General features: G+C 70.6%; 40 protein-coding genes. 19 read left to right on the top strand and 21 right to left on the bottom strand.

What is annotated here, in order from left to right:
- The 6 genes from VB059_RS01695 to VB059_RS01670 all read left to right on the top strand — a co-directional run.
- Positions 1-510 (top strand): NAD-binding protein (locus VB059_RS01695; protein WP_323420292.1); only part of this gene is annotated, 510 nt, incomplete at its 5' end.
- 83 nt (positions 511-593) lie between these two features.
- Positions 594-2,150 carry a CoA-acylating methylmalonate-semialdehyde dehydrogenase gene (locus tag VB059_RS01690; protein WP_323420291.1) on the top strand — a complete coding sequence of 519 codons (1,557 nt, stop codon included), beginning with the start codon at positions 594-596 and terminating at the stop codon, positions 2,148-2,150.
- A gap of 416 nt (positions 2,151-2,566) precedes the next feature.
- Positions 2,567-4,483 (top strand): beta-glucoside-specific PTS transporter subunit IIABC, encoded by a 1,917-nt coding sequence (locus tag VB059_RS01685; protein ID WP_323420290.1) that lies wholly within the window; start codon positions 2,567-2,569, stop codon positions 4,481-4,483.
- 44 nt (positions 4,484-4,527) lie between these two features.
- On the top strand, positions 4,528-6,021 hold the full coding sequence (locus VB059_RS01680; protein ID WP_323420289.1) for a glycoside hydrolase family 1 protein: 1,494 nt from the start codon (positions 4,528-4,530) through the stop codon (positions 6,019-6,021).
- Between the two features lie 42 nt (positions 6,022-6,063).
- The gene (locus VB059_RS01675) at positions 6,064-6,951 is read left to right on the top strand and encodes a PRD domain-containing protein (RefSeq protein WP_323420288.1); all 888 of its coding nucleotides are present in this window, start codon (positions 6,064-6,066) and stop codon (positions 6,949-6,951) included.
- A 414-nt stretch (positions 6,952-7,365) separates the two neighbouring features.
- On the top strand, positions 7,366-9,414 hold the full coding sequence (locus VB059_RS01670; RefSeq protein WP_323420287.1) for a hypothetical protein: 2,049 nt from the start codon (positions 7,366-7,368) through the stop codon (positions 9,412-9,414).
- 462 nt (positions 9,415-9,876) lie between these two features.
- Here VB059_RS01670 and VB059_RS01665 read toward each other — a convergent pair whose 3' ends face one another.
- Positions 9,877-10,206 (bottom strand): rhodanese-like domain-containing protein, encoded by a 330-nt coding sequence (locus VB059_RS01665; protein ID WP_323420286.1) that lies wholly within the window; start codon positions 10,204-10,206, stop codon positions 9,877-9,879.
- A 175-nt stretch (positions 10,207-10,381) separates the two neighbouring features.
- Between VB059_RS01665 and VB059_RS01660 the strand changes: the two genes are divergently transcribed.
- The gene (locus tag VB059_RS01660) at positions 10,382-10,957 is read left to right on the top strand and encodes a dihydrofolate reductase family protein (protein WP_323420285.1); all 576 of its coding nucleotides are present in this window, start codon (positions 10,382-10,384) and stop codon (positions 10,955-10,957) included.
- A 175-nt stretch (positions 10,958-11,132) separates the two neighbouring features.
- Here VB059_RS01660 and VB059_RS01655 read toward each other — a convergent pair whose 3' ends face one another.
- Positions 11,133-11,729 carry a class I SAM-dependent methyltransferase gene (locus tag VB059_RS01655; protein ID WP_323420284.1) on the bottom strand — a complete coding sequence of 199 codons (597 nt, stop codon included), beginning with the start codon at positions 11,727-11,729 and terminating at the stop codon, positions 11,133-11,135.
- Between the two features lie 241 nt (positions 11,730-11,970).
- Here VB059_RS01655 and VB059_RS01650 point away from each other — a divergent pair, with 241 nt between their 5' ends.
- Positions 11,971-12,612 carry a dihydrofolate reductase family protein gene (locus VB059_RS01650; protein ID WP_323420283.1) on the top strand — a complete coding sequence of 214 codons (642 nt, stop codon included), beginning with the start codon at positions 11,971-11,973 and terminating at the stop codon, positions 12,610-12,612.
- Positions 12,613-13,122: 510 nt separating this feature from the next.
- Here the strand turns inward: VB059_RS01650 and VB059_RS01645 are convergent.
- The 8 genes from VB059_RS01645 to VB059_RS01610 all read right to left on the bottom strand — a co-directional run bounded on the left by VB059_RS01645 (position 13,123) and on the right by VB059_RS01610 (position 21,584).
- Positions 13,123-14,481: an amidase family protein gene (locus tag VB059_RS01645; protein WP_323420282.1), complete on the bottom strand. Its 1,359-nt coding sequence runs from the start codon at positions 14,479-14,481 to the stop codon at positions 13,123-13,125.
- 46 nt (positions 14,482-14,527) lie between these two features.
- The gene (locus tag VB059_RS01640; protein ID WP_323420281.1) at positions 14,528-14,965 is read right to left on the bottom strand and encodes a lipocalin-like domain-containing protein; all 438 of its coding nucleotides are present in this window, start codon (positions 14,963-14,965) and stop codon (positions 14,528-14,530) included.
- A gap of 39 nt (positions 14,966-15,004) precedes the next feature.
- Entirely contained in the window at positions 15,005-16,066 is a 1,062-nt protein-coding gene (locus VB059_RS01635) for a VOC family protein (protein WP_323420280.1), read from the bottom strand.
- A gap of 128 nt (positions 16,067-16,194) precedes the next feature.
- A complete protein-coding gene (locus VB059_RS01630; protein WP_323420279.1) occupies positions 16,195-16,968 on the bottom strand; it encodes an SDR family NAD(P)-dependent oxidoreductase in 774 nt (257 codons plus the stop codon).
- On the bottom strand, positions 16,968-18,374 hold the full coding sequence (locus VB059_RS01625) for a hypothetical protein (RefSeq protein WP_323420278.1): 1,407 nt from the start codon (positions 18,372-18,374) through the stop codon (positions 16,968-16,970). The genes VB059_RS01630 and VB059_RS01625 overlap by 1 nt, the downstream gene beginning before the upstream one ends.
- A gap of 13 nt (positions 18,375-18,387) precedes the next feature.
- A complete protein-coding gene (locus VB059_RS01620) occupies positions 18,388-19,422 on the bottom strand; it encodes a 2Fe-2S iron-sulfur cluster binding domain-containing protein (RefSeq protein WP_323420277.1) in 1,035 nt (344 codons plus the stop codon).
- A 38-nt stretch (positions 19,423-19,460) separates the two neighbouring features.
- On the bottom strand, positions 19,461-20,663 hold the full coding sequence (locus VB059_RS01615; protein WP_323420276.1) for a Rieske 2Fe-2S domain-containing protein: 1,203 nt from the start codon (positions 20,661-20,663) through the stop codon (positions 19,461-19,463).
- 381 nt (positions 20,664-21,044) lie between these two features.
- Positions 21,045-21,584, bottom strand: a complete 540-nt coding sequence (locus VB059_RS01610) for a winged helix DNA-binding protein (protein WP_323420275.1) — start codon at positions 21,582-21,584, stop codon at positions 21,045-21,047.
- A 492-nt stretch (positions 21,585-22,076) separates the two neighbouring features.
- On the opposite strand from VB059_RS01610, the gene VB059_RS01605 reads away from it, so the two are divergent.
- Together VB059_RS01605 and VB059_RS01600 are read left to right on the top strand one after the other, a co-directional pair.
- Positions 22,077-23,285 (top strand): L,D-transpeptidase, encoded by a 1,209-nt coding sequence (locus VB059_RS01605; protein WP_323420274.1) that lies wholly within the window; start codon positions 22,077-22,079, stop codon positions 23,283-23,285.
- 133 nt (positions 23,286-23,418) lie between these two features.
- Positions 23,419-24,456: a PHP domain-containing protein gene (locus VB059_RS01600; protein ID WP_323420273.1), complete on the top strand. Its 1,038-nt coding sequence runs from the start codon at positions 23,419-23,421 to the stop codon at positions 24,454-24,456.
- Between the two features lie 171 nt (positions 24,457-24,627).
- Here VB059_RS01600 and VB059_RS01595 read toward each other — a convergent pair whose 3' ends face one another.
- The 5 genes from VB059_RS01595 to acsA all read right to left on the bottom strand — a co-directional run bounded on the left by VB059_RS01595 (position 24,628) and on the right by acsA (position 30,157).
- Positions 24,628-24,879: an acyl carrier protein gene (locus VB059_RS01595; RefSeq protein WP_323420272.1), complete on the bottom strand. Its 252-nt coding sequence runs from the start codon at positions 24,877-24,879 to the stop codon at positions 24,628-24,630.
- A gap of 107 nt (positions 24,880-24,986) precedes the next feature.
- Entirely contained in the window at positions 24,987-26,243 is a 1,257-nt protein-coding gene (locus tag VB059_RS01590; protein WP_323420271.1) for a dihydrolipoamide acetyltransferase family protein, read from the bottom strand.
- Positions 26,236-27,210 carry an alpha-ketoacid dehydrogenase subunit beta gene (locus VB059_RS01585; RefSeq protein WP_323420270.1) on the bottom strand — a complete coding sequence of 325 codons (975 nt, stop codon included), beginning with the start codon at positions 27,208-27,210 and terminating at the stop codon, positions 26,236-26,238. Before VB059_RS01585 ends, VB059_RS01590 begins: the two co-directional genes overlap by 8 nt.
- Positions 27,207-28,316, bottom strand: coding sequence for a pyruvate dehydrogenase (acetyl-transferring) E1 component subunit alpha (pdhA, locus tag VB059_RS01580; protein WP_323420269.1), 1,110 nt, complete (start codon positions 28,314-28,316; stop codon positions 27,207-27,209). The genes VB059_RS01585 and pdhA overlap by 4 nt, the downstream gene beginning before the upstream one ends.
- Positions 28,313-30,157, bottom strand: coding sequence for an acetate--CoA ligase (gene acsA, locus VB059_RS01575; protein ID WP_323420268.1), 1,845 nt, complete (start codon positions 30,155-30,157; stop codon positions 28,313-28,315). Before acsA ends, pdhA begins: the two co-directional genes overlap by 4 nt.
- Before the next feature lie 814 nt (positions 30,158-30,971).
- On the opposite strand from acsA, the gene VB059_RS01570 reads away from it, so the two are divergent.
- On the top strand, positions 30,972-31,700 hold the full coding sequence (locus tag VB059_RS01570) for a dienelactone hydrolase family protein (RefSeq protein WP_323420267.1): 729 nt from the start codon (positions 30,972-30,974) through the stop codon (positions 31,698-31,700).
- 158 nt (positions 31,701-31,858) lie between these two features.
- Here the strand turns inward: VB059_RS01570 and VB059_RS01565 are convergent, their stop codons facing one another.
- Positions 31,859-33,829, bottom strand: a complete 1,971-nt coding sequence (locus VB059_RS01565; protein WP_323420266.1) for an acyl-CoA dehydrogenase — start codon at positions 33,827-33,829, stop codon at positions 31,859-31,861.
- Positions 33,830-33,984: 155 nt separating this feature from the next.
- On the opposite strand from VB059_RS01565, the gene VB059_RS01560 reads away from it, so the two are divergent.
- Positions 33,985-35,292, top strand: coding sequence for an acetyl-CoA C-acetyltransferase (locus tag VB059_RS01560; protein ID WP_416339471.1), 1,308 nt, complete (start codon positions 33,985-33,987; stop codon positions 35,290-35,292).
- Positions 35,292-36,824 (top strand): 3-oxoacyl-ACP reductase, encoded by a 1,533-nt coding sequence (locus VB059_RS01555; protein ID WP_323420264.1) that lies wholly within the window; start codon positions 35,292-35,294, stop codon positions 36,822-36,824. The genes VB059_RS01560 and VB059_RS01555 overlap by 1 nt, the downstream gene beginning before the upstream one ends.
- A 107-nt stretch (positions 36,825-36,931) precedes the next feature.
- Here the strand turns inward: VB059_RS01555 and VB059_RS01550 are convergent, their stop codons facing one another.
- The 3 genes from VB059_RS01550 to VB059_RS01540 all read right to left on the bottom strand — a co-directional run bounded on the left by VB059_RS01550 (position 36,932) and on the right by VB059_RS01540 (position 40,532).
- Positions 36,932-38,725, bottom strand: coding sequence for a DUF429 domain-containing protein (locus tag VB059_RS01550; protein ID WP_323420263.1), 1,794 nt, complete (start codon positions 38,723-38,725; stop codon positions 36,932-36,934).
- 110 nt (positions 38,726-38,835) lie between these two features.
- Positions 38,836-39,519, bottom strand: a complete 684-nt coding sequence (locus tag VB059_RS01545; RefSeq protein WP_323420262.1) for a TM2 domain-containing protein — start codon at positions 39,517-39,519, stop codon at positions 38,836-38,838.
- A 323-nt stretch (positions 39,520-39,842) separates the two neighbouring features.
- Complete coding sequence (locus tag VB059_RS01540) at positions 39,843-40,532, bottom strand: class I SAM-dependent methyltransferase (RefSeq protein ID WP_323420261.1); 690 nt, start codon at positions 40,530-40,532, stop codon at positions 39,843-39,845.
- Positions 40,533-40,840: 308 nt separating this feature from the next.
- Between VB059_RS01540 and groES the strand changes: the two genes are divergently transcribed.
- Entirely contained in the window at positions 40,841-41,137 is a 297-nt protein-coding gene (gene groES, locus VB059_RS01535) for a co-chaperone GroES (RefSeq protein WP_323420260.1), read from the top strand.
- A gap of 20 nt (positions 41,138-41,157) precedes the next feature.
- Positions 41,158-42,750 carry a chaperonin GroEL gene (gene groL / locus VB059_RS01530; protein ID WP_323420259.1) on the top strand — a complete coding sequence of 531 codons (1,593 nt, stop codon included), beginning with the start codon at positions 41,158-41,160 and terminating at the stop codon, positions 42,748-42,750.
- Between the two features lie 252 nt (positions 42,751-43,002).
- On the opposite strand, the gene VB059_RS01525 is transcribed toward groL, so the two are convergent.
- Complete coding sequence (locus VB059_RS01525) at positions 43,003-43,242, bottom strand: hypothetical protein (RefSeq protein ID WP_323420258.1); 240 nt, start codon at positions 43,240-43,242, stop codon at positions 43,003-43,005.
- Positions 43,243-43,275: 33 nt separating this feature from the next.
- Here VB059_RS01525 and VB059_RS01520 point away from each other — a divergent pair, with 33 nt between their 5' ends.
- The 4 genes from VB059_RS01520 (at position 43,276) to VB059_RS01505 (ending at position 47,624) form a co-directional block, all read left to right on the top strand.
- Positions 43,276-44,106 carry an alpha/beta hydrolase gene (locus VB059_RS01520; RefSeq protein ID WP_323420257.1) on the top strand — a complete coding sequence of 277 codons (831 nt, stop codon included), beginning with the start codon at positions 43,276-43,278 and terminating at the stop codon, positions 44,104-44,106.
- Between the two features lie 19 nt (positions 44,107-44,125).
- Positions 44,126-44,674, top strand: coding sequence for an NUDIX domain-containing protein (locus tag VB059_RS01515; RefSeq protein WP_323420256.1), 549 nt, complete (start codon positions 44,126-44,128; stop codon positions 44,672-44,674).
- A 224-nt stretch (positions 44,675-44,898) separates the two neighbouring features.
- On the top strand, positions 44,899-46,410 hold the full coding sequence (gene guaB, locus VB059_RS01510) for an IMP dehydrogenase (protein ID WP_416339472.1): 1,512 nt from the start codon (positions 44,899-44,901) through the stop codon (positions 46,408-46,410).
- Positions 46,411-46,514: 104 nt separating this feature from the next.
- Positions 46,515-47,624 (top strand): GuaB3 family IMP dehydrogenase-related protein, encoded by a 1,110-nt coding sequence (locus VB059_RS01505; RefSeq protein ID WP_323420254.1) that lies wholly within the window; start codon positions 46,515-46,517, stop codon positions 47,622-47,624.
- Between the two features lie 800 nt (positions 47,625-48,424).
- On the opposite strand, the gene VB059_RS01500 is transcribed toward VB059_RS01505, so the two are convergent.
- A partial coding sequence (locus VB059_RS01500) for a hypothetical protein (RefSeq protein ID WP_323420253.1) occupies positions 48,425-48,696 on the bottom strand: 272 nt, incomplete at its 5' end.

Genomic DNA, 48,696 nt, shown 5'->3' with positions numbered 1-48,696 from the left:
GGCGGCAGTCCCGAGGACACCGAAGCGGCCCGGGCGGTGATCGAGCCGATGGCCGGCAACATCATCGCCGCCGGCGGCGACGGTGCGGGCCAGGCCGCCAAGATCTGCAACAACATGATGCTCTTCATCGCGCTGGAGGCGGCCGCCGAAGGCTCGGTCCTCGCCGCCCGCCTCGGCCTGGACGCCGAGACCTTCTGGGAGATCGCCCGGGTCTCCTCCGGTGACTCCTGGGCCGTCCGCACCTGGTACCCGGTGCCCGGCGTCGTGCCGACCGCCGCCGCCAACAACGGCTTCGAGTCGACCTTCAAGGCCACGCTGGCCCTGAAGGATGCCGGACTGGCGCTGATGGCCGCCGACGACGCGGGCATCGAGCTGCCCGCCGCCGCCCTCGTCGCCGAGCGCCTGCAGCGCCTGGTCGACGAGGGGCTGGGCGACAAGGACTGCTCGCTGATCACCAAGTACTGCACCCCCGACGGCGTCATCCCCGGCTGGCAGCCGGCCGGCGTCTGACCTGCGATCCGTACCTCTGCACATCCGCATCTTCGCGATCCGCACCCTCCGCGACCCCCATCCCTGCACAGAAGGACACCAAGATGAGCACCATCGAACAGACCCGAGAGATCCCGACGACCCCCCTGGACGCCGACCGTCCGCAGGACGCCGGGACGATCACCACCATCCCGCACTACATCGACGGGGCCCGTACGGGTGGCTCCCAGCGCCGCGGGCCGGTCTTCGACCCGGCGACCGGCCGACAGACCGGGGAGGTCCTGCTGGCCTCGGCCACCGAGGTCGCCGAAGCCGCCCGGGCCGCGGCGAAGGCCCAGCAGGCCTGGCGCCGCGTCGGTCTGGCCAAGCGGCAGGCGGTGATGTTCCGGCTGCAGCACCTGATCAGCGAGCGCGGGGAGGAACTGGCCCGGATCATCTCGGCCGAACACGGCAAGGTGGTCTCCGACGCCCACGGTGAGATCGTCCGCGGCCTGGAGAACGTGGAGTTCTGCGCCGGCCTGATGCACCACATGAAGGGTGAGTACGCCGAGCAGGTGGCCACCGGCATCGACGTCCACCAGCTCCGCCAGCCCCTCGGGGTGGTCGCCTGCATCACGCCGTTCAACTTCCCGGCGATGGTGCCGCTGTGGATGGTGACGACGGCCATCGCCGCCGGCAACGCGGTGATCCTCAAGCCGTCCGAGCGTGACCCCTCCGCCGCGCTGTGGCTGGCGGAGGCCTTCCGGGAGGCCGGACTGCCCGCCGGTGTGCTCAACGTGGTCAACGGCGACAAGGAGGCGGTCGACGCGCTGCTGACCGAGCCGCTGGTCAAGGCGGTGTCGTTCGTGGGCTCGACGCCGATCGCGAAGTACATCTACGAGACCGCCGCCCGCGAGGGCAAGCGCGTGCAGGCCCTGGGCGGGGCGAAGAACCACATGATCGTGATGCCCGACGCCGATCTCGACGCTGCCGCCGACGCGGCCGTGTCCGCCGCGTACGGCTCGGCGGGGGAGCGGTGCATGGCCGTCTCCGTCGTGGTCGCGGTCGGCGCCACGGCCGATCCGCTGGTGGAGCGGATCACCGAGCGGATGGCCGGCCTCAAGGTCGGGCCGGCGAGCGACCCCGCCTCGGAGATGGGCCCGCTGATCACCCGGCAGGCGCTGGACCGGGTCCGCGGCTTCATCGAGGGCGCGGCCGGCCAGGGCGCGGTGGTCCGCGTCGACGGCCGGGAGTGGGAGTTCGACGGGGACGGCTACTTCATCGGCCCGACCCTGATCGACCAGGTGCGCCCCGGCATGGACGTCTACGACGAGGAGATCTTCGGCCCGGTCCTGGCCGTGGTGCGCGTCGACACGTACGACGAGGCGGTCGCCCTGATCAACGCCAATCGGTTCGCCAACGGGACCGCGGTGTTCACCCGTGACGGCAAGACCGCCCGGGAGTTCCAGTTCGACATCGAGGTGGGCATGGTCGGGATCAACGTGCCGATCCCGGTCCCGATCGGCGCCTTCTCGTTCGGCGGCTGGAAGGACTCGCTGTTCGGCGACACCCACATGTACGGGCCCGAGGCGTTCAACTTCTACACCCGCCGCAAGGTCGTGACGTCGCGCTGGCCCGAGCCCAGCGAGTCGCAGATCGACCTGGGCTTCCCGACACACTGAAGTCCTCACCGACTGGACTTCCCGACACACTGAGGTCCTCACCGAGTGGACTCCACGACAGCTGGACTTCACCGACAGCTGGGATGGGGCCGGCCACCTTCGGGTGGTCGGCCCCATCCGGGCGCCGGGCCCGGCGCGGGAGCAGATCCGGCGTCGGCCGGTCACCTCGGGTGCGTGACGTTGCCTCGGCCTCTTTGCATTCGGGAGATCGTCTGTTACCGTGTTTGACGTGGCGTTCATCGCCGCATTGAGCCAGGGGTTGTGACTACCAAGGCAAGATCCGAGCTCAGACATTCACACGCAACGCGTGGTCTGTTTGAGGCTCGGCTTTTTTGTGCCCAAAAACAGGTGCAATCATCGCATTCCATGCCAAAGGAGGCATCGTGGACAAGGTGCGAACAGACAATCGTGAAGCCATGGCCCGGGAAGTCCTGAGCGGTGTCGGCGGGCCCGGAAACGTGGACGCCGTCACCTCGTGCTTCACCCGGCTCCGTTTTGTCCTCAAGGACGATTCGAAGGCAAGTCAGCAGGACCTCGAGAAGATCGACGGAGTGTTGTCCGTGGTCAGGGCGGGAGGCCAGCTCCAGGTCGTCGTGGGCAGCGACGTGCCGGCCGTCCGCGAGGAGGTCGAACGGTTGCTGCCACAGGAGACGAGCGAGGGCACCGCCCCGCAGGAGAGCAAGGGTAACCTGTTCAACCGCTTCGTCGCGCTGGTGTCCGCGCTGTTCCAGCCGTTCCTGTGGGTGCTCGCCGGCACCGGCCTGCTGAAGGCGCTGCTGGTGCTGCTGTCGACCGTCGGCATGCTCGACCAGACCAGCTCGACCGCGGTCATCCTGAATGCCGGCGCCGATTCGCTCTTCCACTTCCTGCCGATGTTCCTGGCATTCACTGCGGCCAAGCGTTTCCATGCGAATCCGTACCTTTCCCTTGCGCTGGCCGGTGGTCTGCTCTATCCCGCGATCACCACATTGGGTCAGGACGGAGCCGCGGTCACGTTCCTGGGGATCCCGGTCGTGATGACGTCGTACGTTTCTTCGGTCATCCCGATCATCATCATCGTCTGGGTCCAGAGCTATCTCGAGAAGTGGCTCAAGAGAGTTCTTCCGGGATCCATCTCGAATTTCCTCACCCCGGCCCTGATCGTGCTGTTCCTGTTCCCGATCAGCTTGATGACGATCGGCCCGGCCACGACCTACCTGAGCCAGGGCGTCGCCGACGGAGTCCAGTGGCTCTACGCCCTGAGCCCGGCTGCCGCCGGCTTCATCATCGGTGGGACCGCGCAGGCGCTGGTCGTCTTCGGGCTCCACTGGGCCGTCATCGCCGTCATCATCAATGAGTACGCCACCCTCGGCCACTCCTTCATGATCCTGCCGTTCTATGCCGCCGTCGCGGCCCAGACCGGCGCCGCGATGGCCGTCTTCCTGCGCACCCGTGACCCCAGGATGAAGCAGGTCGCCGGTCCCGCCTCGCTCAGTGGCCTGCTCGCCGGCATCACCGAGCCGATCCTGTACGGCGTCAACATCCCGCTGCGCCGCCCCTTCGTCATCGGCCTGATCAGCGGTGCCGTCGGCGGCGCGGTGATCGGCATCAGCGGCACGGTCTCCAAGGCCTTCGCCATCCCGTCGCTGATCACCACCCCGGTCGCCCTGGGCACCGGCAACTTCCCGCTCTTCATGGTCGGCGTGGTCGGCGCCCTGGTGCTCGCCTTCGTCCTGACCCTGTTCTTCGGCGTGAAGGGGTCCGCAGCAGACGCCACCGCGGCCGACTCCGGTGCAGCAGACTCTGCGGTCGACACCACCGCAGACACCAGCTCGGCCGATGTCCCGTCGGTCGCCGACGAGTCGTCCCCGGCCCGGGCGGCACGTACGACCGAGGTGCTCGCCCCGATGTCGGGCACGACCCTCCCCCTGGACGCGGTCCCGGACAAGGCGTTCGCGAGCGGCTCCATGGGCGTCGGCCTGGGCCTGGAGCCGACCGAGGGCACCGTGTTCGCGCCCGTCACCGGCAGAGTGCTCGCCGCACTGCCGCATGCGTACGGCATCCGTACCGACGACGGCACCGAGGTCCTGGTCCATGTCGGCCTCGACACCGTGAAGCTCAAGGGGCTCTATTTCGCCCCCGCGGTCGAGACCGGCGACCTGGTCACCGCCGGTGACCCGCTCGTCACCGTCGACCTGGAGGCAGTCCGAGCCGCCGGCTACGACACCACCACCGTCGTCCTGGTGATGAACGCCGCGACTCTGGGGCGCGTCGAGCCCGCGGCGGCCGGCGAGGTAACGGCCGGCGACAGCGTGATCAGCATCGGCGCCGCGACGCCCGCGGACGCCTCGTGACGCCGCCCACCCGATCCACCGACACCACAGTGAAGGAGAGCACCATGACCGACGCCCGCACATTTCCCGAGGATTTCCTCTGGGGAGGCGCCACCGCCGCCAACCAGATCGAGGGAGCGTACGACGAGGGCGGCAAGGGCCTGTCGACCTCCGACTTCGCCCGTTACAAGCCGGAGGTCAGCGACGGCGCCGACAACTTCACCTTCGAGGTCACCGGCGCAGACCTGGACGCGGCCGACGCCGGCCGCCTGGAAGGCGTGTTCCCCAAGCGGTGGGGCATCGACTTCTACCACCGGTACAAGGAGGACATCGCCCTCTTCGCCGAGATGGGGTTCACCACCTTCCGCATGTCGATCTCCTGGCCGCGGATCTACCCGACCGGTCTGGAGACCGAGCCGAACGAGGAGGGCCTCGCCTTCTACGACAAGGTCTTCGACGAGCTCCTCGCCCACGGCATCCAGCCGGTCGTGACACTGTCCCACTACGAGATGCCGATCGAGCTGACCCGCCGCTACAACGGCTGGCTCTCCCGGGAGTGCCTCGAGCCGTACGTGAAGTTCGCCCGGACCGTGTTCGAGCGCTACCGCGACAAGGTGCGCTACTGGATCACCTTCAACGAGATGAACATGAACCTGACCAGCGTCTACACCGGCGCGGGCGTGGTGATGGACCGCACCGACCGCCCCGAGCGTGAGGTCGCCTACCAGGCCACCCACCACCAGTTCCTGGGCAGCGCGCTCGCGGTCAGGGCCGGCAAGGAGATCCTGCCGCCGGATGCCCGGATCGGCACCATGATCAACCGGATCGAGGTCTACCCGGCCACGCCCCGCCCCGAGGACGTCCTGCAGGCCCTGCGGGAGGACCAGGCCAACCTCTTCTACACCGACGTGCAGGTCCGCGGCAGCTACCCCGGCTCCATGCTCCGGTACTTCGCCGACCACGGCCTGAACGTGGAGATGGCCGAGGGGGACGACGAGATCCTGGCCGAGGGCACGGTCGACTACATCGGCATCAGCTACTACATGTCGCACATGACCGCCGACCGCCCGGGCGCCCAGGAGGACGTCGGCCTGCTCGTGGGGGCGATGAAGAACCCGCATCTGGAGCAGACGCCGTGGGGTTGGCCGGTCGACCCGGTCGGCCTGCGCATCTCACTCAACCGACTGTGGGACCGCTACCAGGTGCCGGTCTTCATCGTGGAGAACGGCCTGGGGGCGATCGACACTCTCGAGGATGACGACACGGTGCACGATGACTACCGGATCGCGTACGTCCACGACCACCTGGTCCAGGTCCGCGAGGCCATCGCGGACGGCGTCGCCGTGATGGGCTACGCGTCCTGGGGGCCGATCGACCTGATCTCCTGCGGCACCTCCCAGATGTCCAAGCGCTACGGTTACATCTACGTCGATCAGGACAACTACGGGCGGGGCAGCGGGCGGCGGATCCGCAAGGACTCCTTCTCCTGGTACCGGGACGTGATCGCCTCGCGCGGTGCGGCACTGGACGGTCCCGAGCCGACCCCGCTGGGCCGCTGAGCCAGCGCTCGACAGGCACATGGGTAGACAAGGCAGGCAGCGGTGTTCATCAAGCGGATCCTGAGCAACAACGCGGTCGTCGCCGACAGCGACGGTCACGAGGTCGTCGCGATGGGCGCGGGGATCGGCTACAAGCGGGCCAAGGGATCCGAGCTGGCCCCGGACGTGGTCGAGCGGGTCTTCGTGCCCAGCCGTGCCCAGCCGATCGAACGCCTCAGCGCCTTCCTGGCCGAGATCCCTGCCGAGGATCTGGGCACTGCGGTCGAGGTCTGCGAGCAAGCCGGCGCCCGGCTGGGGATCGCCCCCAGCCAGGCGCTGGTCATCGCGGTCGCCGACCACCTGAGCTTCGCGGTCCGCCGGCAGACCGAGGACATCCGGATCGACTACCCGCTCGGCTGGGAGATCGCCCAGCTCTATCCCGAGCACCTGCAGGCCGGACGCCAGGCCCTCGAGATCACCGAGCGCAGGCTGGGCGTACGCCTGCCGGACGACGAGGCGATCAGCTTCGCCATGCACTTCATCAATGCGCAGGCGGCGGGGGATCCACAGAGCGTGCCGGCGACGCGGCAGCTCACCCTGATCAGCCAGATCTTCGACGTCATCGACTCGTCCCTGGGCGTCAGGGTGGACCGGGAATCGATGAGCGCCTCCCGGTTCGTCACCCACCTGCGCTACGTGTTCGCCCGGATCGACAGGCGGGTGCAGATCGACGACACCCCGCATGCGTTGGTGCACTCGATCTCCGAGACCTACCCCGACGAGATGGCCACGGCCCAGCGCATCGCCTACCTCGTCCAGGTCGGGCTCCGAGCCTCGATCACCGGCGACGAGACGGCCTTCGTTGCGCTCCATGTGGCCCGACTGGTCAAGGACGTACGAGGGCTGGAGCGACAGCCCGGGCATGGTGGAAGAGCCGAGGGCAGGACCTGAAGGAGTTCGCCTGATCACCACCGCCGTGCCCGGAACCCGTGTCATCACCCGAGGCCAGATCGTGGGTGGGTCTGTGGCTGCTCCACTTGTCAGCGGGCCAGGCGCGTGACGGACGGTGCTAGCCGGGTCGGGGCCGGGCCACTTCCCGCGAGCCTTCATGACCGCCCATGGACCTTCCTGGGTTCCCGCGGACCCTCCTGAGATCCCGCGGATTCCCAGGCATTCGCGGGAATGCCGCAAGATCCGCGGGAACACCCGGTATTGGAGCGGCGAGGCTGGTCCTCAACCCACGAAGGTCGGCGGGCAGTGCGTGCCGGTCTCGGCTCCCGCCGCGCGAACGGAGCCGAGCCCCGCTATCTTTCGGGTCAGGGGGCGCGGCCAGGCGCTCCGGCCGTCGTCCTGCGGGAGTGTGTGATGTCAGACAAGCCGATCCTTCTGTTCCTGCACGGCGTGGGGTCCGGCGATCAGGAGGACACCTGGCGGGATGCTCTCACCGGAGCGCTGACCGGGCTCGGGTACCCCGGGCTGGACGGGGTGACGGTGGTCGCCCCGAAGTATCCACATGCGCTGAGGGGTGTGGACGACAACGATCCGCTGCCCGGGCTGACCGTCAAGGCGCCGACCGGCGAGGCGGCCAGGCGGAACCGTCGGGACTTCGAGCACCGCGAAGGGGCGATCGAGGTCTTCCTGGGCCGGCACGATCGCGGCACGGGGTGGGTCGGAGGTGACGCCGTCGTACAGGCGGCCCTGGAAGTGCCCTTCTTCGTGCAGATGAAGAACTACCGCGACAGGCCGAGTGTCCGGGCGTACGTCCTGCGCCGGATCCTCACCCGCCTTCCCAGCGCCGGACGGCTCGTCATTGTCGGCCACAGCCTCGGATCGGTCATTGCCGCCGACCTCGTGCGTCGGCTGCCGCCGGACATCGAGGTGGTGGGGCTGGTGACCATCGGGAGTCCTCTGGCCAACACGAACCTGCACGTCGAGGGGCTCCGGGCGACCCTGAAGGAGCCGCCCGCCAACCTCGGGTGGTGGGTGAACTTCTGGAGCGCTGCCGATCCGGTCACGACCCACCGCGGCGTCTCATCGATCTTCCCGTGGATGATCGACTGCCGGGTCCACACCACCCACGATCCCCAGGTCCATGACGCGGTGAGGTACCTGGCGAACGAGTCGGTCGCGGCGGCGATCGGTCGCGCGCTGCACGGGTCACTCTCCAAGGAGCTCGCGCCGGTGGACACCGGAGTCGACATCCCGTTGGACTATGCGGAGACGCTCGCCCTGATGGCGCTGCGGTTCGCGTACCTCACGCAGACCAAGCTCAAGGATCGTGACGTGCAGGAGCGGTACGCCGACGCTCTGCGCCAGGTGCAGGCGCGTACGGCCGACCTCGTCAGGGAACGGAATGCGCGCGAAGGGCGACCGATGCCGGCCGCGGTGGCGGGGCTCGCGCTCGACCTGTCCGATCCGCGATCCGTCGCCGCCGAGCCGAGCCGGATCCACCACCTCTCGAAGGATGAGGCTGTCGTCCCGCTGACCAGCATCGCGGCGGCGAACGTGATCCGACCCGTCGAGATCACGGTGCCGCCGGAAGCACGGCGAGAGGCCCTTGAGGATCTGACCGTCGAGATGGGTCTGGGCCGGCAGTTCGGGATCGATGTGTTCACGGCCGCCGAGGACGCCCGGAAGGCACTGGCAGGGAGCGACACCCACTGGGTCAGGTGGGTCGCCCTCAGTATCGGCGCCGCGGCACTGGTGGCGGCGACCGGCGGCCTGGCCCTCGCCGCTGCTCCCGGCGTGGCCGGTGCCGCTGCGATCACCAGTGCACTGGCGGCCTTCGGGCCAGGGGGAATGATCGGCGGTCTGCTGACGGCCGGCGCCCTGGCCACGGCGGGTGGCGGGGGCATCGCGGTCGGTCTCGCCAACGCGGCGACCAGCGCCGAAACCGTCGAGGCCATCGTGTCGACCCAGCTGACTGCCGCCATCGTACGGAAGCGTCAGGGCCTCGAGCAGGACCCGACGACGGTGCGCAACCTGCTGGCGACCGGGATCGAGCTCCGCCGGGAGCGCGCACGCCTCGAACCGCTCTCGGATGAGTCGGCGCCGACCCTCAAGGAGCTCAAGCGGAAGCTGGAGACGATCGATCGGGCACTGGCCTGTCTGAGCCAGGAGGGGCTGCAGCCGGCCGATGCCGGTGCCGATGACGGCATCGATGCCGCCAGGGGCCGGGGCGCCGACTTCTTCGACCGGGCCACCGAGGTGTTCCGGCCCGTCGACCTCGACGGCGACGGCATCCCGGACAAGCCCCGCGCCCTCACCGCGGCGGAGGACGCGGGTACGGCGGTCAAGGGCGCCGTGACCGGGGCCGCCGACGCATTCGGCTCCCTCTTCCGGCGCAGGCGGGCCGACGGTGCTTCGACCGATGATGCCGATTCCGGATCCGCGGGCGAGGGCGAACAGGAATGACCTCGCGGGATCGCGGCAAACCACGTCGGGAATGGTGCCCCGCGCCCCTCCTGTCCCCCTGAGGCCTCATGAGAAAATGCTTCCCCGGTGTTCTCGTCAGGGCGGGGAAGGGGGACAGGTGGGGACGGTGAGCAACTGACCGGCGCTGGGCTACGGCGAAGCAGTCTGGGACCGCCTCGATCCGGCCTCGGGTCGACGCCGGCAGCTGGCCGATCGTGGCACCTTCCGCTACGCCGTCGCGCTCTCCATCGCCTCGGTGGTTCCCGACGTCGGTGCCGCTGTCCGTGACGGCGACATCGTCCCCATCATCGAGGGGCGGCCCGTCCTGAGACGTGCTCCCAGGCGTGCTCACCAGAAGACCTGACTGCCGCAGCAGGACAAGGATGACCGCTCGGCCTTGCCACCGACGCGGTGGCAACAACCTCTCGGTCCCATGCAGCCTCTCGGTCTCTGGCGGAGTGCTCAGCCCTGCGGCCGCTGCTCCGGCCCCTGCTCGAGCGGCCGACCCTGGGCGGCCCACTCGACCATGCCGCCGTCGACGTTGACCACGTCGTACCCGGCCGCTTCGAGCACTTCGACCGCGTGCAGCGAGCGCTTGCCCACCTGGCAGATCAGGTACGTGGTGGTGCCCTTGTCCAGCTCGCCGGCCCGGTCGGTGATCTGGCCGAGCGGGATCAGCGTGGCGCCGTGCAGGTGGCCGGCCGCGTACTCGTACGGTTCGCGGACGTCGACCACGGGAGCGCCCGCCTCGTACGCCGCGGCGAAGCTGGCGATATCAGTCGTCTTCGGCATGGTCCGAGGATAGGTGCTGTCGGTCTGCGGACCGGGCGGAACGGTCGAGACACAACCCAGGGGACGGCCCCAGCGCCTTCGGCGACACCCGTGACGATGTGTGATCTGCCTGCTACCGTCCGAAGTATCCAGTGAGACCCAGATCACATGAGGTCTCCGTCTCCGGGAGGTCGCCATGGGCGCCGTGAGCAAGCTGATCTATTCGATGAGCGTCTCGGTGGACGGGTTCATCGCCGACCGCGACGGCGGGTTCGGGTGGGGAGTGCCGAGCGAGGAGCAGTTCCGTTTCCACCTCGAGCAGGTCCGCGAGCTCGGCGTCCAGCTGTTGGGGCGCCGGCTGTACGAGACGATGCTGGTGTGGGAGACGGATCCGTCATTCCCTCAGGGCGAGCTCGAGGTGGCGTTCGCCGATGCCTGGAGCGCCCTGCCGAAGGTCGTCTTCAGCCGTACGCTCCACAGTGTCCGCGGCAACGCCCGGCTGGCCCGAGGGACGGTGGCCGAGGAGGTCGCGGCGGCGCTCGCCGCGACGGACAAGGACGTCGCGATCGGTGGCGCCGGCCTGGCCGCGCAGGCCGTGGAGCTCGGGCTGGTCGACGAACTGCGGATGTTCCGCAATCCGATCGTCGTCGGGGGCGGCACGCCCTTCCTGCCGCCGGTCACCACCGCGATCCCGCTGGAACTGGTCGGGACCAGGACGTTCGGCTCGCGCGTGATCTACGAGCGCTACCGGCGCGCCCGCGCGGAGACGTAGGTCCGCGTGGAGACGTGGGTCCGCGACGCGATGTGGGTCCGCGTGGAGGCGTGGGTCCGCGACGCGATGTGGGTCCGCGACGCGACACATTCGTCGAGGAGGCAACCGCGAGGAGACACGGGTTCCGGAAGAGGCGTGAATCCGCGACCGACAGGGCTCCGGTCGGCGACGACGCTCAGGGTCGCAGCCTCAGCCGGTACCACTGCGGTGACGTGTGGTTCAGCGGCCAGCCCAGCCCCGTCGTCTCCGCGGGCTCCACGGACAGCAACGTCCACGCAGCGAAGGCAGCCTCCACCTCGGCCGGCGAGGCGGAGCCGGCGCGCGCCAGGAGACCGGTGGGCTGGAAGGCGAGGATCAGCAGCGTCGCGTCGGGGTTGGCCAGTGCGGTCATCCCCTCGGCCATCCTCCGGCTCCGGTCCCGATCCAGCGCCTGGAAGCAACCGATGTCCAGGAAGAAATCGAACGTCCCCAGGCCCTGGGAGGCAAGGTCCGTCACGTCGCCCACCACGAAGGTGGTGCCCGGTGTCCGCGTACGACGCGCAGCCGTGATGGCCCGCTCGACCGCGTCGATGCCGGTCGCCCGCCAGCCTCGCCGAGCCAACTCGGCGGTGTAGAGGCCGCGGCCACATCCCAGGTCCAGTGCCCGGCCGGGAGGGTTCGGCCGCTCCGCCTCCTCGGTGTCCAGCCTGGCCATGATCCCGGGGCCGGCCGCCCGGAGATAGCGCTCCCACGGCGCGATCCCGAGCGCGTACGCCACGTCGTACATCCCCATGGGGCCATCCCACCACGTCCGGGGGCAGCCGAGCGGGACGCCGCGGTTGCGGTTGCGGCGGCGGTCTGCGACGGACGCACAACGAGGTACGTACGCTCACCGGGCCTGCCCGGTCGTCGCGTAGTCCGGCGATCGGAGTGGTCCGGCCGCCTGGGGAGTCCGATCACCCGAGCAACCCGACCGTCCGAGCAACCCGACCGTCCGCGTAGAGTGACTTACATCACAACGATGGGGAGACGACATGTCCGTACGGGTCGACCTGAACATCTCGCTTGACGGCTACATGACCACCACCGATCAGACGCCCGACAATCCGATGGGGGATGACTGGTCCCGCCTGGTCGCGGCCTATGTCGCGACGCGGACGTTCCGTAGCCGCGTGCTCCACGACCCCAGCGGTGAGGGGACGACCGGAGTGGACGACGCGTACGCCGAGGAGTACTTCGCCGATGTCGGGGCCGAGATCATGGGCGCCGGGATGTTCGGGCTGCACAGTTTCCCGGACGATCCGGACTGGCGTGGCTGGTGGGGTGACGAGCCGCCGTTCCGGACTCCGGTGTTCGTCCTCACGCACACGCCGCGCCCTTCGCTGGAGATGGCGGGCGGCACCACCTTCCACTTCCTGACGGCGACGCCGGCCGAGGCGCTGGCTCGCGCGGTCGAGGCGGCCGCCGGCAAGGACGTACGGATCGGCGGCGGCGCCTCGGTGGTCCGTGATTTCCTGGCGGCCGGGCTGGTCGATCGCCTCCACGTCGCCATCGCGCCGATCCTGCTCGGCCGGGGCATCCGGCTGTGGGACGGCCTGCGCGGTCTGGAAGCCGGCTACGCCGTCACCGCCGAGACGGCTCCCAGCGGGACGATCCACCTGACCTTCGAGCGGTGACCGGAAGCGCGCCGCTCACGGGCGTACGACGCTCACGACGCGCACGGGCGCACGACGTTCACGGGCGCCGGGAAAGTCGCTCAGCTTCGCGGCGGGTGGACCCGGCGGCGGTTCCCGCGGATGTTGCGGCATTCCCGCGGACGCCAGGGTGTCCGCGGAGACCTGCCAAGGTCCGCGGGAACCCCTGACAGTTCCTGGGAGCGATCAGCCTTGCGGCGGAGTGGGCCGGGCGCCCGACCCACTCGGTTCCCGCGGATGTCGCGGCGTTCCCGCGGACACCGGGGTATCCGCGGGAACCTACGAAGGTCCGCGGGAAGCGGCCCAGGGTCCGCGCGAACGTCCCAGGGTCCGCGCGAAGGTCCCACGGTCCGCGGGAAGGTCTCACGGTCCGCGGGAACGTCCCAGGGTCCGCGGAAACCCCGCCAGGTCCTGGACGAGCCGCACCGCTGTGACGGCTGTCAGTGCCGGTGTTGTCAGCACCGGCACTGACAGCACCGGTCAGAGCAGCGGTCAGAGCAGCGGGTGGAGCGCCTCACCGATGGCGAGCAGCCGGTCATCGGTCCCGATGCCGCCCTCGATGGTGACGGCGATCGGCAGCGTCCCGTCGGGCCGGGACAGTGGGAGGGTGAGCTGCGGGGCCCCGGCCAGACCACCCGGCGCGACGTTGCGGGTGGCGGTCGGGAACATGTCCCGCTCGGTCCCGTTCAGCATGATCCGGTCGTCGCTGCCGAACAGCGGCGGCAGGTTCGGCGTGGTCGGGTAGAGGATGGCGTCCAGGCCGTGGGTGGCGAAGGTGCTCTGGTAGAGCCGGCGCAGCCGGTTGCGGACCGCCGCATCGCCCTCGTACCGGTCGTCGCTGATCGGCTGGGAGGTCATCAGCTCCAGCATCACCCGGACGTCCGGCGACCCGGCGAGTGCGGTGATCTGCTCCAGCGTGAGGTGCTGGTAGCGCTCCTCGGCCTCGTTCAGGTACGCGCGCAGGTTGATCGGCGTCTCGTAGAAGACCATCGAGAACCCGGCTGCCGCCAGGTCCATCGCACCCGGGACCCCGACCTCGACCAGCTCGACACCGGCCGCGCGGAGCGCGTCGAGCGCCCCGTCCACCGCGCGCTCGACCTCCGGGTCGACGTCGGTGAAGAACTCCGTCGGCACACCGACCTTCAGGCCACGCGGCGTCACCGGATCGACCCGCACGGACGAGCGGGTGATCACCCGGTCGATCGTCCGGACGTCCGGCACCGTGTTGGCGTGGACGCCGATCGCGTCGCGGGTCCAGGTCAGGTGGATCACCCCGTCGCCCGCGTACCGGCCGGTGGAGGGCCGGAAGCCGACGACCCCGCAGTAGCCGGCCGGGGTCGTCACCGAGGCGCCGGTGTCGGTGCCCAGGGCGAACGGCACACTCCCGCAGGCCACCGCCGCGGCCGAGCCGCCACTGGAGCCGCCGGACACCCGCTGCGGATCGCGCGGGTTGCGGGCCGGGCCGAACCGGCCGTTGTTCGAGGTGAGCCCGAAGGCCAGCTCATGCAGGTTCGCCTTGCCGATCGCCACCGCGCCGGCATCGCGCAGCGCGCGGACCAGCGAGGCGTCGATCTTCGGCTGGTGCCCGATCAGCGACGGCGTCCCACCGGTGGTCGGCAGCCCCCGGACATCGATGTTGTCCTTGACGGCGTACGGCACCGAGGCCAGCTCGCCGTCGTCGGCCAGCTCCAACTCGTCCACCCCGAGTACGGAGATGTACGTGTGGAGCTGGTCCTTGGCACGCTCGGCGGCGGCCACGGACTCGGCGGCAAGCTCCTTGCGCTCACCGATGGGCAGGGCGAGCCAGTCCTGGAGGGTCCGGTTCGCCTGGACGGTACGGGTGGTCGTCATCTCGTTCTCCGTGGGTCTCAGAGGATGGGGGGAGTGGTTCCGGGGCTCACCAGGGACGCCAGTCGAGGATCACGGTGCGCGCCTCGGACGTGCCCTCCTCCATGCGCCCGGAGAGGGTCATCGTCTGCCCGTCCCAGCCGACGGTGCGGCGCAGCGACTTGCCGACGAAGTTGGGGAACACGCTCAGGTCGACGTGGTGGGTGACCTGGTCCCCCTCCAGCGTGTAGGTGCCCGCATAGCACATGGACGTGGAGTAGGCCATCGCCCGCTCCGCCTCGTCGGCGTCCCACTGACCACCGGTGACGAAGTTCGCCCGGCCGGCGCTGGTCGCGATCTCGTACATCCGTCCGTCCCGGTAGGCGATCAGGCCGATCGGGCCCTCGCCCATCGGATGCTTGACCCGGCCGTCGTCGTACTCCTGACGCCAGTCGACGAGCCGCCAGGTGCGCTCGAACTCCTCCGGGGTGATCGTGGTTGCGGCCATGAGAGTTCCTCCTGCTGAGTGGTTTGGGTGATGCCGGGGTCAGTGGACGAGACCGCGGAGCGTGCTCGGGGTCCAGGTGCCCTCGGGAATGACGTCGTACGCGCCGTCCCGGACGTGGACCGGGTAGCTGCGGCCTTCGGCGGAGGCCCGGATCCGCATCCGGCGCGCCGTCTCGCGCACCTCCGGAGTGAGCCAGGACCGCTCGTGGCCCCACAGGCTCGGGCCCTCGGTGAGCTCGTACGGCTGCCACCGGTCGACGTCGATCCACCGGCCGCCCCAGCCGAGCTCGAGCATGAACGGTGACGGTGTGTGCGCGTAGAACGACGTCATGTGGTCGTTCGAGTGCCGCCCCAGGGACACTGCGATGCCCTCCGGCGAGCTCTCGGCCAGGTCGAAGCCGGCCCCGACGTCGTCCAGGGCGCCGAGCTCGACCATGACGTGATGGACCCCGGGCGCGTGCGCCGCGACGATGGCCAGCGTGTGGTGCCGGGGGTTGAGGTGGAAGAAGTACGCCTCGAACGGCTGGTGCTGGTAGTCCGACAGCCGGAAGCCGAGCACCTCCTGGTAGAAGGTCACCATCCGAGGGGCATCAGCGGCGAGCAGCACCGCGTGCCCCAGCCCCAGCACACCGGTGCGGAAGCCGCTCATCGTACGACCGGGGGAGAAGGGCTGGTCGGCGACCTCGGGCCCGTGGAAGACCTCGATCCGGTTGCCCTCCGGGTCGAGGCACCACAGACCTGCGCTCACCCGACGGTGGTCCCGGGTGACCCGGTCCATCTCGTGGTGCGGGACCTGCCGCTCGTCCAGTCGGCGGGCGACCCGCTCCAACGCCTCGGGCCCCGAGACCTCGAAGCCGTAGAACCCGCGGCCGCCGTCGTCGGAGATGACGAAGCGCTGCGAGCGGTCGTCCATCCGCAGCGTCAGCCCGCGCCGGGTGGTCTCCACCGGCTGCATGCCGGCGATGTCGTGCCCGAAGCGCTTCCAGTCGTCCAGCCGGTCGGAGGACACTCCGACGTAGCCGAGGGAATCGAGGATCAGGTCGGGGCGTGCGTCCGCCTGTGCGTCGGCCCCTGTCGCGAGCCGTTGGTCCTGTGCTGACATGGGTGGTCCCTTCATCGATCTGTCCGGGGTCGGGCACGGGAGCGCCCTGGTGAGTGGTGGTGTCGTTCCCCGCAGCGCCGGCTGCCGCGACACGGGGCGGCAGCGTCACCGGCTACAGCGGCGCGGGGCTACAGCACCAGCCCGCCGTCCAACGAGAGGACGGCGCCGTCGAGGAACGCGCCGGCGCGGCTGGCCATGTAGATGACCGTTCCGGCGATGTCGTCGGGACGGCCGATCCGGCGCAGCGGCGTCGCCGCGATGAAGTCGTCCAGGTGCACCGCCAGCACCGGCGCCGACCGGCGGCTCGGGAACGCGCCCGGGGCGATGGCGTTCACCGCGATCCCCTCGGGCCCCAGCACCTTGCCCAGCTGCCGGGTGAGGTGGTGCAGGCCCGCCTTCGCGGCCGGGTAGGGGAAGGTGGACAGGAAGGGCGCCTTGATCCCGTCCGCAGACCCGATGTTGATCACCCTGGCCGGGTCCTCGTCCGAGGCCGCGGCCCGCAGCTGCGGGAGGAGTGCCTGGGTGAGGAAGAACGGGACGGTCAGGCACAGCTGGGTCACCCGCTCCCAGTCCTGGATCGAGAACTCCTCGAGCGAGGACTCCGCCATCGTGCCGGCGTTGTTCACCAGGATGTCGAGCCGGGCCTCGTACGTGCCGTACGTCGAGGCCACCAGCTCGGGGCCGGCCGGATCGCTGAGGTCGGCGGCGATGCCGACCGCCCGCCCTCCGGCGGCACGGATCTCGTCGACCGCCCGGTCGAGGTCCTCGCGCCCACGGGCGACCAGATAGACAGTGGCCCCGGCGGCGGCCAGGCCGTCGGCGATCATCCTGCCGATGCCGACCGACGCGCCGGTCACCAACGCCCGCTTGCCGGTGAGGTCGAACAGCCCGGAGATGTCCATCACAGCCCCCCGGCCGTCGTCGTGGCGTCCGTCGCGCCCGCCGCGCCCGGAGCCCCGGCCACAGCCCCCGGTGTGCCCGGCAGGCCGAGCTCGGCCCGGGGCCGGGTCAGGGTGTCGACGATCGAGTAGGCGATGGTGCGGACGCCGATCAGCACATCCTCGACAGAGGCGACGCCCATGCCGCCCAGGCCCTCGTTCAGCTCGGCCGGGGCTGCGGCCGGCGGCCACGGGTAGCCCACCCGGGCGGTCGGGATCCCCAGGGCGCGGATCATCGCACCGTCGGTCTGCCCGGCCTGGTACGGGGTCTCGGTGTAGGGCTCGCCGGACACCTGCTCCCAGCCGCGCTGGGCGGACTGGATGATCCAGTTGTCGTAGTCGGTGAGGCCGCCGGGGAGGCTGCCGTACATGCTCCAGTCCAGCTCGATGTCGGGGTGGCGCCGGCGCAGGTCCTCGATGAACCCGGCGAACTGCGCGCGGACGTCGGCGGGCGAGGTCCGGGGGTTGATCCGCAGGTCCAGGAAGATCTCGGTGGTCGCCGACGGGAAGGCCGGCTTGTCCGGGTCGCCGGCCCGTACGGCCGAGATCCACGCCTCGGGCAGCACGGTGCCGAGGGTGTTGGCGGCCGTGTAGCGCGGCAGCCAGGCCTCGATCTCCTGGATCACGGTGGCGGCCGGGACGATCGAGGAGCGGAACCCGGGGGTGCCCCGGGTGATGCCCGCGTAGCCGAAGGTCCCCCGGACGTTGACCTGGATCCAGGCCATCCCCGGCTCCTCCGGGTAGACGCCCGGGCGAGGCTTGAGCAGCAGGCAGTAGTCCGGGTAGAGGCCGCGCATCAGCAGCTGGTAGACCCCGGTGCTCATCCCGACGTGGTCGCGGTGGGAGTTCATCCACGGCATGCCGCCCCCGGCGAACCCGATGCTCAGGTCGCCGAGGAACTCCACCCCGGCGTCCTTGATCGCGTGCATCACCTCGGTCAGGCCGGCGACCATGACCTTGGGGTTGGAGGCACCCAGGCCGACGACCAGCCCGTCCTGGACCCGGGCCCGGGGGAGCATGTCCTCGCGGGCGTACGGGCCGACCGTCGGCACGTCACGGTCCGGCTCGATGTGGGTGTCGATCGGGCAGTAGAGCAGCAGATCGGCCCCGCCGCCGCGTCCGGGCAGCACCCCGTGGACGTTGCCGGTCTCGGCGGAGACCGGCATGTAGCTCGCCTCGATCCCGACCCGGTCGGTCAGGTGCGCGGCCATGAACTCCGAGGCGGCCCGCTCGGCCCCGGTCGGGCTGTGGATGTCGACCAGGTCGACCAGCAGGTCACGCATCCGGTCGGCGTCGAGGCGGGAGACCACGGCGTCGTACATCTTCTGACGCTCGGGGTCCAGCGGGAGGGGGTGGGTGGTGACACGCATGGGCGGGGCCCTCCTAGTTCTCGCTCGGGACGAACTGCTCGGCGCGGATGTCGTGGACCGGCAGCCCGTACGACCCGAGCTGCTCCTCGGCGGCCCGGATCATCGGCGGCGGACCACACAGGTAGGAGACGGTGTCCGGGGCGACGTCCTCGGGTCGCAGGACCGACAGCGGTGTCCCCGCGGGGAGGTCGTCGCGGCCGGTGTTGTCCATCAGGACCGTACGGACCTCCAGGGTGGGCATGAAGGTCGCCCGCGCCGCCAGCTCCTCCTCGTGGAAGAGCTCGGTCGGTCGGTTGCAGCCGAACAGCAGCAGGATCGGCGGGGCCGGCTGGACGGTGCGCAGCCGGTCCAGCATCGACAGCATCGGCGCGAGGCCGGTGCCGCCGGCGATCAGGACGGTCGGGCGCGGGGCCGGTTCGAGGACGAAACCGCCCAGCGGGCCCTCGATGTCCAGGGCCTCGCCGACCCGGGCCCGGTCACGCAGGTAGTCCGACATCACCCCGGAGGGCAGGATGCGGATCAGGAAGGTCAGGCGGAACCGCTCGTGCTCCCCGGAGGCGAGCGAGTAGCTGCGCCACTCCTCGGTGCCGGGGACCTTGAGCCGGCAGTACTGGCCGGCGGTGAAACCGAACTTGATCCGCTTGGGGACCCGCAGTTCCAGCTCCACCACGGTGTCGGCGACCCAGGTGAGCCGGGAGATCTTCGCCTGGAACAGCACCGGAGGGTTGGCCTCCAGCAGGGTCGACGGGTACTCCACGTCGAAGGACGAGTCGCAGAGGGCACGGGACTGGCACAGCAGACGCTGACCGGCGGCGAGCTCGTCCTTCGACAGCACACTGATCTGGCCCGCCGGCATCTCCGCCGCCCCGTCGACCAGGGTGGCCGTACAGGTGCTGCAGGTGCCGACCCGGCACTGGCTGACCAGCTCGTAGCCCGCTCGGCGGGCGGCGGTCAGGATCGGCTCGTCGGCCTGCGTGTCGAACTCGCGCACCTCGCCGTCGGTGAACCGCAGCGTCACATGGCGCGGTTCGCTCTGCTGCACAGTCATCTCCGTGCCCTCTGCGATCGTCATGTCAGTCCGTCCCCTCAGTCCTCGTCCAGGTACGGCGACTGGAAGAAGCCGCGCCCATGGGTCGCCGCCTGCTTGCGCCAGGCGACCACCGAGTAGTCCATGTCGGAGAGCACCTCGTTGTTCCAGCCGTCGAAGCGCTGGTAGTGCTCCTCGGTGGCCTCACGGGCGAACACGTCGTTGTTGTTGAAGTCGAGCAGGCCCAGCGGCTTGTAGAAGTGCTCGTACTTGAACTCGAACTCCTTGCGCTCCTCGTCGGTCGTCGCGCGGTCGGCGATCACCTCGAAGTACATGTGGTGGTGGTCGTCGATCGGGACGTAGAACTCGTACTGCGTGACGCCGGGGATCGGCCAGTTCTCGACCATCAGCGTGGCCGGCAGCCAGCAGCTGACCCGGAAGGGCTCGTACATGGTGCCGCCGCGGGCCTTGATGTCGACCATCGGGTTCTCGAAGACGGGGGCGTAGTTCTCCGGCAGGTCGTACCGGTTCATCACGCCCTTGGGGCCGTTCTCGATGTCGATGCTCTCGGTCGCGTCGTCCTTGAGCGCCTTCATCCCCAGCGGCATGGCCCGGTCGAGCGCCACCACGATCTTGTTGTCCCAGTGCACCAGCAGGTGGCCCGGGTCGAGGCCGTTCTCGGCGGCCAGTCGCCAGTTGCCGTAGAGCTTGCGGCGCAGGCCCTTGGTGACGATGTGCGGGTCGCGGAAGTGCGGCGTCTCCTTGTCGGTCACCAGCATCGGCAGGTCGGTGTCCAGCGGCGGCGTGGGGTAGTCCTCCTCGCCGACGAAGACGAAGATCATGCCGGCCACTTCCTCGGCCGGGTAGGTACGTACGGCGACGGTGCCGATCAGCTTGTCATCGGGGGACCCGACGATCGTGTCCAGGTTGCCGGTCTCCGCGCTGTACGTGTAGCCGTGGTACCAGCAGGTCACGGTCTTGTCCGCGAAGCACATCGGCTTGGCGGACAGCTTCACGCCGCGGTGCAGGCAGCGGTCGGCGATCGCATTCACCGATCCGTCGGCGCTGCGGGTGACGGCGATGTCGTGGCCGCCGATCGTGACGCCGACGACGCCGTTGACCTCGACCTCTTCGCTGAAGCAGGCCGGGTACCAGTGGTTGGCGAAGCCCCAGTCCGCCTGGACGTACGGGCCGTACTGCCGGGCGACTTTGGCGGAGTTGCCGATCGCTGAGTTGGTGGTGTCAGAGCCTGTGATTGTCACGTGAACTCCCTTGTTCTGGGCGCAGTGCCCTGGTGGTGACGGGCGAACCCTGTCGATGGGTACAAGCTTCGGCAACCAAGAGAAGAAAGTCAATAGACATTCAAGAGAGATTTCATCGATAAGCCATCGATGCATGAATGAGGCGCAGGTTACAGTCCGGGGGTGGAGTCGTCGACGCCTCGTCCCGCCTGGGCGTACGGCCGGGGGCCGGGGCGGTGACGTGCCGTTGCGAGGCCATCACGGCGCGCTCGAGGCCGGGCGTGAGGGGTTCGGGGAGATACGCACGAGGCCCTGGAGGTGCGGTCACCTCCAGGGCCTCCGAGTGGGGCGGGGTCTCAGGCCGGGGTCTCAGGTCTCAGGCGGGGGCCTCGGCCGGAGGTCTCAGCTCGGGTCCGGTCCGGTCTCCTCGTCGAAGATGTGGTGCGGATTGAGGATCCCGGCGGTGCGCACCGAGGACTCGTACAGGATGGTCAGCCGGGTGAGGCGTCGGGAGATCTCGTTGAGGGTCTCCTTGGCGAGTTCGTCGGGGCTCATCTGGTCCACGAGGAGCCGCGCCCGCAGGGTCGCGTACCGCTCCGTCCACTCACTGCCCGCAGGGGTCGTCTCGTAGTGTGCGGTGACGCCCGACCTTGTCTTCTTCACCAGTCCGACGCTCACCAGCTTGCGCAGGCTGTACTGGACATTGGCCAGGTCGTCGCGGTTGACGAGCCGGGCGATGGTGGTGGCGTCCTTCGGTCGGCCGTACATCCGGACCACGTGGAGGATGACGACCTCGTTGAAGGTCAGTTCGGGCTCGCCGATCAGCAGGGTGAGCTGGGTGACGTAACGCTCGAAGGCGGCGTAGGCCGCCATCAGGGTGAACTCGAAGTTCGCCAGGTTGGCCTCGGCCAGCGTCCGGCCCAGGTGCCAGGAGGTCTCCACGGGGGGTGCTGACGGCGCGGTCGATGCTTCCGTCGCACCGGGGGATGTGGTCTTGGGTGGTCTGGCCATGGCGTGAGTCTTTCAGATGGCAGCAGTGGGAAAGCGCTACCGGCAAGACTACCAACGTGTCATTCAATCGAAAATCAATCGAATATTTCCTGTGACAAGGGTCACTCGGTAGCTGTGTGGTCGACTGCATGCCGTTGTCGGGCTCCGGAGCCGGGGTGGGGTGGGCCGGCCCTCGCCTCGACGACATCCGCCTCCAGTCCCACGGCGGCGCCATCACACTCGACGCGGCAAGCCGCGCCACCACGGCCGATTACGACGGAGACAGTGCGCGCCGAGTGCCGAGTCGGGGGTGCCCGCCGGAGGGGCCACAGATGCCGGATCGGGGTCTTCCTGTGTGCCGGCTGTGGCGTCGAAACCAGTCTGTGACGTTCACCCAGTATTCTTGGTGCGGATCACTGGTCGTAGTAATGTTCGGAGGCTCACATGACGTGGAAGGCCCGTGGCGTCGCCGCGCTCGTGGCGATCACCCTCGCCGGGACCATGAGCGCCTGTGCGCCCGCCAGTTCCTCCGACCGGCCCGGTGCCGCCGCCCCCTTCGCCAAGGCGAGCCAGCCGGCCTTCGCGGTCACCTCGAACGTTGCGGCGGACGCCAAGGACGTCCCGGTCGACACTCTGCTCACCGTGACCGCCTCGTCCGGCGCGCTGGAGGACGTCACCGTCACCGGCGCCGGTACGGACCGCAGCGGCAAGGCCATCAGCACCACGGTCAAGGGCTCCATCGGGGCCGACGGCACCTGGACGGCGTCCGAGCGTCTCGATCCGGCCACGACGTACACGGTGGTCTCGACCGGTTCGGCCCCGGCCGGCGACGGATCGGTGACCTCGACGTTCACCACCACCGCGCTGTCCCTCAAGCAGCAGGTCTTCGTCACGATCACCAACCAGTCAGGCACGACGTACGGCGTGGCGATGCCGATCGTCGTGACCTTCGACCTGCCGGTCACCGACAAGAAGTCGTTCGAGAGGGACCTCAAGGTCACCACCGTTCCCGCGCAGACCGGGTCCTGGGGCTGGGTCTCCGACCGTGAGGTGCAGTGGCGCCCGGAGACCTACTTCGAGCCCGGCACCAAGGTGTCGGTCGAGGCGAACCTCAACGGTGTCAGCGCCGGCGACGGCCGGTACGGCCAGAACTCGGTGTCGGCCGACTTCACCATCGGGCAGTCGCGCGTCACCAAGGTGGATCTCGCCGCCAAGCAGCTCACCCAGTACGTCAACGGTCAGGTCGTGGCCACCATCCCGGTCAGCGGCGGCAAGCCCGGCGCGGAGACCCGCAGCGGCACCAGCGTGGTGATGGAGAAGCTCGCCCAGACCCGGATGGCCTCCGAGACCGTCGGTATCGCCAACAACTCTGCGGACGGGTACGACCTGATGGTGAAGTACGCGATGCGGATCACCACCAGCGGTGAGTTCATCCACGCCGCGCCCTGGAACTCCGCCAACTTCGGCCGGGCCAACCTGAGCCACGGCTGCGTCGGCATGGGCACCGGCGATGCGCAGAAGCTCTTCGGCATCGTCCAGGTCGGTGACCCCGTCGTGGTGTCCGGCACGAAGCGCCCGCTCGACGACGGCAACGGGTGGACCGCCTGGAACGTTTCCTGGCAGCAGTGGCAGGCCAAGTCGGCCCTGGCCTGATCCTGACCCGTACGTCGGACCCGACCCTGGTCCGTGGGTCTGCTGATCCGGACGTCTGCTGACGTGGAGGTCGCATTCACCCCGCACGTCCGTCGACCCGTACGGCGCGCCCGAGCGGTGGAAGACTGGGGTCGTGGGCCCCGAGGATCCTGATCCGGTCGGCACCCTGCGCCGCATCGCCTACCTGCTGGAGCGCGCCGGCGCGGGCACCTTCCGGGTGCGCGCGTTCCGTCATGCCGCCGACACCGTCGACGGCGTGGATGGTGATGAGCTCCGTCACCGCCTCGCGGCAGGCACCCTCACCGAGCTGCCCGGCATCGGCCAACGGACGGCGGCGGTGGTGGCCGACGTGCTGGCCGGACGTACGCCCGACTACCTCGTCCGGCTCGAGGCCGAGGCCGTCGGACCGGTCGTCGCCGGCGGTGCGGCCGTCCGGGCGGCGCTGCAGGGCGATCTGCACCTGCATTCCGACTGGTCCGACGGAGGTGCGCCGATCCCCGAGATGGTGGCGACGGCCGTCGCGCTGGGGCATCGGTATCTGGCGCTGACCGATCACTCGCCACGACTCAGGGTCGCGAACGGGCTGTCGGCCGAACGGCTGCGGCAGCAACTGGACGTCGTGGCCGGGATCAACCGGGCCGCCCCCGGGATCCGCGTGCTGACCGGCATCGAGGTCGACATCCTCGAGAACGGCGCACTGGACCAGGATCCTGATCTGCTCGACCGGCTGGATGTCGTGGTGGCGAGTGTCCACTCGAAGCTGCGGATGCCCCGCGACGAGATGACCCGCCGGATGATCACCGCGTTGGCCGACCGGCACGTCGACATCCTCGGCCATGTCACCGGGCGGCTCATCACCGGGGAGCGCGGCACCCGGCCGGAGTCCGCTGTCGACGCGGGGCTGGTGTTCGAGGCCTGCGCCCACTTCGGTGTGGCCGTGGAGATCAACTCCCGGCCCGAGCGCCTCGACCCGCCGCGGCGGCTGCTCCGGGAGGCGGTCGAGATCGGCTGCCTGTTCGCGATCGACACCGACGCCCATGCCCCCGGCCAACTGGACTGGCAGCCGTACGGCTGCGCCCGGGCCGAGGACGCCGGGGTGCCACTCGAGCGCATCGTCAACACCTGGGACGTGGCGGATCTGCTGGCCTGGACCCATCGGCGTACGGGGTGATCGCGCTCGTCCTGCTGCCTGCTGCCTGCTGCCTGCTGCCTGCCATCGGCAGGAGCGAGAACGATGCCGGCCAGCGGCGCCTGCTCCGGAGAAGCGCCGCTCCGCTGATGTCCGCCGCCCGGGGCAGCCGGTCAACGGGCGACGGTCCGCTGCGACCTGCGCCGACCCGGATCAGCCGGCCGGGAGCCTGTCGCGCAGATAGGCCACCACGTCGTCCAGGCTGACCAGCCGGGGGTAGTCGGTCTCGGGGATCTCGACATGGAGTCGGTCGTGCAGCCCGACCAGGAACCCCAGCCAGTCCAGCGAGTCGAGGTCCACCTGCCTGCGCAGCGGCACGTCGCCGCGCAGATCGTCGGCCCCGACCTCCGGGGCGACCTGCTGCAGGGCCTCGATCACGATGCCGCGCAGTTCCTTGTCGTCCATGGCAGCCCTCCTGTCCTCGGTCTTCTCGTACGTTCGGCGGTGGTTCGTACGTTCGGCGGTGTTGCAGGCGCGGTGTTGCAGGCGCGGTGTTGGCAGGCACGGCGGCGCTACAGATCCTCGGGCCGCTGCAGCAGGTCGCGCAGGGCGGCCAGGAACAGCCCTCCGCGGTGGCCGTCGGAGACCCGATGGTCCGCGGCCAGCGTCGCCATCACGGTCGGCATCACCGTCAGCGCGCCGGCCTCGACCCAGGGGCGCGGCGCCACCGTGCCGAACCCGACGATCGCCACCTGGGGTGGATGGATCACCGGGAAGACCGTCTCCACCCCCTGGTCACCCAGATTGGTCACGGTGATCGTCGCATCGGCCATCTCCGAGCTGCGCAGCGCGCCGGCCCGGGCGCGCTGCACCAGATCCAGCATCGCGGCCATCAGGTCCGGCAGCGCCAGATGGCGTACGTCATGGATGGCGGGGGCGACCAGGCCACCCCCGCGCAGGGAGATCGCCACCCCGAGGTGGGCGTCGGCAGCCGGGCGGAACTCGCCGTCGACGACGTGTCCGTTGAGCTCGGGGAAGTCGGCCAGGGCCACGGCCACCGCCTTCAACTGCAGCACCGCCATCACCAGCCGTTCGGTGATCGGGCGCTCGGCGTTGGCGGCGGTCAGCCAGGCCGTCGCCCGGCCCATCGCGACGGTCTCGGCGAGGTAGTAGTGCGGGATCTCACGCTTGGACCGGCTCATCGCCGCCCCGATCGCCCGGCGGAGTTCCGCCTGACGGTCGGCCGGTGTGGCGCCGGGTGTCGGGACCGGCTGCTGGCCGGTCGCCACCCGCTCGATGTCGGTCAGCATGACGGTGTCGTCCGGGCCACTGGCGGGCACGGTGGCCACATCGATGCCGAGCTCGGCGGCCCGCCGGCGCGCGGCGGGGGACACCCGCCGACGTCCAGCCGGCACTGCAGCATCGGCAGCCGGCTCCGGCTCCGGCTCCGGCTCCGACTCCGGCTCCGACTCTGACTCCGGGGTCGGAGCAGGTGACGCCCCGGGGACCGGTGCTCGGACCGGCCCCGGGGCCGCCTCGCCACGTGCCGATGCTGCGGGCGCCTCACCCGAGGCGGGCGCCGGGGGCGCCTCACCCGGGGCCAGCAGCGTCGCGATCAGGGTGCCGACCGGCACCTTCTCGCCGGGGGAGATCAGCAACTCGTGGACCGTGCCCTCGAGCCAGCACTCCACGTCGATGGCCGCCTTGGTGGTCTCGACCACCGCGACGATCTGGCCCTTCGCGACGGTGTCGCCGGGGGCGACCAGCCACTGGACGAGTGTGCCCTCGTCCATGTCGGCGCCCAGTGACGGCAGATTGAACTCAAGCACGGGTCAGCTCCTTCACGGCCGCCACGATCCGGTCGACCTGCGGCAGGGCCGCGTCCTCCAGGTGCTTGGCGTACGGGATCGGCACCTCCGCCGTGCACACCCGCACCGGCGGCGCGTCCAGGTCGTAGAGGCTCCCCTCGGCCAGTTGTGCCACCACCTCGCCGGCCAGGCTCCCGGTCTTCCAGCCCTCGTCGACGACCACCACCCGATGCGTACGCGCCACCGACGCCGCGACCGTCGCCAGGTCCAGCGGCCGGAGCACCCGCAGGTCCACGACCTCCGCCTCGACGCCCGGACCGGCCAGTTCCTCGGCCGCCGCCAGCACCTTCGGCAGACTGCCGCCGTACGTCACCAGGGTGACGTCCGACCCGGACCGGCGCACCGCTGCGGTCGTGATGTCGCACGGCGCCGCCCCGTCGGGGAGATCGCCCTCCAGGTTGTAGAGGCCGACGTGCTCGAACAGGATCACCGGATCGGGGTCGGCCAGTGCCGGGGCCAGCATGCCGCGGGCATCGGCGAGCGTCGCGGGCGCCAGCACCCGCAGCCCCGGCACGTGGGCGAACCAGTTCTCCAGGCTGTGCGAGTGCTGGGCGGCCAGTTGCCGGCCGGCGCCGGTCGCCATCCGGATCACCAGCGGCACGGAGAACTGACCGCCGGACATGTGCCGCAGCAGGCCGGCCATGTTCACGATCTGGTCGAGGGCCAACAGGCTGAAGTTGATCGACATCACCTCGACGATCGGGCGCATCCCGCCCAGTGCCGCGCCGATCCCGGCCCCGACGAACCCGAGCTCGGACAACGGTGTGTCACGGATCCGCTCGGGGCCGAACTCGGCGAGCAGCCCTGCCGACACGGCATAGCAGCCGCCGTACGCCCCGACATCCTCGCCCATCAGGAACACCCGCGGGTCCGCGAGCAGTGCCTCCCGGATCGCCTCCCGGACGGCCTCGCGATAGGTGGTCCTCATCGTCGGCCTCCCGGCATCGGGCCTCCCGGCAGAACGCCACCCGGCATCGGGCCGGCCGCGGGGTCGGTCGGGACGACGGGCGGACCGACCGGGGTGGTGACGTCGCGCAGCAGGGCCTCCACCGGTTCCACCGATGAGGCCTCGGCGAATCTCACGGCCTCGGACACCTCCGCCTGCGCCGCGACCTCGAGGGCAGCGAGTTCGGCCTTCGCCAGGCCGGCCTCGCGCAGCGCGGACGCGAGTCGGGGGATCGGGTCGCGCTCCCGCCACGCCGCCACCTCGGCCTTGGTGCGATAGAGCCCGGGGTCGAACATCGAGTGTGCCCGGAACCGGTAGGTCTGCATCTCGAGGAACACCGGCCCGCCACCGGCCCGGATCGACGCGACCGCCTCCCCGACCGCGGCGTGGACGGCCAGCACGTCCATCCCGTCGACCACAGCCGTCGCCATCCCGTACACCGCGGCCCGGCCCGCCAGATCGGTCCGGGCGTGCTCGTGGGCCAACGCCGTGCCCATCGCGTAGAGGTTGTTCTCGCAGCAGAACAACACCGGCAGCTGCCAGAGCGCGGCGAGGTTGGCCGCCTCGTGGAAGGCGCCCTCGGCCATCGCCCCCTCACCGAAGAAGCAGGCCGTGACGGCGTCGCCACCCCGCATCCGGTCGGCCAGCCCCAGGCCCGCGGCGATCGGCAGTCCGCTGCCGACGATGGCGGTGCCGCCGAAGAACCGCGTCGTCGCGTCGTAGAGGTGCATCGAGCCGCCCCGCCCCCGACAGCAACCGGTGACCTTGCCGAACATCTCCGCCATGATCGCGCTCATCGGCACGCCGCGGATGAGGGCGTGGGCGTGCTCGCGGTAGGTGGCGACGATGTTGTCATCGGGCCCCAACCGGTGCAGCGTGCCGACGGCGCAGGCCTCCTCGCCGATGTAGAGGTGCAGGAAGCCGCGGATCTTCGACGCGCCGTAGAGCTCGGCGCACTTCTCCTCCATCCGGCGCACACGCAGCATGTCGGTCAGCAGCCGGACCGGCAGAGCCTGCTCGTCGGTGCTGGTGCCGGCATCGTCGTTGGTGTTGGTGTTGGTGTTGGTGTTGGCGGTCCGTTCGGTCATGATCCCCCTCCGCTCTCCAGGGTCGAGGTGTCCCCCTCGGGCAGGCCCAGCTCGCGCGCCTTGAGCAGCCGCCGCAGGATCTTGCCGCTGCGGGTCCGGGGCAGCGCGTCGATGAACTCGATCTCCTTGGGCGCCACCGCCGCGCCGAGACGTCTACGGGCCAGGGCGGCGATCTCGCGGCGCAGGGCGTCGTCGGGCGTACGTCCCGCCATCAGCGACACGAACGCCTTGACGACTTCGCCGACCAGCGGGTCGGGCTTGCCGATCACCGCCGCCTCGGCCACCGCGGGGTGTTCCATCAGCACGCTCTCCACCTCGAACGGGCCGATCAGGTGCCCGGCGGACTTGATCACATCGTCGCGGCGCCCGACGAACCAGTAGTAGCCGTCCGCGTCGCGCCGGGCCAGGTCACCGCTGAGGTACCACTCGCCGGCGAAGCAGGCCCGGTACCGCGGCTCGTCGTCCAGGTAGCCACGCAGCATCGAGGGCCAGCCGGACCGCAGCGCGAGCTCCCCTTCGACGTCGGCCGCCTCGCAGAGCCGTACGCCGCCGTCGTCGAGCCGTTCGACGATCGCCGCGTCCACCCCGGGCAGCGGCCGGCCCATCGAGCCCGGCTTGATGTCCTGGGCCGGGGTGTTGGCGATCATGATCCCGCCGGTCTCGGTCTGCCACCAGTTGTCGTGGATCGGCAGCCCCAGGACGTCGGCGCCCCACCAGACGGCCTCGGGATTGAGCGGCTCGCCGACCGAGGCGACGAACCGCAACGACGGGAAGGTGTGCCGGGCGGCCAGTTCCGGGCCGGCCCGCATCAGCATCCGGACGGCCGTCGGAGCGGTGTACCAGACGGTGACCCGCTCCTCCTCGAGGATCCGGTACCAGCGCTCGGCGTCGAACTCGGCGGCATCCACGATCGAGGTGACGCCGTGCAGCAGCGGCGCGATGATCCCGTACGAGGTGCCGGTCACCCAGCCGGGATCGGCGGTGCACCAGTAGATGTCGTCCGGATGCAGATCAAGGGCGTACTTCCCGGTCGCCCAGTGCGTCACGGCGGCGTCATGGACGTGCACCGCGCCCTTCGGCGTGCCGGTGGTGCCGCTGGTGAAGTGGAGCAGCGCCACGTCCTCAGGGCCGGTCGGGGCGATCTCGCACACGTCGGAGGCCTCGGCCATCAGCGTGGCCAGATCGAGGGTGCCGGGGAGCTCGGCCGCCTCGCCCGGTCCGCCGACGATGAGCACGTGGCGCAGGGTGGGCAGGCTGCCGCGGACCGTGGCCACCTTGCGGCGGTAGGTCTCGGCCGTGGTGACCAGGACCGCGCCCTTGCCCAGGGTGATCCGGGTGGCGATCGGTCCGGGACCGAAGGCGGAGAACAACGGGGAGACGGCGGTGCCGTTCTTCAGCGCGCCGAGGACGGCCAGGTACAGCTCCGGGATCCGGCCGGTGAGGACGAACATCCGGTCGTCGCGGCCGACACCGAGCGTACGCAGCACGTTGGTGAACCTGTTGCTGAGCCGGTCGAGCTCGCCGTACGTCACCTCGCGGCGGGAGCCCTCGGCGGAGCGGAAGTCTTCGGCGGAGCGGGAGTCTTCGGTACGAGCGGAGTCTTCGGCGGAGCGGGAGTCTTCGGTGCGAGGGGAGCCCTCGGCGAGGAAGCGAAAGGCGATGTGGTCGCGCAGCGGCCCGGCGGCGTGGCGGGTGACCGCCTCGTACGCGATGTTGAGGCCGCCGTCGGGCAGCCCGGCCAGCTCTCGGCGGGCTGCGGCCCAGCTGAACCCTGCCCGCTCCGCCGCGTAGTCGGCCAGGTGCGGCGGCACACGCAGGTCCCCGGCGGACTTCCGGATCACCCGCGGACGGTCGGGGACGGTACTGCCGTCCGGCACCGGGGAAGAGGGGGCGGGTCGGGAGACCGGTGCGGGTCGGGAGACCGGTGGGGGCTGGGCGTCCATCGTGTCCTCCGTCAGGATCCCACGCCTCAGCCGACCCGGCACCACACGTGTGGTGCCTCCGGGGGCTGGATACGCGGTGCTTGGGCGCGCGGTGCCTGTGGTGCTTGGACACGTGGTGCATGCAGATGTGGTGCTTGCTGGGCCTGGACACGTGGTGCATGCAGATGTGGTGTTTGCTGGGCCTGGGTGCGTGGCGCGCGTGGATGTGGTGTTTGCTGCGCCTGGGTGCGCGGTGCCCGCGGATGCGGTGCTGCAGCGGTCGACATGGTGATCACCCCCGGGGAGCGTCTCAATGAAGCCATTGTCCTGCCCGTGTCCGCGGCTGTCAGGGCATCAGGGCGGACCTGCTGAGTGGCGACGGTACGCATCCCGGAGTGCCCATTCAGCCGCCGCATTTTCCTCGAGCCGCCGCACTTTCCTTGAGCCGCGGCCCGTGAACGGGCGGCGGCTGCAGGGCCCGGGCCGCGGCTGACCGAGAGCGCGGCGGCTGTGGAACCCGCGGGTCTGAAGGACGTACAGACCGGAGGGGATCCGGGTCTGAAGGACGTACAGGCCCGAAGGGAATCCGGGTCCGAAGGACGTACGGGCAGAGGAGCGGACACCCGCGGCGCGCCGGGACGCGCGCCGGGATGCGCGCCGGGATGGGGGGAAGCCGACGATCGGGCCGATGTTCGACGGGGCACCTGGGGCCGGCGGAGCACATACTGGTCCTGTGCCTGATGTCACCCCTTTGGTCGGTGAGCTCACCGGTTACGTCGTCACTCCCGACGGCCCGGGCCCGTGGCCGGGCGTGATCGTCATCCATGACGCTCTCGGGATGACCAACGACCTGCGCCAGCAGGCCGAATGGCTCGCGGACGCCGGCTACCTGGCGGTCGCGCCGGACTTCTTCGCGGCCACCGGCAAGGTGCGTTGCATGGTCTCGACGGTGCATCACATCCGCGACCGTCGTGGCGGGGCGTACGACGACGTGGAGCGCGTCCGGGCCTGGTTGGCCGGCCGGGCGGACTGCACCGGTGCCATCGGAGTCATCGGGTTCTGTTTCGGCGGTGGCCTGGCGCTGGCCCTGGCGTCCGGCCGGGGATTCTCCGTGGCCAGCGTCAACTACGGGACGACGCGGGGGATCGCGTACGGCGAGGACCTCCTGGTGGACGCCTGTCCGATCGTCGGGAGCTACGGCGGACGCGACCCGATCGTCCGGCGGGCCGCCGATCGGCTGGGGGAGACGCTGACGGCGGTCGGCGTGGCGCACGACGTCAAGGAGTACCCGGACGCGGGCCACGGCTTCATGCACGATTACGAGGGCGCCGGTGACGGGAGCTCGAAGCTGATCCCGTTCCTCGCCGACCGGACCGGGCTGTGGGGCTACCACGAGCCGTCCGCCGAGGACGCGCGCCGTCGCATCATCGCCTTCTTCGACCGGCATCTGGCGCGGGCCTGAACCGATGTCGTCCGGGCCCGACCGCGCCGGGCCGCCGGATCAGGGGACCACGCCCCTCGGCGTCATGTCGCCGCCCGGCCCAGGACAGCCCGGCCCAGGACAGCCCGGGTCGAGGACAGCCCGGGTCGAGGACAGCCTCGGCCGAGTGCGGCCGCCACTCAGTGCAGCATCGGCGCGTCCAGCAGCACCTCGGGGATCCCGAAGCCGTCGACCAGGTCGGCCACGTACGGCCGCAGCTCCCCGCAGAGCGCGTCGATCCGGGCGGAGATCTCCTTGCTCCGGGTCGGGGTGAGGCGGTGGTGTTCCAGGAACCAGCCGCGGTCCGCCTCGAGGGTCGACATCACCCACAGGTCGCAGAGCCGATCCAGCAGCAGGGCCGCGCGCCCGTCCTGGGTGTCGTCGATCCCGGCGATGAACGCCTCCAGCACCACCCGGTCGGTGTGCGTCCGCGACGCCGCGAGCATGTGCGGCGCCAGCGCGTTCAGCGCGGCGAAGGCATCCTCCGGCCGGGCCCGGGCCGCCTCCCGGGCGCGATGGGCCAGCGACTCCAGGACGTGGCGCTCCCGGTCCTCGAACATCACCACCTGCCAGCCGCGCTCCAGCGGCAGGCCGTCCTCGTCGCGCAGCTGCGCGCGGGCGACCATCCGGGAGATCAGCGGCTGGGCCGCGGTCCGCTCCAGCACCGCCTCACCCAGGCTGCGCGCCGTCGCGCGGGCCATCCCCAGCAGGTCGAGATCGCCCCAGGCGTCCCGGTAGTCCACGAGCAGTTCCTTGGCGACCAGCTGCTGCAGCACCGTGTTGTCGCCCTCGAAGGTGGTGAACACGTCGACGTCCTGGCGGATCTGGGTCAGCAGGTTCTCGGTCAGGTAGCCGGCCCCGCCGCAGGCCTCCCGCATCGCCTGCACGGTGTCGACCGCCCACCGGGTCTGGGCCACCTTGAGCGCGGCCGCCCGGGTCTCGAGTTCCCGCTCGACGCGTACGTCGGGTGACTCCAGGTCGTCCCAGCGGTGCAGTTGCTGCAGTAGCTGGTTATGGGCGAAGCCGTACGCGTACGCCTCGGCGATCCGCGGCAGCAGCCGTCGCTGGTGGGTGAGGTAGTCCAGCAGCAGGACGTCCCCCTCGCCGCTCGGGGCGGGGAACTGTCGGCGCCGCAGGGCGTAGCGGGCGGCCAGGGCGATCGCCCGGCGTCCGGCCGCGGCCGCCGACCCGCCGACGCTGATCCGGCCGCGGACCAGCGCGCCGACCATGGTGAAGAAGCGCGCGTTCTGGCTGCGGATCGGGGAGTGATAGGCGCCGTACGTGTCCACCCCGCCGAACCGGTCGAGGAGCAGCCGGCGGCGGACCCGGACGTGGTCGAAGCTGATGGTGCCGTTGTCCACCCCCAGCAGGCCGCCCTTGTGGCCCTGGTCGCCGATCGTCACGCCCGGCAGCGGGGTGCCCGTCGCGTCGCGCAGCGGCACCAGGATCGCGTGCACACCGTGGTCGGTCCCGCCGGTGATCAGCCGGCCGAAGACGACCGCCATCCGCGCGTCGCAGGCGGCGTTGCCGATGTAGACCTTCGTCGCCGCCACGGTGGGGGAGTCGACCTCGAACTCCTCGGCGTCGGGCAGGTAGGTGATGGTGGTGGCGAGGTGCTGGACGTCGCTGCCGTGCCCCGACTCCGTCATCGCGAACGCCCCGGGCAGCCGCATCGTCAGCGCGTCACGCAGGTAGGTCTCGCGGTGCCACTGGCCCCCGAGGGTGAGGATCGAGCCGGCGAACAACCCGAACTGCACGCCCACCTTGACGTCGAACGACAGGTCCGCGTACCCGAGCATGCCGTACGCGACCGGCAGCTCGGTGGCGTCCCCACTGCCGCCGTACTGGCGCGGGTAGCCGATGCTGGCATAGCCGCCGTCCGCGAACCGCTGCGCCTGCCGGGTCGTCCACTCCCGGGCGGCCGCGATGTCGAGCGTCGGGTCGCGGACCAGGTCGGCGGTCAGCACCTCACGGCGCAGCCGGGCGCGCAGCGCATGGAAGGGGCCGTCCAGCGCCTCGACCAGCGCCTCGCCGAGCGGCGGCGGGGCGGCGGTCGTGGGGGATGCCGGTTCCTCGGGACGGAGGTCCTCGGGACGAAGGATGGATGACATGTCGGCTCCGGGGACGTTCCGTCCGCGCCCCGTGCTGCGGGGTGGCGCCCGATCCTGCGCCGGATCCCGCCCCGGGGCGATGGCTTCCCACTAGAATATGTGAACGGTGTCACGCCGACCAGGCCGGACACAGGTCTCCTGGGGGAGGTCAGACGATGGTGTCGGAGCACGCAGGGCAGGGGTCGTCCGAACGCACCGCGGTGGTGGTGGGGGGCAACCGGCTCCCCTTCGCGAAGGCCCGCGGATCGTACGCCCCCGACTCGACGCAGGATCTGCTCATCGCGGCCCTCGACGGCCTCATCGCCCGCTTCGGCCTGGCGGGCGTACGCCTCGGGGAGGTCGCCGCGGGTGCGGTGCTCAAGCACGGCACCCTGCTCAACCTCACCCGCGAGGCCGTCCTCGGCTCGGCGCTGGCCCATGACACCCCGGCCGTCGACCTGCAGCAGGCCTGTGGCACGGGCCTGGAGGCCACCGTCTACATCAGCAACAAGATCCGCCTGGGCCAGATCGACGCCGGGATCGCCGGCGGTGCCGACAGCATCAGCGACACCCCGCTCGAGGTCGGCCCGCGCCTGCAGCGGGCGCTGCTGCGGTTCTCCGCCGCGCGGACGACCCAGGCGAAGCTGGCCGCCCTCGCCGAGCTGCGGCCGCGGGACCTGGCGCCGATCGCCCCCCAGGTGGCCGAGCCCCGCACCGGGCTGTCGATGGGGGACAGCCAGGCACTGACCACGGCCACCTGGGGCATCACCCGGGCAGCGCAGGACGAGTACGCACTGGGCAGCCACCGCAAGCTGGCCGCCGCCTGGGACGCCGGCTTCTTCGACGATCTCGTCACCGCGCATCGGGGTGTCGTCCGGGACGAGTCGCTGCGCCCCGACAGCACCCTGGAGAAGCTGGCCGGGCTGCCGATCGTCTTCGGTGCGGGTCCCGGCGCGACGATGACCGCGGGCAACTCCTCCCCCCTCAACGACGGCGCCGCCGTGGTGCTGCTCGCCGAGGAGGGCTGGGCCCGCGCCCGGCACCTGCCCGTCCTCGCCCGGATCGTCGACGCCGAGGTGGCGTCGGTCGACTTCGTCTCCGGCGGCGAGGGCCTGCTGATGGCCCCGGCCCGCGCCGTGCCCCGACTGCTGGCGCGCAACGGGATGGCGCTGCAGGACCTCGACCTGTACGAGATCCACGAGGCCTTCGCCTCGACGGTGCTCACCACGCTGGCCGCCTGGGAGAACGAGGACTACTGCCGCGACACCCTGGGCCTGCCCGGGGCGTTGGGCAGCATCGACCCGGACCGGCTCAACGTGAACGGGTCCTCCCTCGCCGCCGGTCACCCGTTCGCCGCGACCGGCGGTCGGATCGTGGCGACCCTGGCGAAACTGCTCGCCGCCTGTGGGCCCGGTGCCCGGGGGCTGATCTCGATCTGTGCCGCCGGCGGCCAAGGGGTCGCCGCGATCCTGGAGGCGATCTGATGCCCGCATCCGCGAAGCCCCGGACGGTCGACGCGCTGCTCGAGGCCCTGCTGGGGTCGCCCGTCGGCCATGCGCTCACCCGACAGCTCGGCTTTCCCGAGGGGCCGGAGCTGCACCGGGGCCCCGGCCGGCCGACCGGCCCGATCGCGTACGCCGTGCTCGGCGACCGGGCCGGTGGGAGCACGCCGGCCGACCCGACCGCACCGGCCGGCGGCACCAGCACGAGCGGCGTCGTCACCAGCGGCACCACCACGTCCACCACCACGACCGGTGCCGCCCTCGCCGCGCTGGGCATCGCCACCGTCGACCCGCTGCGCGACGACCCGGCCGCCCGGAGCGCCGGTCCGGACGGCAAGCCGCGGCCCCCCGCGTACGACACGGACCTCGGCGGTGTCGTCCTCGACCTCAGCGGGCTGCGGACCATCACCGCCCTCGAGGGCGTCCGCGCCGTGCTGCGTCCCGCCGTCCGGGCCCTGGCGAAGAGCGGCCGGGTCGTCCTGGTCGGACCGCGGGCCGTGGATGTCGACGGGCTCGAGGCCAGGGCGGTCGCCCGGGGCCTGGAGGGCCTGGTGCGGTCCGTCGCCAAGGAACTGCGCGGTGGTGCGACCGCGAACCTGGTCCGGCTCGCCGCCGGCGCCGGCCCCGAGGACCTCACCTCGACCCTCGACTTCCTGCTGTCGGGACGGTCCGCCTTCGTCAGCGGGCAGTCCTGGGAGGTCGGCCCGCGGCGTACGGCCCGGTCCACCGGGACCGCCGGGGACGCCGGACGGAGCGTCGCCGACGCCGGCCCGCGGATCGTGGTCGTCACCGGTGCTGCCCGGGGGATCGGTGCCGCCATCGCCCGGACGTTCCATCGGGCCGGGGCGACGGTGGTGGTCGTCGACGTGCCGCCCGCCGGGGAGGCGCTGGGGGCGGTCGCCAACGAGGTGCACGGGACCGCGCTGCAGCTCGACATCACCACCCCGGACGCGGGTCGGCGGATCGCCGCGCACGTGGCGGAACGCTACGGCGACGACGCCCGGATCCAGGCGATCGCGCACAACGCCGGCATCACCCGCGACCGGCTGCTGGCCAACATGGACGAGAAGCGCTGGGCGCAGGTGCTCGACGTCAACCTGGCCGCCCAGCTGCGGATGAACGAGGTGCTGCTCGACCCGACGCTGCCCGGCGGCTTCGCCGAGGACGTCCACATCGTCGCCAGCTCCTCGACCAGCGGCATCGCGGGCAACCGGGGCCAGACCAACTACGGCACCAGCAAGGCCGGCGTGATCGGCCTGGTGGCGGCCCTGCAGGAGGCGTACGCGGACCGTCCGCTGACCGTCAACGCCGTCGCCCCCGGCTTCATCGAGACCGACATGACCGCGGCCATCCCCACCGTGCAGAAGGAGATCTTCCGCCGGACGAACAGCCTGCACCAGGGTGGCCGGCCGATCGACGTGGCCGAGACGATCGTCTATCTGGCCGATCCGGCCTCCAGCGGGGTGAACGGCCAGGTGATCCGGGTCTGCGGGCAGAACATCGTCGGCGCCTGACCGCAGGACACGCTCGGCGCCTGAGGTCAGACACCGGCGCCCCGGACCCGCGCAGCGGCCTCCCCCGGAACAGGGCGACTGAGCCCGAACGTCGTCGGCGGCCGGGCTCAGTGACCCTGACCGCTCCCGTCGCCCTGTTGCAGCTTGTCCAGCCGGGCCTTGAGCAGTTCCACCCGGTGGGCGTTGCCCGCCAGCCCCAGGTACGTCGCGCCGTACAACGCCAGCAGGGCGTCGTCGAGGCGCCGGACCGCGCCCGGCGGGTGCTGGTAGCCCATCCGCGCGGTGATCGCCGCGGAGTCGACCGAGGACAGCAGGCCGGCCAGCTTGTGCAGCGAGTCGACGCCCAGTTCCAGCAGCAGCCCGGAGATCCAGGTGTAGTGGTCGGTGCGTGACCAGCCGGAGTCGGGGAACTGGCCGGCGAGGAAGGCCGCCAGTTCCTCGGTGCGGATCCGCGGATCGTTCGGGTCGGCCTCCAGCGCCCGCGGCGGCATCCGCTCGCGCAGCCGTTCCCGGATCACCTCGAACTCCCGGTCGGCCAGTTCCAGCAGGCCGGCGGCCAGGGTGAACCGGCGGTTCAGGTCCGGGGCCAGCTCCTCGGGCACCGAGCCCTTGTAGCGGATGTCGTGCTCGAACTCGGCCCAGGCGTGCTGGAGGACCGTACGGATCTGCACCTGGGCGCTCGGCACCCGGAAGGTGTCCGCCGGCAGGTCGCCCAGCCAGATCGGGTCGAGGGCGATCTGGAGGTGGCGGCTGACGTAGCCGAACCGGCCCTCGCTGGCCGTCAGCTGGCCCATGTCACGGTCGTCGAGGACGGTCAGCTGCTCGGCCAGCAGGTCGGCGACGACGGCGACGTCGCTGCGGACGTAGGTGATCACCCGGGCACCGATCTGGTCGGTGATGTCCCTGAGCGGATCGGGGTAGAGCGGATGTCCGCCGGCCGACTTGTTCGCCTTCGCGGCGAACGATGCGGTGCTCTTTCCGCGCCCGGTGATGTCGAGGTAGTTGACCCCGGCGTCGTCCAGGGTGCCGGTGAGCCAGTCGGTGAGTCGGCGGGCCGCCTCCTGGGCGTACGGCTGGAGTTCCGCGTAGCTCCGGACCGCCCCGCGCACCAGTCGGGTCAGTTCGGGGTCCTCGGCCCCCGGCGCGTACGCGGGCGGTTCGGGGCTGAGGTCGGCGGGCAGGGCGGGGGTGACGATGTAGCCGGTGGCCGCGTCGCCGTACACCGTGGTGTCGTCCGGGCGGCGGTGGGCGTACAGCGCCACGTAGGCGCAGACCACCGCGTCGATCCGGTCCTCGACGGTCCGCAGTTCGCTCTTGCGGTCGGCGGCCCGGACCGCCTCGGTGAGTTCCTGCCACGGGGTGGAGCCGGCCAGGTGCAGCGGCAGGGGTGCGTCGGCGAGGCTGTCGAGCAGCCCGATCAGCCGCAGCATCTCCTCGCGCATCCCCTCGAAGGGTCGGTTCTGACGCTGCTTGTACTTCAGCGTGCGGCCGAGCCGGAACAGGGCGACCAGCGCCGGATGCGGGTAGACCTCGATGGCCCGGCGGGTGCGCCGCGAGGTCGGGTCGATGTCGAGGTGGAAGCGGGTGGCCAGGCGTGCCCCGCGCGGGATGTCGTGCAGCTCGGGGCGGCCGGTGTTCGAAGGATGGGCGCCGGCTTCGAAACGGGCGAAGTCACGGTTGAGGGCCGCCTCGCAGGGCCGGTTGCCGGTGGCGTTGGTGACGATCAGCGGAGCGTCGATCGCCACCAGGCATTCGTCGTCGAGGTACGGCGCCAGGGCGGCTGCGATCGTGTCGTCGGTGGTGGCCGCGGACAGATGGACCAGCGTCCCGGTGTCGTCGAGGACGGCGAGACCGGTACGGGCGCGCTCGCCCCAGGCGAGGTCGATACCGACGAAGTGCACGTCACCAGCATCCTCTGCGCCGGTTGCTCCGTCCGAAGTGGTCACCCGACGTGTCGGCGCGGTCCCGGGGGCAGTCAGCCGGGGGCTGAGCTGGCCGCGGCTGTGTCGGGTCAGCGCAGCCCACGTCGACGCTCGTCGTTGGTCCGTTCGGTCTCGTCGCCGATGGTGAAGAGGCTGACGATCGTGCCGATGCCGAGCCACCCGGCGGTCAGCAGGTAGCCCACGCCCTTGCCGATCTTGCCGATGTAGAAGTACTGCAGACCGGCCACTCCGAAGAACCCGACCGCGGTCAGCAGCATGGCCAGGCCGACCTCGCGCGGCGGGGACGTCGGCACCGGGTAACCCATCGGCCCCGCCGGATAGGGGTAGCCGGGAGCGGAGTGTCCCGGTCCCACCGCCGGATAGCCCGGCCCACTCATCGGGTAGGCGCTCCCCGGGGCGTAGGCGGGCGGTGGGTAGTCGGTGGCCGGCTCGGGGTCGCGGGCCCCTGGGTCCGGTGAGGTGCCGGGATCGTCCGAGGTCGGGGCCTCACCGTAGATGGTGCGATAGAACGAGTCGTACGTCGGCGTGTCGTACGGTTCCTCGTACGTCGGTGTGTCGTACGGCGTCTCGTAGGTCGGCGTCCCGTAAGGCGATGTCTCGTACGGTGCCGCCGCGTACGGTGGCCGGTCGTACGTCGGTGCCGGGGGGACCGGCTGGGCGTACGCCGGCCGGCCGGAGGCTGCCGCCGGTGGTTCCCGTACGCCCGGCGCTCCGGGTCCGTACGTCGGTGCCGACGGTCCGGAGAACGTCACCCAGGGAGCCGGCGGGTCGGATGTCGGCTGGGGCGCGGGCGGCTGCGGTGCGGGCGGCTGGGTCGCGGGTGCCCGACGTGGCGTGGCCGAGGACCACGGCGTCCCGGAGTCCGGCGAGTCCGTTCCCGGCTGGTCGTACCTGTCCGGTGGGGCGGCCGGATGATCGCCGGTGACCCCCGGCCCACCCGGCATCGCGGGCCGGACGTCCGCGACCGGGCGGCCGGTCACGTCCGCCCGGTCGGCTGCGGCCGAGGAGCCCGATGGCAGGTCGTCGGACCGGGATGGGGCGTCATCTGGGCGTTCCGGGCCGGTCTGCGGAGAGGTCATGCCGTCATGGTCCCATCGTCCGGTGCCGGCGTGAGCCGCCGCGCCCCGATGACACAGAACAGTCCGCCGTCCCGGCCGGGGCGCGGGACCAAGCGGGCCGGCCGCTGACCCGGGCCCGTCGGCTCGCCCGCGACCGGCTCCAGGTGGGCGGCGTCCTGCGGCAGGTAGCCGGCCGCCCGCAGCAGGCGCTCCACCTCGCGTCCGGGCAGCAGCGTCGCCCGTGAGTAGTAGGGGCTGTCCGCCTTCTCCGCCAGCAGCCGGCGCCCGGCGGCACTCTCCGGCTCCAGATAGGCCACCACGATCGACCCGCCGGATCCGGTCACCCGATGGGCCTCCCGCAACGCCCGCAGCGGGTCGGCGACGAAGCACAGCGACGTGATGAATGCGGTGTATCCGAACACCCCGTCGCGGAACGGCAGCCGCTCGGCCTCCCCGATCACCGTGCGGATCCCGCGGTCCCGGGCGTACGCGGCCATCCGCGGAGCAGGATCCAGCCCGAAGCCGATGCCGAGCGTGGCGGCGAACCGCCCGGTCCCGACGCCGATCTCCAGCCCGGCACCGTCCACCCCGTCGAGCAGGGGCCGGACGGCGTCCAATTCGGCCGCGAACTCAAGGGCATGGCGGTCGTACCAGGCGTCGTAGTCGGCCGCGAGGTGGTCGAAGGTGTCCGCCGACGGTGCTGCCATGTCGCCCATGCTACGGATCACCGCCCTGCCGCGGTCGTCCCGTCCTTCCTTCTGCCCCCTCTGTCCCTTCCCTTCTGCCCCTCCGCACCCCGCCGGCCCTGCCGCGGTCGGGCCGGCGGCTCTTGCGCCCTGTCGCGGTCGGGCCCGGGGAGGTCTTGGCAGTCGGGTTGCATGAGTGCTAACCCCCGACTAACGTTCTGGTTAGCACTCTCCTCGTGAGTGTGCCAAAGGCCAGGGACGGCACCCGCGACGACGCCCCTGCCACTCGACAGACACTGAAACATCAAGACATGTGAAAGGGGTTTGACGTGGCAGTCACGATCAAGCCGCTCGAGGACCGCGTCCTCGTCCAGCCGCTGGAGGCCGAAACCACCACCGCGTCGGGTCTGGTGATTCCGGACACCGCCAAGGAGAAGCCGCAGGAGGGCGTCGTCCTGGCCATCGGCCCGGGCCGTATCGACGACAAGGGCCAGCGCGTCCCGATGGACGTCGCCGAGGGCGACACCGTCATCTACTCCAAGTACGGCGGCACCGAGGTCAAGTACAACGGCAAGGACCTGCTCCTCCTCAACGCCCGCGACATCCTCGCGGTCGTCTCCAAGTGACCCGCTGAGGAGGCGCGCACATGGCAAAGCTGTTGCAATTCGATGAGGAGGCCCGCCGCTCGCTCGAGCGCGGTGTCGACATCCTCGCCAACACCGTCAAGGTGACTCTCGGCCCCAAGGGCCGCTACGTCGTCCTGGACAAGAAGTGGGGCGCCCCGACCATCACCAACGACGGCGTGACCGTCGCCCGTGAGGTCGAGCTGGAGGATCCGTACGAGAACCTCGGCGCCCAGCTCGCCAAGGAGGTCGCCACCAAGACCAACGACGTCGCCGGTGACGGCACCACCACCGCGACCGTGCTGGCCCAGGCCATGGTCCACGAGGGCCTGCGCGCCGTCGCGGCCGGCTCGAACCCGATCGAGCTCAAGCGCGGCATCGACAAGGCCGTCAGCATCGTCGTCGACCAGCTGGCCGAGCAGGCCCGCCAGATCGAGACCACCGAGGACATGGCGTCGGTCGCCACGATCTCCTCGCGCGACGAGCAGATCGGCGCGCTGATCGCCGATGCGTTCGACAAGGTCGGCAAGGACGGCGTCATCACCGTCGACGAGTCGCAGACCTTCGGCACCGAGCTCGAGTTCACCGAGGGCATGCAGTTCGACAAGGGCTACCTGTCCCCGTACATGGTGACCGACACCGAGCGCATGGAAGCCGTGCTGGAGAACCCCTACATCCTCCTGCACTCCGGCAAGATCTCCTCGATGAACGACCTGCTCCCGCTGCTGGAGAAGGTCATCGGGTCCGGCGGCACCCTGTTCATCGTGGCCGAGGACGTCGACGGTGAGGCGCTGTCGACCCTGGTCGTGAACAAGATCCGTGGCACCTTCACCTCGGTGGCCGTCAAGGCCCCGGCGTTCGGTGATCGTCGCAAGGCGATGCTGCAGGACATGGCGATCCTCACCGGCGGCCAGGTCGTCGCCCCCGAGGTCGGCCTCAAGCTCGACCAGGTCGGCCTGGACGTGCTCGGTCGCGCCCGTCGTGTCGTCGTCACCAAGGACGACACCACCATCGTCGACGGTGGCGGCGAGGCCGCCGAGGTCGAGGCCCGGGTGGCCCAGCTGCAGGCCGAGATCCAGCACACCGATTCCGACTGGGATCGCGAGAAGCTCCAGGAGCGGGTCGCGAAGCTGGCCGGCGGCGTGTGCGTGATCAAGGTCGGTGCCGCCACCGAGGTGGAGCTCAAGGAGACCAAGCACCGCATCGAGGACGCCGTCTCCGCGACGCGCGCTGCGATCGAGGAGGGCATCGTCGCCGGTGGCGGCTCCGCCCTCATCCACGCCGCCAAGAAGCTCGCCCAGATCGATCTGGAGGGTGACGAGAAGGTCGGCGCGGAGATCATCCGCCGCTCGGTCGTCGAGCCGCTCCGCTGGATCGCCGAGAACGGTGGCGAGCAGGGCTACGTCATCACGACCAAGGTCGCCGAGCTGGGCCCGAACGAGGGCTACAACGCGGCCACCGGGGTGTACGGCGACCTGATCGCCCAGGGCGTCATCGACCCGGTCAAGGTCACGCGTTCCGCGCTGACCAACGCCGCGTCGATCGCCTCGCTGCTGCTCACCACCGAGACCCTGGTGGTGGAGAAGCCGGCCGAGGACGCCAACGCGGCCGAGTGATCACTCCGGGTGATGTGACGTACGGCGCCTGACGCCGGCCACACCGCCCGACACAGAACGGGGGCCCCATCCGGGGCCCCCGTTCTGCGCGTCCGGGTCAGGCACACCGGCTCGACCGGCCGGACCGCCGGGTTGGTGCCGGGGCGTACGGGTCGGCGCCGCGCACGAGGCGCGAGCGTGGAGGGCACCGTGCACACTGCCTCAGAGGCCGCGGGTCGGCGCCGCGCACGAGGCGCGGGCCCTGCATCGCGGCTACGGGATCTGCAGGCGCACGGTGGGCGTACGGTCCGCCGAGATCAGCGCCTCGGCGAACTCGACCGTCACCTCCAGCGCGGCGGCGATCTCCTCGACGGCGGCGCCGGCGGCGTGCTGTCCCCTGGACACCTCCGCCAGCCGGGCCAACGAGGCGGCACAGGCCTCGAGGCTGCCGACCAACTGGCTGCCGGCACTGGAAAGGGCGGAACGTCCGGCGGGGGAGAGGCCTGCATCCATGGCCCCCAGCGTAGGGCCCCTAGAGTAGGGGGCATGCCACAGTCCTCGTCACCGTTCGACCGGCAGGGGGCCGCGCCGTCGCGCCCCGAGAAGATCCTGGTCTTCCTGCACGACATGGCCGACACCCCGCTGACCTGGCAGGACCAGGTCGGTGCCCTGCCCGAGGGATGGCGCCCGCTCACCCCGTGGCTGCGTGGCATGAAGCCGATCGACAAGGAGGTCTTCGACCTCCAGGCCGCCGCCGACGCCCTCAGCGTGATTCCGCTGGAGTACGGGGTGGAGTCCGTCGTGATGGTCGGAGTGGGGCTGGGCGGCACCGTCGCGCTGCGCTGCGCGGCCGACAGTCCGGCGATGGTCCGTGGCCTGGTGCTGGTCAACCCGCTGGTGGCCCCCGGTGGGCGTGCCCTGAAGCGGCAGCGTACGGCCCTCAAGCTGATGCCACGCGGCCGGCTGGCCGCCCAGAACATCGACAAGGACAGGCTGCTCGCGGCGATGGACATGCTCGCCACCCTGGACCTCGGCGATGCCCCCGAACAGGTCAGCTGCCCGGTGCTGATCCTCTGTGCCGACGACTCCGCCGCCCGGCAGGCCGCCGACGAGCTGGCCGCGCGGCTGCCGAACGCGACCGTCAGGCCCGTCGCCGGCGGGCCACGCCCGCACCAGGAGGATCCGCGGGCGTTCAACGACATCATCGCCGCGTTCGTCACCTCCCTGGACGACGACCCGACGCAGGACTCCCCGACCGGTCTGCCCGATGACCCGTTCCACGACCTGCCGGCCGATCCGTTCGACGGCCTGCCCGATGACCCGTTCCGCGACGAGGGCTTCGGTGACGCCCCCGGCGGCGACACCCCGGAGCGTTGAGGCGGGGGGTGCACTGACCGTGGTCACCCACAGCGCGGGCCTGGTGGCGTGGACCCGTCACCGGGGCGCAGACCCTGCCGGCCCGGAGCTCCGCGTCTTCCTGATCCACATGGGCGGTCCGTTCTGGGCCCGCAAGGAGGCCGGTGCCTGGTCGGTCCCCAAGGGCATCCACGACGCCGACGAGGAGCCGGCGGCGGCCGCCCGCCGGGAGTTCACCGAGGAGGTCGGGGTGTCGGCCCCCGAGGGCGACCTGCTCGACCTCGGCACCGTCCGCAGCGGCGCCAAGCAGATCCGGGCCTTCGCCGTCGAGGCGGACCCCGGGCTCGCGTTCCGCGCCAGCAACACCTTCACCCTCGAATGGCCACCGCGGAGCGGACGGACCGAGGAGTTCCCGGAGGCCGACCGGGCCGAGTGGTTCGGCCTCGCGCAGGCGCGCGAGCGGATCGTACGGTCCCAGCTGCCGTTCCTGGACCGGCTCGCCGCCGCGGTCGGGGGCCCGACCGTCGAGCGCCCGGCCCAGCACCCCGGTGCAGGTTCCGAGGAGAGCGGAGGGGCCTCTAGGAGCTGACGCGCCCCGAGGAGAGCTGACGCGCCCCGAGGAGAGCTGAACCGGCCCGAGGAGAGCTGAACCGGCCCGAGGAGGGCTGAAGCTGCCGACGAAGGGACGAGGGGCCCAGGATCGGCGACGGGACCGGTGGCTCCGGTCAGGGGGTTAGCATGGGCGGGGCGCCGTTCCGGCGTGCGGCGCGCTCCACCTCCAGCGAAAGGCTCACAGTGTCGGATTTCGGCGATCTGGTCACATCACAGGTTCCCAGCCCGTTCGGGGTGCTCGGTCTCACGTTCGACGACGTGCTGCTCCAGCCCAATGAGTCCGACGTGATCCCCTCCGAGGTGGACACCGCGTCGCGGCTGACCAGGAACATCGAGCTCAAGGTTCCGCTGATCAGTGCCGCGATGGACACCGTCACCGAGACCCGGATGGCCGTCGCGATGGCCCGGGAGGGCGGCATCGGCATTCTGCACCGCAATCTGTCCGTGGCGGACCAGGCGGCGATGGTCGACCAGGTCAAGCGCTCCGAGGCCGGCATGGTCGACGAGCCGATCACCATCGCCCCCGACGCCACGCTCAAGGACGTCGACAAGATCTGCGCCCACTTCCGCATCTCCGGCGTGCCGGTCGTCGAGGGTGACATGAAGCTCGTCGGCATCATCACCAACCGGGACATGCGCTTCGAGTCCGACCCGAGCCGCAAGGTCTCCGAGGTGATGACCACGATGCCGCTGGTCACCGGCCACGTCGGGATCTCCAATGACGAGGCCCTCGGCCTGCTGGCGAAGCACAAGATCGAGAAGCTCCCGCTGGTCGACGCCGACGGTCGGCTCACCGGGCTGATCACCCTGAAGGACGTCGTGAAGTCCGACCAGTACCCCCCCGCCACGAAGGATCCGCCGGGCCGGCTCCGGGTCGGCGCCGGCATCGGTATCTTCGGCGACGCGTGGGAACGGGGCATGTCGCTGATCGAGGAGGGTGTCGACGTCATCGTCGTCGACACCGCCCACGGTCACTCCCGCTCGGAGATCGACATCATCAAGCGCCTCAAGAAGGAGAAGCGCACCCAGGGCGTCGACATCATCGGCGGCAACGTCGCCACGTACGCAGGTGCCAAGGCCCTGGTCGAGGCGGGCGTCGACGGCATCAAGGTCGGTGTCGGCCCGGGCTCGATCTGCACCACCCGGGTGGTCTCCGGGGTCGGCGTTCCGCAGATCACCGCGATCTACGACGCCGCTCGCGCCGCCCGTCCGGCCGGGGTGCCGGTGATCGGCGACGGCGGCCTGCAGTATTCCGGCGACATCGCCAAGGCCTTGGTGGCCGGCGCGGACACGGTGATGCTCGGCTCGCTGCTCGCCGGGTGTGCCGAGGCCCCCGGTGACCTGATCTTCGTCAACGGCAAGCAGTTCAAGACCTACCGGGGCATGGGCTCGCTGGGCGCGATGGCGACCCGCGGGCGTGATGCTTCCTACTCGAAGGACCGCTACTTCCAGAACGACGTGGCCTCCGACGACAAGCTGATCCCCGAGGGCATCGAGGGTCAGGTGCCCTACAAGGGTCCGCTGGCCGCGGTCGCCTACCAGCTCATCGGTGGCCTGCACCAGTCGATGTTCTACTCGGGTGCCCGTACGATCCCCGAGCTGCACAGCAAGGGCCGGTTCGTCCGGATCACCAGCGCCGGTCTGCGCGAGTCGCACCCGCACGACATCCAGATGACCGTCGAGGCCCCCAACTACTCGACCCACGAGAAGTGACGTTCTGACAACCACGCGGGCCTGACGTCCGCAGCCGTCGCGGGCCGGTTCGTCCGCGGTCCACGCCGGGAGTCTTCTCGTCCCCGGTCCGAGAAGGAGAAGTCATGTACGACATCGGTCGGAGCAAGCGCGCCGAATCCGCGTTCGCCCTGGACGACATCGCGATCGTTCCCCAGCGGCGTACGCGTGGTATCGAGGAGGTGGACCTCACCTGGAAGATCGACGCGGTGAGCTTCGACTTCCCGCTCATCGCTGCGCCGATGGACTCCATCATGTCGCCGCAGACCGCGATCGAGGTGGGCCGGCTCGGTGGTCTCGGGGTGCTCAATCTCGAGGGCATCTGGACCCGCTACGACGACCCGCGACCGCTGCTGGAGGAGCTCGGCGGCATCGAGGACCCGACCGCGGCCACCCGGCGGCTCCAGGAGATCTACTCCGAACCGATCAAGCCGGCACTGATCCGGGAGCGGATGGCCGAGGTGCGCGACGCGGGCGTCCCGGTCGCCGGATCGTTGTCCCCGCAGAACACCGCCGAGTTCGCCGCCGACGTGGTCGCCTCCGGGCCCGACTTCTTCGTCATCCGCGGCACCGTGGTCTCCGCCGAACATGTCTCCAGCCGACGCGAACCGCTCAACCTGAAGAAGTTCATCTACGAGCTCGACGTCCCGGTGATCGTCGGCGGCTGCGCCACCTACCAGAGCGCCCTGCACCTGATGCGCTCCGGTGCGGCCGGTGTCCTGGTGGGGTTCGGCGGTGCGGCGACCCACGCGACCCGTCGGGTCCTCGGCATCGAGGTCCCGATGGCCACCGCGATCTCCGACGTGGCCGAGGCCCGGCGTGACTATCTCGACGAGTCCGGCGGGCGCTACGTCCACGTGATCGCCGACGGCGCGGTCGGACGTTCGGGTGACATCGCCAAGGCGATCGCGGTCGGCGCGGATGCTGTGATGGTCGGCGCTCCGCTGGCCGCCGCCGCGGAGGCGCCGGGTCATGGCTACCACTGGGGCGCCGAGGCCTGGCACGAGGAGCTGCCGCGCGGCGAACGGGCGCACTTCCCGATCGTCGGCTCCCTCCAGGAGATCCTGGTGGGCCCGTCGCACAGCGCCGACGGCACGATGAACCTCGTGGGTGCCCTCAAGCGCTCCCTCGCCACCACCGGCTACACCGAGGTGAAGGAGTTCCAGCGCGTCGAGGTCGTGCTGCACCGCCTCTGAGCCTCGCTGACCTCTCTGGGGTCTCCGCGGTGTCCCCGTCCCGTACGGAAGGCCCCCAGTACGGAGGCACCCAGGTACGGACCGCATATACGGACCGTTTCCAGGTACGGACCGTTTCCAAGTACGGATGCGCCGAGGCCCTTCCGCAGCGCCGCCAGGTCCACTGCCGCCCCCACAGGTCCGGTGCCCGACATGAAACGGGCACCGGACCTGTGGCGTCGGGGCCGCCGTGTCCCTCAGGCGCTCGCACCGCGTCCCGGCACGGGCCGACGTCCGTCGTGCGCAGGGCCCGGCGCTGAGCGTTTCCCTTGCGCAAGGTCCGGCACGGACGTTCCCCTTGCGCAAGGCCAGGCATCCGCCGCGGGGGCCGCGGACGGTCCCGATTTGACCCGCGTGGAGCATCGACGTAACCTTCTCGAGGCCTTGCGGGAAGCCGGTCCTTCGAATGGAGGGTCGTCCCGGACGGTTGTCCCTATCTTTTTCGTCTGCTGGGACTGGTGTGTCGTGCTCACGTACGGCCCACCGGCCCGAGCCCGAGGAAACAGGGCGAGAGATTTCGGCTGGCGGATTTGACTGCAAGGTCGCTGATCTCTAAAGTTGGACGAGTTGCTGCGGCAGATGATCGATTATCTCGATGATATGGCGCGGTGGCGAGGAAGGAATTCCAGAAGGGAATCCGCAAGGGTTTTCGGAAGGTTTCTGACCGAGCCGAGGATTTCTTCGGATTTGACTCCGCGGAAATCGATCGGTAAAGTAATACAAGTTGCTGGCGCGGGAAGTCGGGCTGGCAGCTCCTCGGGTCAGGGATGGTTCGGGGGCTTGGTTGATCGGTTCGTGTGGTTCGCTGAGAGGCGGATTTGACAGGGGCTGGGGGGCCGGGTAAAGTTGATCTGGTCGCCCCGAGCGGCTCCGGGTTGTTCCGGGGTGGTGGGGTGTGTGTCCGATGTTTGAGAACTCAACAGTGTGCTTTGTTTAGTCAATGCCAATGGCACTATTTTTAGTGTCGACATCACAATATGTTGTTTTGTGTTGTCCTCGGCCAATCTTTCGGGGTTGGTCGTAATTTCTTTGA

Source organism: Raineyella sp. (assembly GCF_034933565.1).
GTDB lineage: Bacteria > Actinomycetota > Actinomycetes > Propionibacteriales > Propionibacteriaceae > Raineyella.
The sequence above is the reverse complement of the archived record's forward strand: the minus strand, read 5'-3'. Positions and strand labels throughout refer to the sequence as shown.

Coding starts and splice junctions, on each gene's coding strand:
- VB059_RS01690 (WP_323420291.1), top strand. CDS start 594: ATGAGCACCATCGAACAGACCCGAGAGATCCCGACGACCCCCCTGGAC.
- VB059_RS01685 (WP_323420290.1), top strand. CDS start 2,567: ATGGCCCGGGAAGTCCTGAGCGGTGTCGGCGGGCCCGGAAACGTGGAC.
- VB059_RS01680 (WP_323420289.1), top strand. CDS start 4,528: ATGACCGACGCCCGCACATTTCCCGAGGATTTCCTCTGGGGAGGCGCC.
- VB059_RS01670 (WP_323420287.1), top strand. CDS start 7,366: ATGTCAGACAAGCCGATCCTTCTGTTCCTGCACGGCGTGGGGTCCGGC.
- VB059_RS01665 (WP_323420286.1), bottom strand. CDS start 10,206: ATGCCGAAGACGACTGATATCGCCAGCTTCGCCGCGGCGTACGAGGCG.
- VB059_RS01660 (WP_323420285.1), top strand. CDS start 10,382: ATGGGCGCCGTGAGCAAGCTGATCTATTCGATGAGCGTCTCGGTGGAC.
- VB059_RS01655 (WP_323420284.1), bottom strand. CDS start 11,729: ATGGGGATGTACGACGTGGCGTACGCGCTCGGGATCGCGCCGTGGGAG.
- VB059_RS01650 (WP_323420283.1), top strand. CDS start 11,971: ATGTCCGTACGGGTCGACCTGAACATCTCGCTTGACGGCTACATGACC.
- VB059_RS01645 (WP_323420282.1), bottom strand. CDS start 14,481: ATGACGACCACCCGTACCGTCCAGGCGAACCGGACCCTCCAGGACTGG.
- VB059_RS01640 (WP_323420281.1), bottom strand. CDS start 14,965: ATGGCCGCAACCACGATCACCCCGGAGGAGTTCGAGCGCACCTGGCGG.
- VB059_RS01635 (WP_323420280.1), bottom strand. CDS start 16,066: ATGTCAGCACAGGACCAACGGCTCGCGACAGGGGCCGACGCACAGGCG.
- VB059_RS01630 (WP_323420279.1), bottom strand. CDS start 16,968: ATGGACATCTCCGGGCTGTTCGACCTCACCGGCAAGCGGGCGTTGGTG.
- VB059_RS01625 (WP_323420278.1), bottom strand. CDS start 18,374: ATGCGTGTCACCACCCACCCCCTCCCGCTGGACCCCGAGCGTCAGAAG.
- VB059_RS01620 (WP_323420277.1), bottom strand. CDS start 19,422: ATGACTGTGCAGCAGAGCGAACCGCGCCATGTGACGCTGCGGTTCACC.
- VB059_RS01605 (WP_323420274.1), top strand. CDS start 22,077: ATGACGTGGAAGGCCCGTGGCGTCGCCGCGCTCGTGGCGATCACCCTC.
- VB059_RS01595 (WP_323420272.1), bottom strand. CDS start 24,879: ATGGACGACAAGGAACTGCGCGGCATCGTGATCGAGGCCCTGCAGCAG.
- VB059_RS01585 (WP_323420270.1), bottom strand. CDS start 27,210: ATGAGGACCACCTATCGCGAGGCCGTCCGGGAGGCGATCCGGGAGGCA.
- pdhA (WP_323420269.1), bottom strand. CDS start 28,316: ATGACCGAACGGACCGCCAACACCAACACCAACACCAACACCAACGAC.
- VB059_RS01565 (WP_323420266.1), bottom strand. CDS start 33,829: ATGTCATCCATCCTTCGTCCCGAGGACCTCCGTCCCGAGGAACCGGCA.
- VB059_RS01560 (WP_416339471.1), top strand. CDS start 33,985: ATGGTGTCGGAGCACGCAGGGCAGGGGTCGTCCGAACGCACCGCGGTG.
- VB059_RS01555 (WP_323420264.1), top strand. CDS start 35,292: ATGCCCGCATCCGCGAAGCCCCGGACGGTCGACGCGCTGCTCGAGGCC.
- VB059_RS01540 (WP_323420261.1), bottom strand. CDS start 40,532: ATGGCAGCACCGTCGGCGGACACCTTCGACCACCTCGCGGCCGACTAC.
- groL (WP_323420259.1), top strand. CDS start 41,158: ATGGCAAAGCTGTTGCAATTCGATGAGGAGGCCCGCCGCTCGCTCGAG.
- VB059_RS01525 (WP_323420258.1), bottom strand. CDS start 43,242: ATGGATGCAGGCCTCTCCCCCGCCGGACGTTCCGCCCTTTCCAGTGCC.
- VB059_RS01520 (WP_323420257.1), top strand. CDS start 43,276: ATGCCACAGTCCTCGTCACCGTTCGACCGGCAGGGGGCCGCGCCGTCG.
- VB059_RS01505 (WP_323420254.1), top strand. CDS start 46,515: ATGTACGACATCGGTCGGAGCAAGCGCGCCGAATCCGCGTTCGCCCTG.